This window comes from Arcicella sp. GW458-12-2-14-TSB2, assembly GCF_059423785.1.
The window spans coordinates 1-40428 of record NZ_JBWKYN010000031.1 but is presented as its reverse complement, the minus strand read 5'-3'; the positions used below and the strand labels follow the sequence as shown (position 1 = coordinate 40428).

Sequence of the window (40428 nt, the reverse complement as noted above, 5' to 3'; positions counted from 1 at the left end):
ATATAAATATGGCTAAATCTGAACTCTTACTTTTACATAAATTAATACAATCCTTATCAAAAGCAGAGAAGAGGTATTTCAGGTTAACGACACAAATACAGGAAGGGTCTAAAACTTTTATGCAACTTTATGATATTCTGGATAGTTGTTCAAATTTTGAGGAAGAAGCAACTCAAAGAGTAGCAAATGAACTCACATCAAAATCTATAGAACCCGCAAGAAAGTATTTGTATGCCAATATTTTAAAAAGTCTGAGATTATTTGAAGAAGAAAATTCGCTTGAAAGTCAACTTTTAAACATGGTTCAGGAATGTAAAATCCTATTCAACAAGGGACATATTGATTTGTATAATAAGCGATTAGCCAAAGCCATTCAACTTTCAGCTAAACATGATAAACATCTTTTTTACTTACTACTCAGTAAATTAGAACTACAAAACTTGGTAAGTCTACAGTTTTCTGACATTACAGAAACGGAGCTTATACGTAAGCAGGAACAATTCAAAGCCTTGTTAAAACAAGAAAATATCCATCACGAGCAAGCCATGCTTTATGAAATACTTTGGTTTAGGTATCTCAAAAATGGGATGGTCAGAAGTTCGGCGGATATTGAAAAGCTCAATGATTTACTGTTAGAAGAAAGTCAGATTTTACAGCAAGCAAGACAAAAAACATTTGAGTCAAAACGGTTGCACTTACAATTTCAGTCCACTTACTTTTTAGCAGTAGGCAATTCAAAAGGGAGTATCGCTATTTTTTATGAGTTGATAGATTTATTTGAGCAACATCAAACACTTTGGATAGACAACCCAATGTATTACATCTATTGCATTGAAGGTATTTTAACCGATTTAAGAGCCATGGAAAAATGGGAAGAGATGGCTTTTTTTATAGCGAAACTCCAAAACATTCCAGCCCTCAATGAAAGTACCAGATACTATTTACAAGTACTTATTTTTTCATATCAAGTTAACCTTCATAACGATTTAGAACAAACCCATCAAGGACTAGCATGGGTAAACAATCAGCTAAGCGAAATTCAAAAAAGCATAGCACAAGTACCCGTCAAGCTTCAAATCAAAGCTTATTATACTTTGGCTAGGCTTTACTATTTTACAAAAGATTATACCATAGCACTGCAATATGTCAACGAGATTCTAGCTGCTTTTCAAGAAGACCTCGGCACATCATTGTATGCTGAAATTAGGATATTGAATTTATTGATTCATCATCGTTTAGGTAATTTTGATTACTTGAGTTATGATTTGCTATCGCTAGAAAGAAAATTGAAAATCGAAAAGAAATACCATGCCCTTGAAAAAGTAGTCATTCAAGTGTTCAGAAACGTATTTACATTAAATAATCGTTCTCAAAAACTATGGAATACGTTTAATGACCTTTCAAAAATGCCTTATCATCAACCCATTATCAAAAATCTGAAATTAGATAAATGGGTATATAGTCAATTGTTTGAGAAGCATTGAAACGAATAAATCTATCATCCATTAAGCATTATATCTCTCTTTCAACAAATTCATCATATATACATTTATTTCCCATTGATTAGCGACAGGCATTTGTGTATAAGGCAGTACGGGCATATAAGTAGCAGGGCCAAATTCGGTAGTGATAGTAAGCTGTGTTCCTTGTTGTCGATGCATTGCTACGACTTTGTCCCACCATGATAAATGTGCGTGTAGTACTTCTTTCCATTCTGGGGCACGTGGGTCATTTACCTGTGGACCTTCTGGATGACCAACTCTACTATGAATATGATTAGTATGAGCAATGGCCTTTGCTACAGCGTCCTGCTGATCATCCAATAATGACTCGTGGACGTTGCACCAATGAGAAATATCTAAACAAATCCGCAAAGCTGGGAGTTGAGTTAGATATTCCTGCGTAATATGGGCTGCAAAAAGACTTTTGCCTCGATGAGTTTCATGAATAATGGTAACCCCTGTTTCCTCAGAAATCCTACTGGCTAGTTCAAATAACTGTTTATTTTGTTCAAAAGTAAAGTAGTCTTTTCCAGTTTGACAGTTAATGAAAATGGGCTTCGCCGAAATAAGGTTTCTCAAATACTTTTCATAGTTCTCAGCATGTTCGTCTAAATCTTTTTCATGAGATTGCCAATATTGACCGATAAGCTCAAGGTCAAAATCATGTAAGGCAGCCAGTATTTCAGCTTTTTCTTTTTCATCAAAAGGTAAAGCCATTTCTACACCGTCGTATCCTGCTCTCTTTACGTTGTGACAAAAAGTTTCAAAAGGAAGTACATTGCCCCACTGAGGAGCATAAAATTTAAGTTTCATATGTGATGGTTTACACCTTACTACCATGCTAAATTAATTCAAAGCCCCTAATTCATCAGAAACATAATAACTCAAGAAACAAAAATCGTTTTATGTTATCTTCTTCTAGTTTAGTTTTTACCATTCTAATCTTTGTTTATCTTTTAATAGAACAGCTTTTAGTTTATTGTAGGATAACTGTTGAGGAGACGTTTTATCATTGATAGCAAGAACAGCTGCTGTTGCTGCTGATTGACCCAAAATCATAAAAACAGGCTCCATCCTGATTGAACCATAAGCAATATGACTACTTGATAAACAAACAGGCACTAATAGGTTGTTGCATTCTTGTTCTTTTGGTAAGATTGAACCATAAGCAATAGAGTAAGGCTTGTCGGGATGCACGCCTATATCACCTTCGTTTTGAACAAAGCCATCTTTTGTTACATAGCGTTGGGCATTATGAGCATCTAAAGCATAGGAACCCATTCCGATTGGCTTAGGCACTTGGGTTTTTCCTAAGGCATCTGCTTCTTTCATCACAAATTCGCCAATCATCCTTCTTGCCTCACGTATATAGAGCTGATGAGGCCAATTGCCATTATCTTTAAATTCATCCTTGGGTAAACCCCATTCTTGCATGTTATTCCGTACATCGATAGGGACACTTTCATCATTTTGCAAAAAATACATTAAGCCTTTTTGGTATAATTCATGTTCCTTAATTATTTGTTTGCGTCGCTCGTAAGTTGCTTCTGGATAATCATAATTTTTGCCAATGTAATCAGTACTAAAAGGCCCATGATTATTAGTATCCGTTTTGCGATTGGGAATCAGGTCAAATTTATCAAAGGTTTCACGCCAACCTGTAGCAAAAACTCTTGCCAATAATTCATATCGTGCTGGGTTGTATCCGTCTGGTTTGGCAAAAGGTATTCTATTGGCTGGATTACTGCTCAAACACATCCTGAAACAATAAGCCTGAATCTTATTGTCACCAGAACCATATTCTGCTATTGGTTCAGAAGAAATTTCTGGTAAAAGCCCACTATTTGGGTCATTTGCGATTTTATAGGGACTAATCTTTGTTTTAAAATGATGACCGTGCTGAAAAACCCCTGGTTGAACGCCATTCCATTTTTCACCGTAAACACTGTTGGCTTCGCGACCAATATGATACTTTACTCCTGCCAATGCCATCAGGTCGCCTTCATAAGTAGCATCAATAAACATTTTTGCCTGATAAACCTTTCCGCTTAGGGTTCGAAAAGATCGAATACCTCCAGATGTCTTTACTATACTTGTTGGTGAACGATTTAACCATTCATTCCGATAAACAACCAGTTTGTTTTCTTTTACTAAATCTTCAAATATTTTCTCGGCTGCATGTGGCTCAAATATCCACATGGTTCGGTTAGCACCATCAATGGCAGGTGTTCCTTGCCCCTTGTTGCCATATTCTTCTTTCTTTTGCCATTTCCAAGCACTATTATCCTGATAATGTTGATATAATCGTTGGTAAAATTCACGTGCTAAACCAGCTATTACTTCTTTGTTGCCTGTGTCGGTAAATCCTAAACCTCCAGACGACAAACCTCCTAAATGTATATCAGGCGACACAACGATAACTGATTTACCCATTTTCTTTACCTGTACCGCAGCAATTATGGCAGCAGAAGTGCCTCCATAAATAATTACATCGGCTTGTCTGATGATGGGAGCTCCGGCAATAAGCGTCTTCGGAATAGACATGAGAAGAACCAATGATACAACAAAAAATATGTTTTTTTTCATAGCTTGAATCTGCTTAACATTTATTTTAATAATATTGGTTTAGAGTAAATAAAGAAGATATGCTTTATTAAAAAGACTAAAAGATGACAATGTGTATTGAAGTTTGTATAGGTACATTCTTCAATAAAAGCCTTATAATAAAAACACACTATCTCTGAAATATTCAAAAATAGCGTATTATATTTTATGGAATAATTACGATTAATGAAATCTTCTGTTTCAAGTTAGCTTGAAATAGCAGAAGAACTATCTGCTCTTGGGGTAGTTCTTTCTTGAAAACTTGATTTAATTATACTTTTATTTCCAAGCCCTTATTGTATTCCGTAGCCCAAAGTTTATTCACATCTTTATCGTTTAGAATATGGACTAGGCAACCTTCAACTACTTGCTTATTCTTTAATAAATTGTGACCATTCAGCAGCAAATAAGGAGAGCAGATAATACCGTTGGAGATTAAAGCCTCTAATAAAAGAGCAATGCAAAAAATATTTATATTTTTGAAAAAACAAGCTATAGGATTCCGTCTTTCTTTGGAAAATTTTGCTACATGCCACCCATAGAGGGATATGCAATCTATGCTATTTCGACGATTAGAATCGATTAAAATTAAAAAAGCAGTAAACTATATCCGTTTACTGCTTTAAAAACTAACTGTTATTTTTCGTAATTATTATTTGAATAGAAGGTTTTTTACATTTAATGCTTTACTATTGCCCGTTGGGAATTTCACAAACACATCGTGTTGTCCTGAAACCCCTTTTATTTTCTGGCTAATATATTTAAAGCTGTTGACACCCGTTGGAGAAAAAGGGATAGTCGCTATCAATTTTCCCGTTTTTAAATCATCCAACCAAATCTCTATTTTACCCGTCACACTTGCTGAAATCTGTACTTGTACTTCCTTGCTTTTTTTATCTCCTAATTCTACGCCAGATAGCATAAACCATCCCCCCAAGTTTGAATTATTCGTAACGACATCTTCTGTACCAACCTTTACTTTTTCAACGCCATAGTAATTGCTATAACCCACCGCAGGAAGTTCAGTAAAACCATCTTTACACACAAAGAAATCAAAGTCAGCAGGTTTTTTTTCTGTAAATAACCCTACGCTCGTACCTACCCATGAATTATAATTTGGTTGGGTTTTATCAAGATTTCTCAAATTGATACTCTCACCTACCTGTTTCCAATCTTTGCCATCTCCACTACAATATCCCGTCAGATTGTGTTGATTTCGTACAACTTTAAGCCATACGATATTACCAAAGGTGTTTGGAATAGACTGTGTTTTCTTTTCAAAACTAAAAATGATTTTTTTACCATTTTCGAAACCACTATACAAACGCACTGTCACTTTTTGATTACCACTACTCAGATAAAGTCCTGCTTTGGTTAGAGAATCAGTCGCATTAAAATCTACTTTTGTAACCGCTGAATAATAGTGGTCTGTTTCCTTTTGAACAATACTAGTTCTGCTACTATCTGAAACAAGGCGTAACCAACCTTTTCTACTAGTAAGTGAATATTTATCTGCATATTTCTTGCTCAAAAAGTGCCAATCTAACACAAGGGTTTCTTTCTCAAAATAATCAGTCGCAACACTTCGCCAATTGATTTCACCTTTGGGAAGATTAGGACTTTCGATAGGTAATGTAGTAGGAGCCATTCCCCAAGGGCGGTCTCCTTCCCAAATCACAGGGAAAAGCGATGTTTGACGACCCGTACCTGACCAATCATCACCATCATACTTTTCATAACTTTGTCCAATTGTCCACCAGCTTCCATCGGCCAATTGAATAGGTGCTGAAATATGGTTAGGACGACGGAACCCTACTTTTGGGTCGGTAATAGGTTTAAAAAACTCTCCTAATCGTTCCCATTTGGTTGAGTCACCTGTCAAAGCCGTACCCCTCATTACATATTGCCCTCCTGATACATCCCCTGCAGGGAAGTAATAATAATAGCCATTACGCTTACACATAACAGGACCTTCTGCCCAACTATATTGTAGTTTTGCATTTACCCAGTCCATATCAATCACTGATGATGTCAGTTGACCATCTTTGCCTAATTCTTGCAAACGATTGGTTTTTTGTCCGTTCTTGATAACCATGTAAGGTTTGCCATCATCATCTACAAAAATGGCATTGTCATATCCTAATGGTCCTGTTTTCGGATTTGACTTTACCTGTACTGGCGTAGACCAAGGTCCTGCCGGAGAATCGGCCTTGCTAAACCATTGTCCATTAGAAGAGAAATATATCCAATATGAGCCATAGAAATACGTAATAGCACCCTGCCAAATTCCTGCTGATGGATTATCTGAGACAAAGCTACCTATCGTTGGTGGTACTACACGGCTAATAACTTTCCAATGCACCATATCTTTTGAATGATAGATTGGTAAATAAGGGGTAAAATGAAAGCTTGAGCCACAATGATAAAAATCATCCCCTACTTTTAGCATCGTTGGGTCTGGATGGTCGCCAGGTAAAACAGGATTTACGTATGTTTTTACTTCGTTGAAAAAATCTTGTGCAATTACAGATACTGAGCTAGTAAAGCATAATAAGCCTATTAATAAGATGTACTGATTTATTTTATATTTCATACAAAGTTTTCTTTAGTGAATAATCAAGATGATATTAATTAAAATTGATTCAAAAAGCTATTTAATCGTCAATGTACCTTTATCAGGAAGGTAGCCAAAGGTAGGGTCAACTCTGAACCAATCAATACCTATATACCCTCCCAGTAATTGAGTAGCATGGTTATTTATTTCCCGTCAATAACGTAAGGTTGAACCTCATTTTTAAAGTATTTCCTAAATGTGTAAACCTTTTGTTATCAGTACTATATCCAAAATTAGCTAATCCTGTTCCAAAATCTGGCTGGGTCATTAGGTAAATGGCAGATATTTTTAATTGAATAGAATCAATCGTTATTCCATTGTTAACCATCATTAATAGGTATCACCAACACGTATAATGTCAATATCTGGGAAGTATGATGCAATTAGGGGATTGGTATAGGTGTCATCACCATTATCCCCTTGCATTTTTTTGTAAAACTTCCACTTGCTAATACTATACAGAATATAGCTAACAAATAGATTTTATATTTTTCATCTTCTCGTTTAGGATAACACTTGCCAACCTTATCGGCTTACCTATTTTACTTACCCTTTGTACTGATCACTGAGTAAAAAGCAGGCTTAGGTTGATAGTTACGGTCGAACAATAATGGATAGTTTGTTCTACCACGTACAGGCCATCCATTCAGCCAACTTTGTCCATCATGTACTCCCCAAAAAGTTACTCTAGAAATCTTGTCTTTATGCTTCAAAAACAGGTTAAAAAGAGCTTCGTAATCCATCGCTAATTGAGTTTGAAGGCTGTCGGGTAATCCATTTGCATAAGGATTCAATGATGGAGAATTTTGCATGCGTTGGTTCACGTCAGCTCCTTGAAAATCACGTTTTAATACCTCAATGTCCAGTTCTGTAAAAGCTACTTTGATGCCCAAAGCAGCATATTGCACAATACTTTCTTCAATCTGTTTCAGCGGGATTTTGCCCAAATGCCAATGCCCTTGTATCCCTACACCATCAATTTTTACACCTGCCGCTTGAATTTTTTTAATCAACGCAATACATCCTGCTCTTTTAGCAGGTTGTTCGTTATTATAATCGTTGTAGTAAAGTTCTGACTTTGGTGAGGCAAGCTGTGCTAGTCTAAAAGCTTCAGTAACAAAGTTTTCGCCCAATTTATTCAAAAAAATAGACCTGCGCATTGTTCCATCTTCGTTGAGTGCTTCATTGACAACATCCCATGTTTTTACTTTTCCATCATATCTTTTGGCAACTGTTGTAATATGATTTTCAAAGAAAGTTTTCACAGAATCAGCATCTTTTATCTGGCGAACAAAATTTGGCAGTTGACTATGCCAAATTAACGCATGCGCATTCACTTCAAGATTCAAGTTTTTGCAGTAGGTTATTAACTTATCGGCAGGTTCAAAGTTGTATACATCCCATTTTGGATGAATAATCTGAGCCTTCATAATATTTTCAGGTGTAGCCGTATTAAACTGTTGAGCAATTAAACTTGTCGCCTGAGGGTCTTTATCGTCTATTTGATAAATACTTAAGGCTGTGCCAATCACAAAATCTTTTTTAAATACCTTCTTCAATGAAGGGATTTCTTTCACAGATTTCGTATGCTTTATCGGAGGTTTTGCCGATACCTCTACCATGCCACATAGTAAAAGTGCTAATAATGTTTTTTTATTTATCATTGGATAATTTTAGTTTTTTATATTTTATTGAACTATCTAGTAATCAAACAAATAATACATATTTTGCTATTTATAAGCAGTAATCGTTTGTATAGTTCCATCGGGATTATAATGCAATTCTGTCACTTTTACATTTCGTAAATGCGTTTTTCCAGAAAGCTGAATATCATGATAAAACAAGTACCATTTTCCTTTGACCTCAACAATTGAGTGGTGGCTTGTCCAACCGTCAACAGGATTTAATATTATACCTTTGTAAGTAAAAGGGCCATAAGGAGTATCGCCAACGGCATAACAAAGGTTATGGGTATCCCCTGTTGAATACGAGAAGTAATATTTGCCTTTATATTTGTGCATCCATGAAGCTTCAAAGAAGCGTTTGTCATTATTATCTTCTAAGAACAATTTGCCATTCTCATCCAAAATTTTGATTTCTTTTACTTCACCGTCAAATTGTTTCATATCTGCGGTTAGCTTTGCTATTCTTGGCAAACGAGCCACTTCGCCTTTCTTGGGATTATCTGTTACTCCTAAGTACGTATTTTTGTCATAACGCTGTAGTTGACCACCCCAAATACCCCCAAAATACATATAAAAGCTACCGTCATTATCTTTAAAAACGCAAGGATCTATGCTGTAACTACCTTTGATAGGTTCTTTTTCTGCCTTAAATGGGCCTACCGGACTTTTACTAGTTGCTACGCCCATTCGGAATATATCTTTTTTATCTTTCACGGGAAAATACAAATAATACATACCGTTTTTGAAGGCTGCATCAGGTGCCCAAAGCTGACGACCCGCCCAAGAAATATCTTTAATAGACAATCCCACACCATTATCTGTCACTTTCCCTCCAATTTTATCCATCGATAAAATGTGAAAGTCTTTCATATCAAAATGCCCTCCTTCATCGTCTTGAGCAACGCCAGATTCAATGTCATGTGAAGGATAAACATAGATTTTTCCATTGAAAACATGCGCAGAAGGGTCTGCCGTATAGATTTCCTTTATTAATGGCTGTGAAATCGGTTGTTTTTTTGATTCTTGTGCTACTACTGATAATGTGATCATTGTCATTGAAACAATCATCAAAAAAATAGACTTGTTTTTCATTGCTTAAAATTAGTTTTGGTCATTTCTGCGACCTACTTGTTTAATATTTACTACAAAAATTGATTATCATCATAAACTAATACATCCCTCTATATGAAGATTAATAGTTTTGCATGATGCCTAAATCATAGGGAATTATTCCATAGTCAGCATAATTGCCATTTACTACGCCCTGAAATATTACTTGACAATGATTTATATCTTCTATTTCACACATTTCATCTATCCCCGAACGCAAAATTTCTCCATGCGATACTTGGTCTGTCCAATGCTCATTCGTTTCAATTAAATTAGCGTAATCAGCCCACTTTTCATTAAGTTTTGTCCAAGTGCCATCAAGACTTGATGCTTGCCATATTTCAAAGTAGCGTCTTATATCTTCTACCATCATATAGTATTTGCCATCCGCTTTATTTTTATATACATGGGGTGCTTCAAAAGTATCTGTAGCAACTACCACTGGCTCAGACCATTTATAGGGAAAATCAGCAACAAGCGTACTCCGTTTTTTAATCGTAAAAGAGCCATCCTGAGCTGAATAAAAACAATGTATTTTTGTGCCATCTGAGATACACCAAAAATCAATTCCATCGGTAAAACCCATGGCTTTACCCGCTGACCATCCTTGAGGACTATTGATATCTGCATTGGTTGAAAAAGTTGCTCCTAAACCGCTTTGGTAGATTAAATACCAAGTTTTTTTTGATTTAAGTTGAAAAACCTGTGGCGCACAAAAATATGACCCTCCATTTAATGAAGCCATATAATTTCTATCGGCTTTTTTCAAGTCTGTTAGCTCTTTACCAGCAATATAACCCATGCGCCATTTAGTAGCGTCTCTTCCAGTATAGAACACATGCCATTTTCCATCAACATTCACAATCGTTGGATCTTTTACCGAAACGTCGTCAAAAGTTCCAGCAATTCCTTCTAAGAAAATCCTATCTCCAGTTCTCCAAATAGGATTTGATTTCATCGTATAAGGAGGGCTTATTATCGTAGGCGTTACTTCTGTTTTTTTGCAACATATAAGTGCCGAAAAAACGAATAACCATCGAACTATTTTGAGACTGCATTTATTCACTACGCTTATCATTTAAGATTGATTATATTATTATTTTGGATATTTAAGTTGATAACCGAAGTCAATAGATTGTCTCCAAATTTCAGACATCGCAAAGTAAAATAATAAGTGAAAAAACATGTAGCACAAATTAATATATCTGTATTCCAAATGTTCAAAGGAAAATATAAAACGATAAATTCAATTCATTTTAATATAAAAATGAGTTTTTAAAAACGATAAGTGATGAATTAATCACAAGTAAGCGATAAAGTTCATTACTTTATCGCTTGAGTAACTGCAAGAATTATTTAATTATTTAGTGAGGCTCTTTAACTACTAAAATGCTTATTTTTGAGACTGAATATTGTGTGTTAGTGATAATATTTTTCTACTATAAATTGTCTCCCTATCAAACTATTTTTAGCTCATATCATTTGAAAATTTCCAATAATATGAGCTAAAAATAACGAGACTTTACTATCAGTTTTTTTATATATTTTCCAAAGATTAAAAAGATAACGTTACGAACCATTATCAATATACGTTGCATATCTTATTTAATGGTCTGGGTATAATTTTACATTTTAAATATCGTTATGCTAATTATTTATCACCACTGTAGTAATACTACTTGGTGCTACGTTTAGTTCCACAATACTGCTTGTAACAGTCAAATTTTGCTTAGTTAAATTTTCTTTTTCAGTAGTAGTATAAGCAATAGCAGTAGTAGCAGCTAGTCCATTTAGCTGAACATTTTTAACAGAATTACTTTCTGGGTTTAGTATTACCACAACCGTCTGCGTCCCTTTCTTATAAGCTGTTATTTTTAAATAAGTATTCGTGCTGAAATCTGTACCTATGCGAACAAACCCTGGGCGGACAAATTTTGAATAATGCGAGAACCCATATCCACGTTTAAGCACTTCTCCATTGATAGTACCCTCTTCCCCATCGCCAATAAATGAATAGTAGCGTTGCAAATACCACCAAATGTAGGCATTCCAATTATTAGTCATTGCATCATGGACGGAAACAAGCATTTTTATACTTTCAGCCCATTTGGCAGTTTCTGAATAAGTATTCCATTTAGCAGCCCCAGTATTTCCAGTATCCAGATTCAATAAAAATTCAGTCATCCAGATTTCTTTTTTCTTTTGCTCTGCCAAAGGGAACTTCGCTAAACCACCACCATAAATATGACCCGCCACGATGTCAAATTTTTGAGAAGCCTCTTCATTCGATAGCAAGGCATTAGTCATGTTCTGGTTAAAATTCAAAGATTCTGGCGCAGCAAGTTTTGCTCCAATAATTTCGCCCGGAGCCTTCAAGAAATTAATCATGTCGTCGGCAGTCCAATCACAAGATTCATAAGAAGCTTTCCAGTCAGGCTCATTTTGAATAGAAACCACATCTACGGGTGCGCCGTTTTGAGTCATAAAAACGATAAATTCATTGATATAATCTTTAAATGCTTTGTAGTTTTCAGGCAATAAATGGCCACCTATATCGCTTTTATTACTCTTGAGTGCTGCAGGAGGCGACCAAGGACAAGCCAATACTTTTGCTCCATATTTTTTTGCCTCTTTTACAGCTTCTACAATAATAGGCCATTCATTTTTATTAGAAGACAATCTTACCCTGAAAATGCTAAGCCCCAATTGGTTTTCATCTACCCCAAATGCTTTTGTTGCTTCCGTAGGTTTCAACGATTGTGTCCCCCACATTCTGTTTGCTGCACCAAACCCTGTGATTGTCTGATAGGTTGTCTGGGGGTTTATATTAATATTAAAAGGTGTGGGCTTAACCACAACAGGATTAGTATCAACTGCTTTTTCACAAGCTGAACAGATAACTATTAACGTGAAGAAATAGAAAAAAGATTTGAACAAATTTTGCATAGTTATAGTAGGTTTTGTTTTATAAATGACAATAAAGGCTCTCACCAAGCCATCTGAAACGGCTCGATAATTCTTAAACTCCTAAGAAAAATATAACCACTATTCATAAAAAATGGTGGTTATGTTTGTGGGATATTATTTAGTAAGTCGTTCGTATTTCAACAGTTTACTTGCCCAAGGAATGAAAAACTGAAAGTTAGGGGCATCCGTATGACCGCCATTGTGTTGTCTCCAAGCTAATTCGCCGTCGAGTAAGCCAGAAAGTACGGGAGGCATATTTTCAGTATTGTAATCATTACTTACCCCTAAATCCTTTGCACCCAACAGTTTAAATACTGTTCCTGCCGCTATGGTAGCTTTATAACTCCCAACTTGGTCAAGCCATTTAGCATCTCCCTTTTCTGGTATGCCATAACTCACAAAAGTAGGACGTGGTGCACAAAGTGCCAGAAGTTCGTGTGAGTCTACGGGAATATCACAGCCTGTTTTACTCCCAAAAGAAGATTCAGCCGTAGCATACTTGAGGTAATTGCCAGCTAACCAATGATATCCTCCTGAACTAGCCAAACTTTCTACTGCTTCACCAAAAACTCGTCTTTGTAGGGTAGTTCCACCCTTTCCCGATGAGCCAATTAATCCTAAGGCAAAACGTTGGTCAAAAGCCATTGCCACTAGCGCCGCTTTTCCATACCTAGAAACGCCTTCGATTCCTACTTGCTTGGCATTGACCAAAGGTTCTGTCTCGAGGTAGTCTAGTGCTTTGGATGCACCCCAACCCCACGCTCTTAAAGCGCCCCAATCGTCTGGCTTTCTTGGTTGTCCTTTATTTACTAAACCAATAATTCCGCGCGTTAGTCCTGCACCATTATCAGCCTGTATACTACCTGTTTCTAGCGTACAATATCCCCAACCAGCCGCTAACAATTGCTCGGTAGGTGGAGAATCACCCGTGACTGGCGGTGCAAAAAAGCTAGGTGCGGGTAGTCTGGTGATAGGCGAATAAGCAGGGTACTTATCAAAAATCTGCTTTAAATCTGGATTAGCCTTTATCATCATTTCCTTAAAAGCCAGATTTATTTTCTCCATATCGCTCGGGATAGGCTGTGCTGGTGCTGGCAAACTAGGAAAACCAAACATGATAAGTACTGGCACTGGACCTTTTACATTAGTCGGTAACACCACTACCATGTTGATGTTTACATCAATCAAAGGATAGTCAGTATTATCTACATGACCAATCAGGTGTTTAGCCACTACGGGAACACGCCCTACAAATTCGTTATCGGTAACTTTTACTGTCCAAGTTACTTTAGGTATATTCTTAGGGATTCGCCCATACATTTCTTTTTCAAAGTCCTCAGTGATTTCTGGGCGACGTTGATTCCACCACGCTGTAGGAGTAGTTATTTTTTTGCCATTTTTGGCAGTAAGAATATCTAATAATAAAGGGCAAGGATTGGCCAATTGTTCATCATAGTTGGCATGATTAGGGTCGGCTTCATTAGCACTGGGTCCTGGTCTTAGTTTTTTAATACCCAATTGCTGCATCATATTGGCTTGGTCTTGCTGTGCTGTAAATGTAGTAAGTGGCGGGTATTTGTTACTATCAATGACAGTCTGTTGCGATAAGCCTAAATAGCTTAGGCTCATAGCTCCAATAAATATTAAGTATATTTTCATAGTATAGGAATTTTTAAACGCAATGATTATTTATCGGTTCTGAATGGTGATGCAGGAAGCCCCTCTTTATTATATAAATTAGGATTCACAGGATTATCAGCCCATGCGTATCGTACATATAATGGCTTTGTTACTTCATCACTCCACACTATTACTTTATCTCCTTCAATTGTTGCTTTTGCCCAAACAAATTTTTTATCTTCTCCCGCAATAGCAAAATCTCCCAGTTGTTCGCCATCATTGGTTGTTAAGCCTGTTCCTACATTCGTAAAGCTGATAACAATTTTATTTCCGTCTATTACAGAAGACTCAAACAAAGGCCCCGAGCTAACCAAGTTTTCGTGATAAGCTAATTTCATGGCTGTGAGCGATAAGCGTTCACCGACATCTTTTTTATTATCTGGATGAATATCGTTCCATTCACCAAGGTCAATAGCAACGGTCATCGCTGTATTAGGAACTGATAATGCTTTTAGCTGAGACTCCCTTAACAAAGCCCAACTACTTTCTGTAGGCAGATAGCTATATTCCATGAAATTAGGTAGTTGCACATACAAAAATGGTAGCGAATCTTGCATCCATTTAGTACGCCAATCGTGAATTAAGGCAGGCAATAATTTTTCGTATGCTTGTGGCTGACCAGCATTGCTTTCTCCTTGATACCAACAAAAACCTTTGATAGCATAATTGATCGTTGGCGCGACCATGGCATTAAACAAAGCCGTTGGTTGATTTTGAGCATTGATTCCACCGCCCCAATTACCCCCAGTAATGGGTTTATAGACTAACCCCACCTTATATTGCCAGCTACCTTTAAGGTCAACAGTATCTGACCCTGAAAAAATACAATACGGCTTATCAGGCACAAATCCTCCTTTGCCAGCCGTATTTGTTACACGGACTACAAAAAGATTTTTGCCTGATTTTAATACATCTTTACCGACTTTATACCTACGTTGTGGATATAGATAGGAAGTACTACCTATCCTCTTACCATTAATATACAGTTCGTCGGCATCTACTATTCTGCCTAAAAATACTTGCGCTTGCTTGCCTGTCATAGTAGCAGGAATATTTATTTCTCTTCTATACCACACTACGCCATTAAGGTCTTTTAATCCTTGGTCTTCCCAATATCCAGGAATGTTGATATTCCGCCAATGCTTAGGCGTATAAGCAGGTTCATACCATTTTGAAGAACCCGATAAGCCTTCATCCACTACTTGTACCGGTTTATTAGTACTAGTAGCAGGTTTTCGATTCAAACTATTAACATAGGAAGTATCCTTATTTTTCTCAATAATCCCCTTGATTGCCCCAAAATCTTTGAAGCCTTCTTCACTCATCCATGCCTCTATAGGTGTACCGCCTACACTGGCATTGATGATACCCACTGGCACTTTATATTTTTCATGTAGTTTCTTAGCAAAAAAATAGGCTACCGCAGAAAAAGGTCTTACATCTTCACCAACCGCCGCTTTCCATTGACTATCGGGAAGGTCATTTTGAGCACCTTGAAGATTAGTGAGGGTAGGTATCCAAAACTGTCTGATTTGTGGATAGTTAGCTTCAGCAATTTCTTTTGCATAGGTTACATCATGGATATTCAACTGATGAACCATATTACTTTGTCCGCTACAAAACCACACATCTCCAATAAGAATATCTTGTATGTTGATTTGTGTCTGTCCTACAATATCCATCGTAAATGGCCCACCAGCCTCCATAGCAGGTAAAACAATTTGCCAATTTCCCTTAGTATCAGTCGTAGTTTTATATTGTTTATTTTTAAACTTCACGGTGATTTTCTCGTTAGGAGATGCCCATCCCCATATTTTCAGGTTGGTATTTCGTTGAAGAATCATTCCGTTGCTAATTAATTTGGGCAATCGGAGTTGTGCCTGAGCTACCAAGCTCATCACAACCATTAAACAAAAGAGCATTGTTTTTTTCATAATAAAATCTTGATGCTAGTATCTAGTACAAAAGGGTCTCAATCTTTTATATCCGATAATCTGTAGGTTATTTTTTAGTGTTATTATTTAATGTTTCTTCGGGGCCAAGGTAACTTTGTGCTATACCTCCAAAATCAGCTACTAACTTTTGTAATACCACCCCTGGCGTTACTAACCAAAATTTCAAAGTATGCTTTCCTGCATTAGCGATATTATGCTTAGTGGTTTTAATAATAATATTTTCTGATACCCATTTATTCCATACGCCCTTATCACTTGTTTTATCTTCTTTGTTTAAACTAATGATTTGAGGAGCCTCGTCATCTACAGCAATTGCGTATTGTAAACCATTCTCTTCTCCATTAAAATTTAGACTAGGAGAAAAATAGGCATCTATCGCAAAATCTCCCTTGCTATAAGTATAGATTTCGTATTCCAAACGAGGAGCATTGCCTTCTGGCTTTTGCTCCTTCCCAACCACTGGGAAAGCAGTAATAGCCGACCCCGTTCTGCCGTGGTCAGGAAGCACCGTCCATTTTATGCCATTTGTATTGATTGCTTTTGAATAATGATTTGCATCAATCGATACACCTTTTTGTTCGTCTTGGTAAAAAATATTTCCTTTCAGTCCTGTAGGAATTTGGGCTTTTTTCACTGTTTTAACCCCCAAGTCCTTTTGTTCTGCCACTGAATCTGCTAATACATACTTAACTGTTGGTATTTTCTGTTTTACTGGTTGTTGCCAGTAAGTGTATCCAATGTGAGTCTGGCTCATCATGTGGTTCCATTTGCCGTTATTCAATTGGTGGTATGCCAGCGTAATTAATGAATCATTCGCATACAGTTGTTTTACTTTATCGGCATAAGTATTCGCTACGTTCCATTTATTATTAGCTGCTCTTTTGTTCAATGCCACATGATAATACATTTCATTGAGATTGGCACAGGCTTTTATAGGATGTAATACTAGTTGAAAATAAGCATCATGGTATTCAGAAGGCAATTGTTTATTGATGTCTTCCGCTTTTTTTAGCAAGTCATTATATTCAGTTACCACCTTTTTCCACTCATTATTATTAAGACTATACGTATCAGCGTCAAGTAATTCTGGTTTTCTTCTGCCATTATACTTGGCATATTGATTCATTAAATAGGCAATTTCTTGCGCTTGTTTTTTTCCAAATTGCGCCTCAGCCCATGTTTCACTATACTTTTGTAAGTCGTTCGCCTTCATCTTTTCGGGATTCCAAGCATAATCTAAAAAGAATGAAATCGGAAATTCCATTGGTTTGATATCCCCTACATTTACAATCCATATATCCTTTACTTGATGTTCCCAAGCTAAGTGCATCTGTTCCCAAATACGTGGAAGCGGGTTAGTATTCAACCATTTATAATTTCGAGGCCCACCTACGTAATCAAAATGATAATAGATACCATAGCCTCCTTTTCTAGGTTTATCTTCTAATTTTGGTAGTCTACGTATATTCCCCCAATTGTCATCACAAAGTAAAAGAGTCACGTCGTCTGGTACGCTCATGCCTTTTTCATAATACTCCTGAACTTCTTTGTATAATGCCCACAGTTGTGGCGTTTCGCTAGCAGGCTTGCCAGTTTCTTCGCTAATGATATTCCTTTGGTCTTTTACTATTCGTTCCAGCAAGGCTGTAGCAGTTTCACGAGACATTGGCTCATCGCCATCACCTCTCATACCAATACTTACTATTTTCTCATTATATGCCCTTTTTATCCCTTCTCGCCAAAACTGCTGTAGCTTATCTTTGTTGGTTTCATAGTTCCAAGCACCCTTTCCAACTCTTCGCCATTCATCATGCGCACGCATCAACGGTTCGTGGTGTGAAGTACCTATGACTATTCCATACTGATCAGCTATTTTTATATTCAGCGAATCATCAGCATAAAAAGCATTGCCCCACATCGCTGGCCATAGATAGTTTGCTTTTGAACGAAGTAACAATTCAAATACTTTTTCATAAAATGTATGATTAAAGCCTCCAAACTTTTCTTTAGTCCAGCCAGATAAAGCAGGAGCTTCGTCATTAATAAAAATCCCTCTGTATTTTACCTTTGGAGCATCAACAATTCTGATACTTTGTTTAAGATAAACATCCTTTTGTTTTTTGACAGGCACATCTGCCCACCAATACCAAGGTGAAACACCTATTTGTTTAGATAGTTCGAATACACCATAAGCTACTCCACGACGGTCACTCCCTGCAATAACAAGAACATTAGATACACCTGATTTTGGATTATTGACCGACTGTATCAGCGACGCTTCCCATTGGTTTTTAAGTGCATTGCCATCTATTTTCTTTTGTAAAATCAGTTCCTTGATAAATGATGATTGCTGTATCGTACCGATTACAATGACATTTTTCGGCATTTTATCAACCGTATTAATAATAGGTATTTTTTTGCCTATTACTAATGCGATGTCTTGTTGCAAAAGTTCTGCTGATTTTTTTACAAGCGCAACTTCAGCATTATCAACATAGATGGCTGCTGTAGAGAGAGCAAAAGAAGATTTATCAACAGTAATACTTTGAGATAGCCCTGATATGGAAACAAGGAAAAATAAGGCAATGAATAGTTTTATTTTCATTTATCTTTTTGAAATAATTAAATAGAGATTAATAGTTATATGTTCAGATAATTATGGCACTTTCATGATTACTTGTGTAAGAGAATACCCTATCGGACGAGGTGTCTCACTACTTACAATTAACTTATTAGAAAATTGCTTATCGAAGGCTGTATAAAATATAAGCCCACAGGGTGATTAAACGGTGTGGTTGCTTTTGACTGATAAGCAAAGAAATACGATACGGATATGTTACACCGCACCTGCCTTTTCCGATACTAATAATATCATTTTCTGGATGCTTATAGGCAGCAAAATTGTATCCTTCAAATCTATCTAATCACCTTGACACAACAGAAAGAGGGCAATTGTCAAAATTGTCGCTTGTTATCCAACAAATTAAATTGCCAAATTAGGTTTATTCATAGCAAAGATACAAATAAAAAATTTCGTGCAACCGATTGCATGAAATTTTAAAGAATAAATTGTTATTATTGAAGTTATACTTAGCATTATATAACTTTAAATAGTAGTATCATGTTTAAAAAAGGAAAAATAGGCTTGCGATTACTTATTATAAATATGGAATCGGTTCAAATTAAATATTGACAGCTATATAAACGTTAGGATTGTGTTTATTAGAGATTCACGGAAATTGGGAAACTGGTATTGAGCGAAGCTTAATGAATGCTTGAAAATAATAGGAGTATTTAAAAAACACCCCTATTCATGATAATTTATAGCTTTGTTGGATAACTTAATACCCAAAAATGAATCAATTATTTATAAGAGAGAATTTGAAATTCAAAGATTGAACATTTTTATCATAGACTGATAAAATGTATTTTGTAACCTAATCAATATCTACTATTTTGTATTTACATCTATTCCTCTCCCATCGAATTCTACATAATCAATGCATCTGCTTATTTGTTTAACTAACAAAATAAAGAAATCTGTTTTTTTATAAAACATTAAATACTCATAATCTTCTGACTTACAGACCATTATCTATTTATTTCAATATTTTATAAAAAATATCCCTTTTCCGAAGGTTACAAAAGGTTTATTGCACTTTCTATACATTTAAAATAACTATTTGTAGTCTAATTATAAATATACACAGTGGGTTATTGTTTTAAAAAATTGCTTAATCGTTTAAACAATAAATAATGTTTGTATTAAATAGCTAACCATGTTGAACATGAAAAAAGAAAAATAATACCTTGAAAAACAAGCGACTAGTTCGCTGAATAATTTATTATTCCCCTTTATCAATATTGAAAAACATCCTAAAAAAAAGGATGCAGGGAAGCTTTTTGCCAAAAAATTAAACAAAAAAGTATGAAGAACATGTTACAAATTAACAAACCATTTTTAACGGCTATTAGAGCGGGTTTTTATCAAATTCCTCTGGCTGTTATTCTTTTAATAACCAACAATGTATATGCCTTAGACGCTAGCAAAAAGTCTGATGTTGCTAAAGTTGTTGCATTATTTGCAGACCATACTGTTACGGGACGAGTAGTGGATTCAGAAAAGGGAGAAGGCTTGCCGGGTGTAAGCATCACCATCAAGGGAAGTGCCAAAGGAGGAACCACAGATGCAAAAGGCAATTTCAGCATTGTAGTACCAAAAGACAATGACGTTTTAGTTTTTTCTTTTATTGGGTATGCTCGCCAAGAGGTGGCTATTAACAAACGTACAGTTATTAACGTTAGCTTACTTTCTGACATTCAAGCATTAGATGAAGTCGTTGTCGTAGGTTATGGAACTACTAAAAAAGCAACTTTAACAGGTGCTGTTTCGATGGTAGATGATAAGGCTTTCAAAGATAGGCCTGTACAAAATGCCGCTTTGGCCTTGCAAGGAGAAGTACCGGGATTGGTGATTTCTAGAACGTCTACTCGTCCAGGAAACGAAGGATTGAGTATTAGATTAAGAGGTGAATCATCAGTTACTGGCGTTGACCCTTTAATAATTATTGATGGTGTGCCTGTAATCGGTACTTGGGAATTTAACCAAATCAACCCTAATGATATTGAATCTGTTACAGCGTTGAAAGATGCCTCAGCAGCTATCTATGGTGCAAGGTCAGCGGGTGGTGTAATCTTAGTGAAGACCAAAAGAGGGAAAAGTGGCAAGATGAAAATCAATTATAATACTAATTATAAACTCAATACCATTGGTATGGCTGTGCCTTGGGCTGATATGTCTCAATGGGCTACTATGTACTTAAATGCATCTACGCAAGATAAAGTTGATGCGAATGGCAATCCAGTTGAGTGGTTTCCACAGTGGACGAAAGAAAACCTTTTGAAAATGCAAACCGATCAAGTCGTTGACTATGTCAACCCAACAAATGGTGAGATTGTGAGGTATGCTAATAATAACTGGTTGAACGAATTGTATGGTTCTGCTTATTCATCTCAGCATAATTTAAGTTTGAGTGGTTCTTCAGATAAAACTTCTTATATGTTGTCTTTGGGATATGCGAATAACAAATCATTATTAAAAACGGCCTATGATGGAGAAAAGAAATACAATTTGAGATTCAACTACGATTATTTTATTTCTGACAAAATAAAATTAGAGACAGGTGTTTCATTTGATAGCAGGATTGTAGAAAGTCCAAGAAATGGGATTGGTAATGGTTTTTTTGATGCTCCTATCTTCCCAACCTATAATAAAAATGGAGATTATTATGATATTTATGGTTACAGAAACCCAATCGCTTTTACAAAAAGCGGTGGAACGGTTTCCAATAACGATGCCATTGCTCGCTTGAACACTACCTTGACGGCAGAAATTGTGAAAGGCTTAAATTTAATAGGAAGTGCTGCGCTTGTAAAAAGAAATACAGAGAAGACAGAGTATAATCAAACGTTTAGATTTTATAACTGGATAGGCGATAAAATAACGTCAACGCAATATCCCAAGCCTGGTATTACTGAAACAATTGGCACTACTTTGTATCAAAATTATGGCGCTTTCTTAGACTACAAACATACTTTTGGAAAAGACCATAATTTCGGTATCATGGTGGGTAATACGGCAGAGTTAACTGAAAATAAGACCATTGTAGCAGGAAGAGATAACTTACAATTTCCCGGATTGTATGATTTAAACACCGCTTATTCCTCAGACCCAACTACTGGATTAAATGTTCAAAGTAATTCAGGGGGTTCAAACCACGTCGGTTTGGTTTCTTATATTAGCCGTGCTAATTATAACTATAAGCAAAAATATTTATTAGAAGTACTGGGGCGTAGAGATGGTTCGTCACGTTTTCACCCCGATTTCAGATGGGCTAATTTCTATGGAATTTCTGGGGGTTGGGTACTTACTCAAGAGAAGTTTATGGAAAAATTCAAAGGGATTAGTAATTTGAAAATCAGAGGAAGCTATGGAGAAACTGGTGGACAAGCCAACATTGGTAACTATGATTATATCTCTGCGGTAACTACTACGGGAACAGCTTTGTTCGGTCAAACGCCTTCGCTTCAAGGTACTGCCAGTGCTGCCAACTCTATTAGTTTGACAAGAACTTGGGAAAGAATGGTCAATAAAAACATCGGGATTGATATTGCTTTATTACAAAATAAATTGACAGCAACTTTTGATGTATTTGAGAAAAGAAATATTGGTATGTTAATCGATATTACTTATCCTCAAATATATGGTGCGACAGCGCCAAAATCTAATAGTGGTGAATTGAAAACATCAGGCTGGGAATTCTCTATGAATTGGAAAGCAAGTGCTGGTGAAGTTAAATACAACATTGGTTTTCAATTAAGTGATAATCAAACAAACCTGATATCGATGCAAGGAAAAGATACTTGGGGAGCTGGCAAAATAGCACTTCGTCAAGGGTATCCTCTTAACGCTTTGTTTGTCTATAAAACAGCAGGATATTTCACAAACAATGATGATGTAAATGCCTATTATGCCAAATACGGTGGTTTTGATAACTTATCAGCCATGACTGGCGCAACAACTAGATTGCGTCCTGGAGATTTAAAAATCGTTGATTTAGATGGGAATAATAAAATAAGTGCCACTGGTGATGGTAAACCGGGCAGTGGTGATGTGTATTATTATGGTGATGCTAACCCTCACTATACGTTTGGACTCAATTTAGGATTACAGTGGAGAGGTCTTGATTTCTCTGCATTTATTCAAGGAGTAGGTCAGCAAAATATTCTTAGATCTGGAAATGCTAGAGCACCATTTTTCAGAAACTACCTGAACGTAAACACCACTTACATTGGCAAAACTTGGACGCCAGAAAATCCTAACGCTGAATTTCCTAGAATATCATTCGACGCCACAAGAAACAACTGGAACTGGCAAACCAATGACGTAAACATTCAAAATTTGCAGTATGCTCGTTTAAAAGCCTTGGTGATAGGATATACTTTACCAAAACAGGTATCCAATAAAATAAAATCGGATAGAATAAGAGTCTATTTCTCAGGAAACGATTTGTTTGAAATTACATCAGTAAAAGATGGTTTTGACCCAGAAAGAGGAGAAAGTTCAGATAGCAGTTATCCATTTGCTAGAACGTGGTCATTAGGTCTAGATATTTCTTTTTAACAACAACGCAATTACAAAATTATGAAATCAAGATATTTTTTAGTTCAGCTATTCGCTTTAGTTAGTTTAATGCTGACATCATGCGAAGATAAGTTTTTAAATCTTGCCCCGTTGGATCAAGCAACAGAGTCTATTTATTTCACCAAAGCTACTGATTTTAAAGCCGCTGCCAATGGTTTTTATAATCAAATGATTGGCTTTCGCCCTACCAATAGTAGCAATATTTATGATTTCATGGATGTTGGCTCAGACTTGTCGGCATCTACTTCCCTATTAGGACAAGGTGCGAATGCTATTCCGACAACAGATATTTATTGGAAGAATTCTTATTCTTATATTCGTTCTAATTGCTATCTAATCCAAAAAGGAGCGGAATATAAGGGCAATCAAGCTGAAATCAAGCAGTACATTTCAGCAGCTTATTTTTTTAGGGCTTGGCAATATTTTTTCTTATTGAAAAGATATGGTGGCGTTCCTATCGTTACAAAAGTATTGGATTTGAATGATGATATTTTGTATGGGGCCAGAAATACACGATATGAAGTAGTAGCTCAGATTTTAAGTGATTTAGACATGGCTATTGCGGGTCTTCCTACTGAGGCTAATATCGCTGTGATTGATAAAGGACAGGTTAGCCAACAAGCGGCTAAATCGCTTAAAGCTAGGGTATTATTACACGAAGCCACTTGGGAAAAATATGTAGGCGAAAGTACCGATTTAGTGACGGGACAAAAACCAGCGGATAAAACAACCGCTTATCTTACTGAAGCAGCAGACTTAGCATATCAGGTGATGACGGATAATACTTATCAGTTATTCAATGGTTTAGATAGCTTAAGCTATTATTACTTGTTTATTTTGGAAGATGGATTATCAAACCCTAAAGGATTGACCAAAGCTAGCAATAAGGAATTTATCCTAAAAAGCTCTTATGACTATACGTTGTTACAAGGAAATGCAAACTTATCCCATACTTTAGGAGGATTAATTGCTCCTAACCGCAAAATGATGGATATGTATTTATGCAAAGATGGGTTACCATATACCGTATCTCCACTAGCAAAAGGTTATTACGGCATAGCGGATGAATTTGTAAATAGAGATGCGAGACTGAACAATTTTGTACCAAAACCAGGTCAAAAATATTGGGGACGTGGCACAAGTACAGGAGCTGATTATACGAAGGCAAATTATACTACCTTGAATAATTGGCCCACAGTTATTACTCCATTTTATCCAAACTTGACTCTTAGTGCGTCAGATGCAGGTTATGGAAACAGAAAGTTTATCACAGAACATCCTAACAGACAGGATTATCAAGAATCTTATGACTATCCTCAAATTCGTTTGGCCGAATTGTATTTAATTTATGCAGAGGCAAAATGTGAGTTAGGGGGTGGTAAAATCTCAGATGCAGATTTGAATATTTCTATCAATAAAATCAGGGCTAGAGCCTATGTGGCACCATTAACCAATGCCTTGATTGCTCCTTATCCAAGTTTGAACATGCTAGGCGAAATCAGAAGAGAGAGAGCCTTAGAATTATATGCAGAAAATTTCCGTTTTGATGATTTGAGACGTTGGGGAATAGCAGAAGCTGAATTGAATAAACCTATTTTAGGCAGAGTGGTATCATATAATGGCAAGCCTACAGAAATAACAACTTTCGTCAGTCCTGTTACTAAACTTCCTATTTATAAGGCAAGTGTTTATACTTTCGGCGTAGATGCCTCTGGAGCATTAATCATTGATCCACTTTCTAATAGAAAATTCACGAAAAAACATTATTTGTTACCTATTCCTACTGACCAATTGCTTTTGAATTCAAATTTAAAGCAAAATCCAGGTTGGTAATTGTTTCACTCTTTAAATACTTGAAATATGGGACGATGCTGATTCGTCCTATATTTCAAACCTAAAAACTTCTAGCCGTAATTATTCTTAATATTCCATTTACGCTACTACTTCCCTGATTCAGGTAGTATTACCTCGTTATCAGCAATTACTACCAAAAATAAAGGCTGAAAGATTAATGAGATTAAACGATAATACTAAAATTAACCTTTAACAAAACAGTACTATGAAAAAGTATTACTCAAATTTTATATTTGGATTGTTGCTACTGATTTTTGTGACTCAGCATCAACTTAAAGCCCAAAAGACATTTGTACATCCGGGTATTCCGTTTACCCAGTACGATTTGAATCAACTGAAAGCCAACATCACTCAGGAACCTTGGCTGACAGGTTATAATGCCTTAAAAAATGATTATCGTTCTCAACTTTCATTTGCTATGCGGGGGCCATTTGCAAATGTTACGAGGTCTCCAGATTTAAACAATAGTGCATGGAAAGTAGACATGGTTGCTATCCATAACCTTACGTTTATGTATGTTTTTACGGGGGATGCAGCTTATGCCGCCAAAGCCACTCAGATACTAGATGCTTGGGCTGTTACCAATACTACGTGGGGTGGTGGCGAAAATATGCTCGATATTGGCGATTATGCGCCCTACTTTATCACAGCAGCAGATATTTTAAAGAGTACTTATTCGGGTTGGACGGCCGACAATACGGCACACGTCAATAATTATTTTGCGAATGTACTCTATCCAGCTTCGTGGGTTCCTAATCCGCTTAGGGATTGTAATAAAGGGGCTATCCAACTACAAATTGCATTGGGTATTGCAGCATTTTTAGATGACGAAGTAAAGTGGAATCAAGCGATTGAATCGTATCGTATGGAAGCAGGTGCTGGCTTACGCAACAGTATTCCTTCTGGTCAGGTTGGCGATACGGGTAGAGACGACCACTGGTTTGGACAGGCTTGGGCATTGGCTTGGGATGGTGAAGTGGCTTTTAAACAAGGCAATGATATGTTTGCAGAAATGAATAATCGTTTGTTAGCGATTGGCGAGTTATATAATCATTATGCCATTGACCCTACTGGACTAACATTCACGCCTTATGGTGGTTATTCTGTTTATTGGACTTCAGGTTGGGGAATTGCTACAGGGTCTCGTAAACAGCACCCATTCAATAATATCATCCAAGGCGCTTATTCACTTCGCAAAGGTATTCCTACTCCTTATACAGACCAGATGAGAGCGCTAGTCGGCGAAGGGGCTTGGTCATTCTTATACTTGAAGTCATCGGATAATTCAACAGCTACTCCAATGACACCGATTGTTTATCCTTCTGAAAGTGCTGTTCCTTCAAGTTATTTTAGTAATACTGATATTGGTGTGACTGGCATCAAAGGAAGTGTTAATCACAATGCAGGAACATGGACAGTGAAAGGAGCAGGAACAGCACCCGCAAATTCAAGTAATTTCACCTTCAAACCTGTGAAAGGAGACGTTGCCATCGTTGCTAAAATTGAGAATAATTCTGTAGCAAATGCTGTATCAGGCTTAATGATTCGTGAATCACTATCAACTACCTCCAATTACGTGTCCATCAACTTTAATCCCCCAGGAACTATTAATGTAAGTGGTGTAGGAGCAACTGCTGCCAACAGCGGTTATACTCATTATAGCACGAGTTCATCATGGTGGCTCAAATTAGAGCGTGTTGGAAACAGAGTATTTGCCTATCACTCACACGATGGTGTAACATGGACAAACATCGCTTTATTTATCATTCCACTGCCTACGGATACTTATATTGGTTTCTATACAGCATCCAGAAATACCTCTGCTTTAAACACAGCAACTTTTACTAATGTAGCAGTCAACAATACTTTTGCTGTTGGGTCTCCTGAAATTAATAGTACTACTTCGGCAGTAGCAACTGTGGGAACAGCCTTTAATTTTAATGTGACTGCTGTAGGAACTCCTACCACTTTTGCGGCAACAGGCTTACCTACGGGGCTAAGCATCAATGCAACAACTGGTACAATTAGTGGAACACCAACAACTGTTGGTAAAAGTGTAGTGCTTTTAGAAGCGACTAATGCTAGTGGAACAGGAAAGGCTGCATTAGTGATTGATGTGATTAGCAATCAAGCACCTATTGCCATTAATAGCTTGGCTGTCAATTCTGCTAACTCTTCTATCAAACTTACATGGACGGCAACCGATAATGCCACGAGTTATTCGGTAAAACGTTCTTTAACGTCTGGCGGGCCTTATACTACCATTCAAGCAAACATTACGGGAACTTCCTTTACAGACCCCTCACCTGCTTATGAAGTTAGTAATTATTATGTGGTAACGGCTTTGGTTGGAGAAAACGAAAGTGCCGTATCTAATGAAGTTTTTGGCTCAGTTCCTCCTGCTGTACCAACGAATGTGGTGGCGACAAACCAAAATGGACAAGTACATTTAACATGGAATACCGCTGACGGAGCATCAACGTATAAAGTAAAGCGTGCTACTACCAGCGGTGGGCCTTATACAGAAATTGCTTCTGTTGCTACCAATACTTATACCGATAATAATGTTACGAACGGCACGGCGTATTACTACGTTATCACTTCAAAAGGCACTAATTTAGAAAGTGGTATTTCATCAGAAGTATTCGGGAATCCAGGTACCAATAGCTTAACTTGGAACGAAACGCCAACGAGTAATACATTCAACGTTTCTGCTAACTGGTTAGAAAATGTTGTTCCAATAAATCCAGCGATTTTAACTTTTAAAGATACAGAAACCAATACTCTGAGCAATGATTTAACAGGATTGGTGGCTTCAAGAATCCTCTTTGCTGATGATGCTGTGAATTATACCATTGCTGGAAATGGCATCACGTTAAAGAGTGATTTGGTGAATAATTCTTCGCAGAGTCAGGTATTAACATTACCTATTAATATAGACGGACAATTAAACGTGAACGCCAAAAATAATAGTATCGAACTTAGTGGCGTAGTGAGCGGTACAGGTAGCTTGCTAAAAACAGGAAGTTCGGCGCTTGTGATGTCAGGCGCAAATACTTATGCAGGCAATACTGTCATTCGTGGAACCAGAGGGTATGCTTGGGGTTCTACTGATGGTATTCAAGTGCTAGGCATCGGTACTGGCACTTCGGGTTCTCCTATTAATGGACCTTTGGGTACTGGCAAAATCATCTTAGAAGGGGGTGCTTTATACACAGGTATCAATGTAAACCCAGCTACTTTATACAACGACATTGAAGTAACAGCTGGAAACACTGGATACTTTTATGAACGTCAAGGACATTTGAATTTGTACGGGCGACTTTTGGGAAGTGGTACATTCATCAATGATGGTTCTGATAATTATGCAACCATCAGCCTTTACGGAAATAACAGCAGTTTTACAGGAACATTCATTACTAAATTACGCAGTGGAAATCATCGTATGGCATTTATGGTACCAGAGTCTGGAAGCGCTAATGCTGCATGGTTATTGGATGCCGTCGGAGTAGATTGTCACAGAATTATGTATAGCTCAGGAGCACTTGAGTTTGGCTCATTGTCTGGTAGAGGGGGTATTCGTTGTAATGTTGCTGGAACGCCTATTATCAGAATTGGCGCTTTGAATACAAATACTAACTTTAGCGGTACAATAGCCAATGCGGCAGGAACATTATCGGTTGAGAAAGTAGGCACAGGTACTTTGACCTTCTCTGGAAATAGTACTTTTGGAGGAACAACCACCATATTAAACGGAACGTTTTTATTGAATAATAGCAATACAACAGGTACATACAGTAGTCAAATTATTGCTAAAAGTGGTTCATTTGGTGGAACTGGAAAAAGTACAGCCGTTGTAACAATTGGTACGAATGATGGAACTGGGGCTTTATTAGTACCAGGAACAGACGGAACAATTGGTACTTTTACGACAAGCGCACTCCTTGCGTTAAACAGTGATGCAACGTATAAGGTTGACATCAATAACGTAGCCGTCTCTTCCGATAAAGTTATTGTCGGGAATGCACAACTAAATCAGGCTAAATTGGTGATAAACAATGTTGTTACAGGAACAATACCTTTAGGTTCAATATTCACTATTTTGGATAATACAGGTACTAGTGCCATCATAGGAACATTCAAAGATTTACCAGAAATGGCCTTGGTAAATGTTGGTGGCTATAATTTCCGTATTACTTATAAAGGAGGGACAGGGAATGATATTCAATTATTGGATAATCGTGCTACTTATACCAATAGTACTATTACTGGGATATATTATATCAAAATAGCTGGGTCAGATTCTTTGCTGACAAAAAACACGTCAAGCAATAACCTGACTTTTGGAACACTAAACTCTGATAAAAATTTGCAACGTTGGAGAGTTACCAAAGAAACAAACGGCAGATATAAGATTTCATCATTCGGCGATGCTCCTAGTGGATATAATAATCATATCGATGAGAATGCGCAATTCGGGACGGAAGTTTATGATTCGACACTACATACGATGAACATCTATCGCAATGGTATTAGATACGCCATTCAGAAAAATGGGAATGGAGGATACTGGTATGTCGACAGAGATACCGTTCGAGCACAACAAGGAAATGCCTATAGTAATGTCCCTTCTTCTTTTCCATTTGAATTAGTATTGGATATTTATTATCCTCTTGATGCCAAACTTGATGAAGCTAAAGCAATTAGAGATGCTGCTCAAACCTCTACAACGCAAGAGGTAGGAAAGTATCCTATAGATGCCAAGCAGACTTTTAGTAATGTCATTGCTAGTTCGTTAGCTCGTTATAACACTTTGGTAACGGCCGACCAAGTAAATGCTGAAATACTCATTTTAACGAATGCCATAAACGAGTTTAAAAAGACGATTTATTATAGCACAAATCTGTTAGCGAATGGTAATTATTTCATCAAGATTCCTAATACTGAATCTTACTGGACTAAAAACACTACAAATGTTCCTGTTTTTGACGCATTAAATACTGATAGGACAAATCAAATTTGGAATATTACGAAGCAGTCTAACGGTCGATACAAAATAACGCATGAGAGTGCCCCAAGTAGTACTTATCTAAACTATATCAATGAAGGCGCTCAGTTTGGAAAAAACGTATATGATGCTACTTGGAATACGATGAGTGTGTATTTTAACGGAACGACTTACGCCATTCAAAAAGCACAAAAAGCTGGCTATGGATATTGGTATATCAATGAGGCAAATATATTGTCGACATCGTCTACGACGTCGTCCCCTCCTACTTCATTTCCTATTTTACTAATTCCCGTGGCTAGTTTGCAAGTTATTACTTTTAACCCTTTGCAAACTAAAACAGTTGGTGATGTTGATTTTGATGGTGGAGCAACAGTAAATTCGGGTTTACCTGTAGCTTATACAAGCAGCAATCTATCTGTAGCAACAATTGTAAATGGCAAAATCCATATTGTTGGCGCTGGAACAACAAATATCACAGCCACACAAGTTGGAAATGCAACATACACCGCAGCAACACCTGTAACACAGACGTTAACAGTGTTGAAAAGAAGCCAAAGTATTACCTTCAATGCTTTAGCAAATAAATATGTAGGTGATGAAGACTTTGACACAGGAGCCACTGCTAGTTCAAATTTGACGGTTGCTTATACCAGTTCAAATCCGACCGTAGCTACAATTGTAAGCGGGAAAGTACATATTGTTGGTGCTGGCACGACTACGATTACAGCTTCACAAGGTGGCAACACAACATATTTGTCTGCAACACCTGTGACTCAGAGTTTGACAGTTTTAAAGAAATCCCAAAGCATCACTTTCGCTAACATTCCTAATAAGATTTTAGGTGATGCTGATTTTGAAGGTGGAGCTGTCGCTAGTTCAAATTTGGACATTTCTTATACAAGTTCAAATCCTGCTGTCGCCACTATCGTTAACGGTAAAATTCATTTAGTAGGTACAGGAACAAGTACGATTACTGCTTCACAAAATGGTAATCAGACCTATAACCCTGCTATTGATGTTACACAGACTTTAACAGTTATCGCAACGCTCAAAGTAAAATACCAAGATGGAGATAATAATCTGACGAATAATCAAATTAAACCTAACTTGATTGTTTATAATGAAAGTGCTAGCTCTATTCCTTACAGTGAACTGACGCTTCGCTACTGGGTGACTCCTGAAAACTATGCTGGTATAAATACTTGGATTGATTATGCACAACTTGGGAATGGCAATGTAAAAATGAAGTACGTCGCTTTGTCTAGCCCAAGAAACGGTGCTTTCGGATACATAGAATATAGTTTTGAAGCTAGTGCTGGAAACCTAGTTGCTGGGGGTAACTCTGGACAAATACAATCAAGATTCGCAAATAGTAATTGGAGCAATCTTGCTGAAGGTGATGATTATTCTTACACTAATTCAAGCGTTTATACTTATAACGAACATATTACGATGTATCGCAATGGCGTGTTGGTTTGGGGTGTTGAACCTGTTACTGTGCCATCTGTTGTTAATCTAAAGGTATATACTGAAACGAAAGCTAGTGCTACGACGAACACGATTAGTACTTATCTGAAAATTAACAATGAAGGAAATGTACCTGTAGCCTATGGAGATGTAAAAGTAAGGTATTGGTTTACCAAAGAAGGCACTGCTAACCTGAATTATTACTTAGACTATGCGGCCTTAGGAAATGCTAATATTGAATCTGGATTTGTAACATTGAACCCTGTTCAAACAGGTGCGAATACTTATTTGCAAATGGGTGTAAAAGCAAGTTTGGGCACTTTTTATCCATCAAGCAGTACAGGAAATATTCAATATAGAATAGGCAAGACGGACTGGTCGAACTTTAATCAAGCAGATGACTATTCATTCAATATCAACACAACAATGACGCTGAATGATAAAGTGACAGTGTATTATCAAGGTCAATTGATTTATGGTACAGAACCATCGGTAATTGCCAACGGTAGAATTTCGGCAGATAAAGAAGAAACCTCATCTGGTTTAGAGGCTATTATGTTAGGGAATCCTATTGTAGGTGATAGAGGTGAAGTATTAATCAAAGGAACAAAAGGTTTGCCGCTTACCATCTCTTTGACAAATATTAATGGACTTCAAGTATTGAGCCAATCGATAGAACAACCTAGTGATACAGAGCAGTTTGTATTTCCAACAAACAATCTGACCAGTGGCGTATATCTTCTGAAAGTTGTCAATGAATTTCAAGCCGTTGTTATTAAAGTAATTAAATAGCACCTAATCAATAAATAGATTAATAAAAGGTCGTTGACCTATTGAAAATCAGGCTGATATTTTTCAGCCTGATTACTCATTTATAAACATTATTGATGCTTGTTAAAAAACCTTTTCAATCGTTATTATTAATGCAAAATCATGAACATACTACGAATATTATTTTTATCGGTACTACTATTTATCCAACACAATCTTTATTCACAAGAATTAATCACTTATTCTGTTCCCAAGGAATTATATTATGTTGCTCATAATGATGACTTTACAGTAAGAGTGCGAAATATTGGCGGACAATGGCAAGATTTATATGAGTATAAAGTAAAGGTTGATATGGACAATGTGCAGGAAGCCTCGATGGTCAATTTTGATTTTTCTAAAGCTGTAGAAGTAGCCGTCACAAAAAACAATGGAGATATTCATGCTGTTAAGATTCGCCCATTATCGTATGGTATAAAATCTACTGTAAAGGACAATACGATTTTCTTTACATTGAACAAACCTCGTAATCTCTCCATTGAAGTAAATGGCGATAGGTTGCATAATCTACATGTTTTTGCCAATGCTATTCTTCAAAATATTCCAAATGCTACCGATAAAAACGTAATGTATTTTGGTAAAGGAACACATTTACCGACTGATTCGACTAAAAAAGCCTTTATTATTCCTAGCAATACCATTGTTTATATTGATGGCGGGGCTGTATTGAAAGGCAAATTAGTTTGTAATAAGGTAGAAAATGTCAAAATTTTTGGAAGAGGAATCATTGATAATCCACAACGTGGGATAGAGATTATGCACGCTAAAAACATTGAAGTTGACGGAATAATTATTAGAAATCCAGACCATTACACGGTATATGGTGGCGAAAGTCAAGGAATTACTATCAAAAATATCAAATCGTTTAGCTGTAAAGGTTGGAGTGATGGTATTGACTTGATGAGTTGTTCTGATGTTGTGGTTGATGGCGTATTTCTACGAACTTCAGATGATTGTATTGCCATTTATGCCCATCGTTGGAATTTTTATGGCAATTCTAAAAATGTAATGGTCAAAAATTCTACGCTTTGGGCAGACATAGCACATCCAACCAATGTTGGTTTACATGGCAACACCGAAAAAGGCTGGGTAGGTGATACCTTGGAAAATATTACCTTTAAAAACATTGATATTTTAGAGCATGACGAGGACGACCGAAATTATCAGGGTTGTTTATCCATCAATGCAAGCGACAATAATTTAGTCCGTAATGTATTATATGATGATATACGTATTGAAAAATTTCAAGAAGGACAAGTATTCAACCTGCGTGTTTATTTTAATGAAAAATACAGTGGAGCGCCTGGCAGAGGAATCCAAAATATCCGTTTTAAAAATATTAGTTACCAAGGTGCTTTGGATAATACTAGCCTAATACAAGGCTTTGATGATACTAGAAAAGTAGAAGGTATCATTTTTGACAATGTAAGTATCAATGGAAAAATAATATCCAATGCTAAGGAAGGCAATATAGCAATTGATAAACATGTGCTTAATATAAAATTTACAAAAAGCGCTAATAAGTAGGTAATAAATAGGTAAGTTCAATATGTTTATCATCACTGAACCTACCTATTTATTGATTTCACCAACCCGGGTTTTGCTTCAACGAAGGATTTAATATAATTTGATTTAAAGGAATAGGTGACAAATAGCTTTTCTTAGTAAATTTTCGATTACTGACAGGGTCCATGATAATTGCCCCTGTTTGTGGGTCTGTTCCAAAAGTAATATAGGCCGAAGGAATAAAAAGAGGCTGACCATTATTGACAAAGGTTTCATATTCATTCCCCATTACCCTGACCCCCATTACTGTTTGATTCAGTTCTTGTTCTGCAATATTCCAGCGTTTTAAATCATCAAAACGAGTATTTTCTCCATACAATTCCAACGTTCGCTCTCTTCTGATTTCTCCTAACATCGTTAGTTTTGGATGTGTATTTATCAATTCATTGGTGAGATGCGCTACTCCTGCCCTATCTCTGATTTTATTAATAGAAATATCTAAATTAGCATCTGAAATAAAACCGTCTTTTTCATACAGTGCTTCGGCATACATTAAATATACTTCAGCCAATCTGATTTGCGGATAATCATAAGACTCTTGATTATCTTCTCTGAAACGATGTTCAGATAAGAATTTTCTATTCAAGTATCCGCTATTAACGTTTGTATAAAGCTGTGGATAAAAGGGCACTATTGTTGGCGGAAAGTCTTGTCCATACAATGCTCCCCCTCCCCAAGTGCTTAATCCATAGCCCCAATATTTTTTCCCAGGCCTAAAAACAAAATTGGTTAATCTATTATCTCTATTTTCAAACTCGTCACTCATTTTTTGATACCCTTTAAATACCGAAGATTCAGAAGGGGGAAGACCATCCTTACACAGATACATATCCATCATCTTTCTATTAGGAGCTAATAGTGAGCTTAGGGTATGGGTAAGGTTATTCAATGATTTGTAGAATACAAAATCATAATTACTTTTTAAGATAAACTCTTTGTTAGAAGCTTTCGTAAAACCGAGCGGATTAGAAAGACCATCATCTAAATTAAACAAATAAAAATAGCTTTCATCGCCCAGTTTATTCCACAGCTCATATCCGCCCTGTTCGATTACTATTTTGGTTAGGCTAATAACTTCGTTTAAATACTTTAACGTATTATTTTCTTTTTTTTGTCCTTTCTCAAAATCAGTCGCTTCTCCTACATATTTTTCCCATGTTGCCTCATAAAGTAAAACTCTAGCTTTGAAAGCCATCGCTGCCCATTTACTCACATGTCCTTTCTCGGCAGTACTAATGTTTTGTTCAATAGGCAAGTCTTTAATTGCTAAGTCTAAGTCATTAATGATTTGCTTAGTCAATTCATATCTGGTTGCTCTTTTTGAATATAGTTCTGGCGAATCAACATCAAGAACGGTAGTAATGATAGGTACTCCACCAAAGCGTTTTAATAAAAAGAAGTAGTGCCATGCTCGAAAAAAATAAGCCTCTGCAACATATTGTTTTATTCCCTCTTTATTATCTGGGTACTCTTGGGCTTTTTTTAGGAGTATATTATTATTCCTAATATATTTATAAGGGTTTCTCCAGTAAATATCTATGGCATTTGTGATGCCCCCGCCTTGTCCATATACAGTAGTTTTGGTTGTTAAGTCAGACCCTACATCCATCCAATCATAGATAGAACTATCGTCTATTTTTCTCCATGAAATCATTTTGGTGTAGAAATCATTTGCTGCGGCTTTGAACTGTTCGGGTGTATTGAAATAGACAAATTCTGTTGTTTGATCAATTGGTTGCAAATCAAGCACTTCATCTTCACAACTCAACAGTCCTATGAATAGTATGATAACTTTAAAAAATGTATATCGTTGTTTCATTGACAATACCCTTTAAAAATGTAATTCAAGACCCATCGACCAAGTTCTGGCAAAGGGGTACGTCTGATTAGTGTTTTCACCAAACTCTGGGTCAAAGCCATCTTTGATAGTAGTCCATTCCCATAAATCATTACCCGATACATACAAACGACATTTATCAAGACCTATTTTTTTAACTAAATTATTAGGAAGTGAATACCCCAACACAAATGTTTTTAGTCTTAGATAACGGAGCTTCTGAACCATAATATCAGTATTATTATAATTCCAGTTATTTCTTTGAGATACTAGAGAGAGCCTTGGAAAAGCGGCATTAGTATTATCGGGCGTCCAAGTATTTCCTAAAAAATTAGGATTTTGATTCACATACATCACCCTAAAAGGAGCATTAAGATAACCCCATCTTAACATATTTTGACTGCCAACTCCTTGCAGAAAAGTAGTTAAATCAAACCCTTTCCACGTAAAGCCCATATTAAAACCATACGTAAAATGTGGGGCATTATCTCCTATGTACTGTAGGTCACCTGTGCTTCCGTTTTGATTAGCATTTCCTATCGCACTAATGTATCCATTCCCATCTAAATCAAGTTTTCTCAAATCGCCAGGGCGTAGTTTCTGGGTGCCTACGGTAGGTAGTTCTCCATCATTAATGGCTGTATATTTCGCATAATAAGCATCTACTTCTTCTTGCGTTTGAAAGTACCCATCTGTTTTATACACAAAAATTGCGTTAAGAGGATAGCCCTGTATTTGGGATACCAAACCCGTATTCCAAGCGTTCTTGCCTTCCATGGCAATCAATTTATTTCGATTATCGCTTATGTTAAAAGAGAGATTATAGGCAAAGTCTTCTCCTATTTTATCTTTCCAGTTTACCTGAAATTCCCATCCGTTTATCGCTAATATGCCATTATTAGTTTTGGGAGCAGTTGCACCCAATAGCTCTGGATACGCGACATCCACCAGCATTCCACTATTTCGTTTCAAAAAATAATCAAATGAACCACTTAGTTTATTATTGATAATGCCAAAATCAAACCCTATATTTTTCACACTAATACGTTCCCAAGTGCGGGTAGTACTAGTCATTCCTGTCAAAGAAGCCGTTTGTTGAATCGTGTAAGGTTCTCCGAAAATGGTAGTGCCTGTATTAATCGTTGACAAATAATCGTAAAGTCCTATGCCCGACTGTCCGCCTGTCTCGCCATAACCACCCCTGATTTTCAATTCATTAATAAAAGGTATTTCTTCCATAAATCTCTCTTTGGACATCAGCCATCCTGCTGAAACGCTTCCGAAAGTAGACCACTTAAAGCCCTTTGCAAAACGTGAAGAGCCATCCCTCCTACCTGTCAATTCAAGTATATATTTCCCTTCATAATCATAATTTAAGCGACTGACATAAGAAAACAAACCCCAGTGGCTTGCTCCTCCTGCATTGGTGGCATTAACAGGGTCAGCAGTGTTTAAATCATACAATCCTGGATAGAGAAGGCGCATTCTTTTACCCATTAAACTTTTGTTGTCGTTGAGTTCAGTAGTGATACCCACCATTGCAGAAAAACTGTGCTTAGCAAAAGTCTTTTTATAATCCAGAAAACCTCCATAATTTTGATACGTAGTATTATAAACATCTTCTTGAATGGTTGGATCTGGGTTTTGGATATTCGTAACCCTGTCCCCTATCCAATTGTATAATTTGTAGGTTTGATAATACTGTTTTCGCCATCCTCTGAGGTTGACATTAGATAGTTGACTACTAAAGGTAACATTCTTCCATAATTTGGCAGAAAGCTTTAAATTAAGCCTTATAATATCGTCAGTCGTCGTTACTCTCCCACTTTCTGCTGTTTTGGCTATAGGGTTCCGAAAACCAAAATCATCATACCAATTTCCTTTACTATTATAAACAGGAAAGATGGGTGGGTCATACCATCCATCTCCAATACCAGCAATCGGGAAAGAAACTTCTCTCTTATCATAAGAAATACCCGTTTCAATTTTTACTTTTTCTGAGAGCGCATAGTCATAATTGACTCGCATATTATATTTTTTTTCTCCATCATAAGCAGGCTTCAATAGCCCTTTATTGTTAGCATAAGCTAATGAAATTCTGTAATTTGATTTATCTGTACTACTGCTTAAACTAAGGTTGTGTTGCTGAGATACTGCCATACCATACAACGCTTTCATCCAGTTATTATCTTGATATACTTGCTCATAGCCTGTTAAGGGGTTATTCCATAGAAAGGTTTCTCCACGTTTCATTTTTTCCAGCCTTTCTCTGTCATAAATCCAATAATAGCCCAAGCCATCTTGTTCAGAGGCTTCTAATAATAACTGGGCATATTGTGACATATTCGATACAGGCGTTGTTCTTCCTAAAGTAGAAGCCCTGATATTGGAATGGTAGGTTAATTTCATTTTCCCCTCCTTTCCTCTTTTGGTCGTAATCAAAATTACCCCTCCAGCAGACCTTGCACCATAAATAGCAGCCGAAGCATCTTTCAACACACTAATTGACGCGATATCGTCAGTATTCAATTGGCTCAGCTCCCAAGTACCTAATGTAGGAATACCATCAATCACTATCAGTGGATCAACATCAGTAATGGATGATTCTCCCCGAATTCTGATTTTTAACCCTTCATTGCCAGGTCTTGAAGAACTCCGTGTAATCACTAAGCCAGAGGTAGAACCCTGAAGGGCCAAAGCCGCATTACTAATCGCCCTATCCTTAAATGTCTCTGCACCAATGGTAGCAATCGCCCCTGTAAGATTTTGTTTTTTTTGAATACCATAACCTACTACTACTACTTCTGACAGAGGACTATTATCAATTTTGAGGGCTACTTCTATAACTCGTTTGTCGTTGATAGCAACTTCTTCCTTCAAATAGCCAATGCTAGAAATGATTAATACGGCGTTCTCTTTAGGAACAGTTAATGTAAAATTACCTTCTTTATCGGTTGAAGTCCCTTTAGAAAACCCTTTGATAAGGATGCTTACTCCTTGAAGGGTTTCATTTCCATCTTCACTCTTTACTTTTCCTTTGATGATTACGCCTTCAGCAGGTCTATTCGTTGTTTTTTTTATCTCAACGCCTATTTTTTTTTTTATGCTTATAGTCGGGTCATAAATAAGATAAGATTGTTCGTTAAATTTTTCAAATTTAAACGAGAAGGGTTTAATAAGGAAATCAAGGGTTTTTTCGAGGGTAGCATATTTATTAAGTGCCGACAATTCGACGGTTTTATCGGCTAATAATTTGTCATTATACTCAAAAATTACATGATGATGTTTACCTAAAATTTCGATGGCTTCGACTAATGAAATTTTTAAGGGTGAATTAGACAACCCTTTTTTTCTTTGTGCAGTAGATTGGCTACAAAAAGAAAAACACATTAAAAGCAGTAAAAAGATATTTCTAAGTAATTTTCGATACATTAATTTATTAGCCAAAAATAATGCTAGTTTCTCTGCTACTAATGAGCGTCGTTACAAAATCTATATTATTTCAAATGTATAGCGTCTCCCTTTTTAGTGACTTGTATCGGATATAGTTTTTGTAATTTCACAAAGAAAACATCCACTGAATCTGTCGGGAATGAACCTGTAAATGTTTCGTTTTTCAAGGTTGGGTTATCTATTATTATGTTTATATCATACCATTCCTTCATCATTACCGCAATCTCTGCCAAAGATTTTTGTTTAAAAAGTGTTATTTTATCTTTCCAAGAGGTGTAATAACGGGTATCTATTTCTTGTTTGATGAGCGTAATTTGCTCTTGAGATTGACTAACTCCTTCGCCAGGGTGCAATGTTACAGTATTAGCTAAATTATTTTCATCTGTAACTTTTACTGAACCATGCTGCAAAGCAATGTCTTTTTTATCTCTCCGATTTGACACGCTAAAAATAGTACCAAGTACCTCAACATTCAGATTGTCGGCATGAACAACAAAAGGGAGTTTTTCACCATTGAGTTCTTGCTTGCTTACTTCAAAAATAGCATCGCCCTTTATCCATACTTCACGATTTGAATTAGCATACCACCCATTTTTATAAATAATGGATGAATTTGCATTCAGTGTCACAACAGAGCCGTCGTTGAGTAAAACCTTCTTTGTTTCTCTAAAAGTGGTACTCGTTTCTTGTGTTCTGAAGCGATAAAAATACAATGCGACCGAACAAATAATTATCAATGAGCAGGCAACTGCCAACCAATTCCAGTTATTTTTCAGTGTTACTTTTTTATAATTATTTTGTTCGTTTTCTTTTTCAAAGTTGGATTCAATATACGACCACATTTTAGCGCGTTCCGATGGCGTCCATTTCTCATTAAAATCAACTTTTTTAATAAAGTGAATGGCATTATCTATCTCTTTTTTCTTTTCTGGATGTGCTAAAATCCATTGCGTCCAAAACTTATCACTATCCTCATCTGGTGCTTTTACCCATTTTTGGAAAAAATCATCCATTATAAAATCTTCTATGTCAAATTCTAAATAGTTCATTTTCAAATGGGAAGCTATTAATGATTAAGGATTATATAG

At 36.6% G+C, this 40428-nt stretch carries 19 protein-coding genes; 5 read left to right on the top strand and 14 right to left on the bottom strand.

Going from position 1 to position 40428, the window contains the following annotated elements:
* Positions 1 to 1484: hypothetical protein (locus tag AC07XN_RS06740; RefSeq protein ID WP_494742488.1), on the top strand; the 1484-nt coding region annotated here is incomplete at its 5' end.
* A 21-nt stretch (positions 1485 to 1505) separates the two neighbouring features.
* Here the strand turns inward: AC07XN_RS06740 and AC07XN_RS06735 are convergent.
* From AC07XN_RS06735 to AC07XN_RS06685, 11 genes are all read right to left on the bottom strand, one after another.
* Positions 1506 to 2315: a sugar phosphate isomerase/epimerase family protein gene (locus tag AC07XN_RS06735; RefSeq protein WP_494742487.1), complete on the bottom strand. Its 810-nt coding sequence runs from the start codon at positions 2313 to 2315 to the stop codon at positions 1506 to 1508.
* A gap of 117 nt (positions 2316 to 2432) precedes the next feature.
* Positions 2433 to 4046 (bottom strand): FAD-dependent oxidoreductase, encoded by a 1614-nt coding sequence (locus AC07XN_RS06730; protein ID WP_494742489.1) that lies wholly within the window; start codon positions 4044 to 4046, stop codon positions 2433 to 2435.
* A 712-nt stretch (positions 4047 to 4758) separates the two neighbouring features.
* Positions 4759 to 6699, bottom strand: a complete 1941-nt coding sequence (locus AC07XN_RS06725) for a family 43 glycosylhydrolase (protein WP_494742486.1) — start codon at positions 6697 to 6699, stop codon at positions 4759 to 4761.
* 160 nt (positions 6700 to 6859) lie between these two features.
* Positions 6860 to 7051 carry a hypothetical protein gene (locus AC07XN_RS06720; RefSeq protein ID WP_309917774.1) on the bottom strand — a complete coding sequence of 64 codons (192 nt, stop codon included), beginning with the start codon at positions 7049 to 7051 and terminating at the stop codon, positions 6860 to 6862.
* Positions 7052 to 7262: 211 nt separating this feature from the next.
* A complete protein-coding gene (locus AC07XN_RS06715; RefSeq protein WP_409014224.1) occupies positions 7263 to 8342 on the bottom strand; it encodes an endo-1,4-beta-xylanase in 1080 nt (359 codons plus the stop codon).
* Between the two features lie 108 nt (positions 8343 to 8450).
* Positions 8451 to 9461 carry a glycoside hydrolase family 43 protein gene (locus tag AC07XN_RS06710; RefSeq protein WP_494742485.1) on the bottom strand — a complete coding sequence of 337 codons (1011 nt, stop codon included), beginning with the start codon at positions 9459 to 9461 and terminating at the stop codon, positions 8451 to 8453.
* 136 nt (positions 9462 to 9597) lie between these two features.
* Entirely contained in the window at positions 9598 to 10473 is an 876-nt protein-coding gene (locus tag AC07XN_RS06705; protein WP_309917780.1) for a non-reducing end alpha-L-arabinofuranosidase family hydrolase, read from the bottom strand.
* 689 nt (positions 10474 to 11162) lie between these two features.
* Positions 11163 to 12461: a glycoside hydrolase gene (locus AC07XN_RS06700; protein ID WP_494742484.1), complete on the bottom strand. Its 1299-nt coding sequence runs from the start codon at positions 12459 to 12461 to the stop codon at positions 11163 to 11165.
* Positions 12462 to 12596: 135 nt separating this feature from the next.
* Positions 12597 to 14141: a glucuronyl esterase domain-containing protein gene (locus tag AC07XN_RS06695; RefSeq protein WP_494742483.1), complete on the bottom strand. Its 1545-nt coding sequence runs from the start codon at positions 14139 to 14141 to the stop codon at positions 12597 to 12599.
* A gap of 26 nt (positions 14142 to 14167) precedes the next feature.
* The gene (locus AC07XN_RS06690; RefSeq protein WP_494742482.1) at positions 14168 to 16096 is read right to left on the bottom strand and encodes a sialate O-acetylesterase; all 1929 of its coding nucleotides are present in this window, start codon (positions 16094 to 16096) and stop codon (positions 14168 to 14170) included.
* Positions 16097 to 16163: 67 nt separating this feature from the next.
* Entirely contained in the window at positions 16164 to 18722 is a 2559-nt protein-coding gene (locus AC07XN_RS06685; protein ID WP_494742481.1) for a glycosyl hydrolase 115 family protein, read from the bottom strand.
* Between the two features lie 1332 nt (positions 18723 to 20054).
* On the opposite strand from AC07XN_RS06685, the gene AC07XN_RS06680 reads away from it, so the two are divergent.
* The 4 genes from AC07XN_RS06680 to AC07XN_RS06665 all read left to right on the top strand — a co-directional run bounded on the left by AC07XN_RS06680 (position 20055) and on the right by AC07XN_RS06665 (position 34011).
* A complete protein-coding gene (locus AC07XN_RS06680; RefSeq protein WP_494742480.1) occupies positions 20055 to 23300 on the top strand; it encodes a SusC/RagA family TonB-linked outer membrane protein in 3246 nt (1081 codons plus the stop codon).
* 21 nt (positions 23301 to 23321) lie between these two features.
* The gene (locus AC07XN_RS06675; RefSeq protein ID WP_309917798.1) at positions 23322 to 25154 is read left to right on the top strand and encodes a RagB/SusD family nutrient uptake outer membrane protein; all 1833 of its coding nucleotides are present in this window, start codon (positions 23322 to 23324) and stop codon (positions 25152 to 25154) included.
* Positions 25155 to 25380: 226 nt separating this feature from the next.
* Positions 25381 to 32445, top strand: a complete 7065-nt coding sequence (locus AC07XN_RS06670) for a cellulose binding domain-containing protein (protein ID WP_494742479.1) — start codon at positions 25381 to 25383, stop codon at positions 32443 to 32445.
* A gap of 141 nt (positions 32446 to 32586) precedes the next feature.
* Entirely contained in the window at positions 32587 to 34011 is a 1425-nt protein-coding gene (locus AC07XN_RS06665; RefSeq protein WP_494742478.1) for a glycosyl hydrolase family 28 protein, read from the top strand.
* A gap of 58 nt (positions 34012 to 34069) precedes the next feature.
* On the opposite strand, the gene AC07XN_RS06660 is transcribed toward AC07XN_RS06665, so the two are convergent.
* The 3 genes from AC07XN_RS06660 to AC07XN_RS06650 form a co-directional block, all read right to left on the bottom strand.
* Positions 34070 to 35869, bottom strand: a complete 1800-nt coding sequence (locus AC07XN_RS06660) for a RagB/SusD family nutrient uptake outer membrane protein (RefSeq protein WP_494742477.1) — start codon at positions 35867 to 35869, stop codon at positions 34070 to 34072.
* A 12-nt stretch (positions 35870 to 35881) separates the two neighbouring features.
* Positions 35882 to 39229, bottom strand: coding sequence for a SusC/RagA family TonB-linked outer membrane protein (locus AC07XN_RS06655; RefSeq protein ID WP_494742476.1), 3348 nt, complete (start codon positions 39227 to 39229; stop codon positions 35882 to 35884).
* Between the two features lie 155 nt (positions 39230 to 39384).
* Positions 39385 to 40389: a FecR family protein gene (locus tag AC07XN_RS06650; RefSeq protein ID WP_494742475.1), complete on the bottom strand. Its 1005-nt coding sequence runs from the start codon at positions 40387 to 40389 to the stop codon at positions 39385 to 39387.
* Positions 40390 to 40428 lie beyond the last annotated feature (39 nt).

Excerpts from the sequence above, each read along its gene's own strand:
- AC07XN_RS06735 (WP_494742487.1), bottom strand. The coding sequence starts at position 2,315 with ATGAAACTTAAATTTTATGCTCCTCAGTGGGGCAATGTACTTCCTTTT.
- AC07XN_RS06730 (WP_494742489.1), bottom strand. The coding sequence starts at position 4,046 with ATGTCTATTCCGAAGACGCTTATTGCCGGAGCTCCCATCATCAGACAA.
- AC07XN_RS06725 (WP_494742486.1), bottom strand. The coding sequence starts at position 6,699 with ATGAAATATAAAATAAATCAGTACATCTTATTAATAGGCTTATTATGC.
- AC07XN_RS06720 (WP_309917774.1), bottom strand. The coding sequence starts at position 7,051 with ATGATGGTTAACAATGGAATAACGATTGATTCTATTCAATTAAAAATA.
- AC07XN_RS06715 (WP_409014224.1), bottom strand. The coding sequence starts at position 8,342 with ATGGTAGAGGTATCGGCAAAACCTCCGATAAAGCATACGAAATCTGTG.
- AC07XN_RS06710 (WP_494742485.1), bottom strand. The coding sequence starts at position 9,461 with ATGACAATGATCACATTATCAGTAGTAGCACAAGAATCAAAAAAACAA.
- AC07XN_RS06705 (WP_309917780.1), bottom strand. The coding sequence starts at position 10,473 with ATGAAATCAAATCCTATTTGGAGAACTGGAGATAGGATTTTCTTAGAA.
- AC07XN_RS06700 (WP_494742484.1), bottom strand. The coding sequence starts at position 12,461 with ATGCAAAATTTGTTCAAATCTTTTTTCTATTTCTTCACGTTAATAGTT.
- AC07XN_RS06695 (WP_494742483.1), bottom strand. The coding sequence starts at position 14,141 with ATGAAAATATACTTAATATTTATTGGAGCTATGAGCCTAAGCTATTTA.
- AC07XN_RS06690 (WP_494742482.1), bottom strand. The coding sequence starts at position 16,096 with ATGAAAAAAACAATGCTCTTTTGTTTAATGGTTGTGATGAGCTTGGTA.
- AC07XN_RS06685 (WP_494742481.1), bottom strand. The coding sequence starts at position 18,722 with ATGAAAATAAAACTATTCATTGCCTTATTTTTCCTTGTTTCCATATCA.
- AC07XN_RS06680 (WP_494742480.1), top strand. The coding sequence starts at position 20,055 with ATGTTACAAATTAACAAACCATTTTTAACGGCTATTAGAGCGGGTTTT.
- AC07XN_RS06675 (WP_309917798.1), top strand. The coding sequence starts at position 23,322 with ATGAAATCAAGATATTTTTTAGTTCAGCTATTCGCTTTAGTTAGTTTA.
- AC07XN_RS06670 (WP_494742479.1), top strand. The coding sequence starts at position 25,381 with ATGAAAAAGTATTACTCAAATTTTATATTTGGATTGTTGCTACTGATT.
- AC07XN_RS06665 (WP_494742478.1), top strand. The coding sequence starts at position 32,587 with ATGAACATACTACGAATATTATTTTTATCGGTACTACTATTTATCCAA.
- AC07XN_RS06660 (WP_494742477.1), bottom strand. The coding sequence starts at position 35,869 with ATGAAACAACGATATACATTTTTTAAAGTTATCATACTATTCATAGGA.
- AC07XN_RS06650 (WP_494742475.1), bottom strand. The coding sequence starts at position 40,389 with ATGAACTATTTAGAATTTGACATAGAAGATTTTATAATGGATGATTTT.